We start from the raw sequence: 55,529 nt of genomic DNA on the forward strand, positions 1-55,529 counted from the left end.
CGGCCCCTCCGGGCCCCTTGGGGGGCGCCCGCCCCCGCCGGCCGCGCGGCGCCCGCCCCGGGCCGGGCCGTCTCCGCGGAGCCGGTCACAGCAGGGACGAGCGGCCTTCGCTGAGGTTCGGCTCCCCTGAGCGCACGCGGTGATCGGCGGCGGCATACGGGGGTGGAAGTGCCACCGTGCCGCACCTTGGGAGGCCAGGGCGGGCAGAGGGGGCCGGGAGTGGGCGCAGTGACCAGCTGTTCAGTTGTTCAGTGCTGGTAGAAGATCCGGTCGCCGTACTCCGTCAGTACGCGCCGGTTCCACTCGTGGCCGCCGTCGACGTTCCCCGAGCGCAGCAGCGGGGGCTCCACACCCCGGCGGGCCAGTTCGCCCGCCGCCGAGGCCATCATCGCCTGCATCAGCGCGCTGGTGACGACCGTCGACGCGGGGGCGAAGGGGGCTTCGACGCCCTCGGCGGTCAGCTCCGCGTCGCCCACCGCGATCCGGCTGTCCAGCACGATGTCGCAGTGGTCCTTGAGATACGTACCGGAGGAGTGCCGTGACGTCGTCTCCTTCGTGTACGCCACCGATGTCACGCCGATGACCTTCAGGCCCAGCGTGCGGGCGCTCATCGCCATCTCCACAGGGAGCGCGTTGCGCCCGGAGAGCGAAATGATCACGAGGACGTCGCCCGCCGCCGCCGGACTGCAGTCGAGTACGGCGCTCGCGAGACCGTCGACGCGTTCCAGGGCCGAGCCGAGGGTGGCGGGCCTGACGTCGACACCCAGGGCGCCGGGGACGCCGAGCAGGTTCATCAGGGCGAGGCCGCCCGCGCGGTAGACCACGTCCTGGGCGGCGAGCGAGGAGTGGCCCGCGCCGAAGGCGAAGAGACGGCCGCCCGCCTGCACGGTGTCGGCGATCGCGGAACCGGCCGCCGCCACATGCTCCGACTCCTCGTCGCGCACCTGGCGCAGCAGGCCGATCGCGGCATCGAAGAAGTCGTCCGCCAGACCGCCGCTCGCGCTGTTCTCGCTGCTCATGCGCCTCACGGTGAGGTCCGTACCAGGGCGGTGTCAAGACCGCCCACGTCCTGTGCGGGCCGGTTGTCGTAGGTATGCGTCAGAATTGGATGAGGGCCATAGCGGCAGCGGAACATAGGGGCACGTATGAGTGGGCTGATCGACACTACGGAGATGTACCTCCGCACCATCCTCGAACTGGAGGAGGAAGGTGTGGTTCCCATGCGGGCCCGTATCGCGGAGCGGCTCGACCAGAGCGGCCCGACGGTCAGCCAGACCGTGGCGCGCATGGAGCGTGACGGCCTGGTGGCCGTCGCGAGCGACCGGCACCTGGAGCTGACGGAGGAGGGCCGGAGGCTGGCGACGCGCGTCATGCGCAAGCACCGGCTCGCCGAGTGCCTCCTCGTCGACGTGATCGGCCTGGAGTGGGAGCAGGTCCACGCCGAGGCGTGTCGCTGGGAGCATGTGATGAGCGAGGCGGTGGAGCGGCGGGTCCTGGAGCTGCTGCGCCACCCCACGGAGTCGCCGTACGGGAATCCGATCCCGGGCCTGGAAGAGCTGGGCGAGAAGGCCGAGGCGGATCCCTTCCTCGACGAGGGCCTGCTGAGCCTGGCGGAGCTGGACCCGGGCCCCGACGGGAAGAACGTGGTGGTGCGCCGGATCGGCGAGCCCATCCAGACCGACGCACAGCTGATGTACACGCTGCGTCGCGCGGGGGTGCAGCCCGGTTCGGTGGTGAGTGTCACGGAGTCGGCCGGCGGGGTCCTGGTGGGCAGCGGCGGTGAGGCCGCCGAGCTCAACCCCGAGGTGGCTTCGCACGTCTTCGTGGCCAAGCAGTAGCGCGCCCGGGACAGAGGGCGCCCGCTGCCTATACGGCCGGTGACGGGCAGACCGCGCAATGGCGCGGGAACGGCGGGAACGGCCCCGGCCGCCCGCAAGCCGTGCGACGCTGGGCGCCTACGGCGTGACGACGGTGTCGGCCCGGTGCGGTCCGGGTGCTGCCCGCCCGTCCGGCAGGGAGGGAGCAGATGGATGCGTCTGTCGTGGCCTCACCGGGTCTCGGACGGAGAGGGCCCCGGCGCTCGTGAGCGCCGGGGCCTGACCTCCCCCGCGCCGATCCGGAGCCCCGAGCTCCCAGGATCGGCCTGGCCGGACCCTCATCCCCGAGTGGTCCGCCCCCGCACGAAATCTCCCCAGGGCAGCACCCCTCAATCCTCGGTGGTTGTCACTCGAAGGTGGGGTGTTACGGAGGAAAACCGCGTGTTCGAATGCGAGTTCGATAGCCTGTGTGGGGCCGGCTCCGAACGAGCTCCGAATGAGCTTTGAGCAAGCTCCGTACGAGCTCCGTACGAGCTACGAACCAGCTACGGATCCATCCTGAGCGGCCAGCCGCAGTGTGTGCGGGACCGACCACCCGGGGGACTGAAGGGGGTGCCAGAACAAATGGTGCAGCGCATCGACGTGACCGGACCTGACGGCGTACGCCTTGCTGCCTGGGAGTTCGCCGACCCGCCCAAGGAGACCGACGAGGACGCCGGGGACGTCGGCCGCGCCCCGGGTGTCTTACTGCTGCACGGTCTGATGGGCCGCGCCTCGCACTGGGCGTCCACCGCCCGCTGGCTCTCCGGGCGCCACCGCGCGGTCGCCCTCGACCAGCGGGGCCACGGCCAGAGCGACAAGCCCGCCGAAGGCCCGTACACCCGGGACGCCTATGTGGCGGACGCGGAGGCGGCGATCGTCCAGCTGGGGCTTGCCCCCGTGACCCTCATAGGCCACTCGATGGGCGCACTCACCGCCTGGCAGCTCGCGGCGAAACGGCCGGATCTGGTCCGGGCCGTGGTCATCTGCGACATGCGGGCCTCCGCCCTGGGGATGGCCTCTCAGCGCGAGTGGGAGGACTGGTTCATGTCCTGGCCCGTCCCCTTCGCGACACTCGCCGACGTACGGAAGTGGTTCGGCGAGGACGACCCGTGGGTGGAGCGGCCGAATCCGTCCCGGGGTGAGTTCTTCGCCGAGGTGATGGCGGAGAGCGCCGACGGCTGGCGGCCGGTCTTCTCCCCTCGCCAGATGCTGAAGTCCCGCGAGACCTGGGTCTTCGAAGCGCACTGGGAGGAGCTGGCCCAGGTGCAGTGCCCCGCGCTGGTGGTCCGGGGTCTGGACGGCGAGCTGGGCCGGGCGGAGTCGCAGGAGATGGTGCGGGTGCTGCCCCGGGGTGAGTACGCGGAGGTGGCCGACGCGGCCCATCTGATCCACTACGACCAGCCCGAGGCATGGCGCGCGGCGATAGAACCGTTCCTGGACGCGGTGGTCACCCCGTAGCGGGGGAGCCCGCCCGGCAGCGGGCAGTGGCCACCAGGCAGGTGCGACCGCCACCCGGCAGCGGGCAGTGGCCACCCGGCAGGTGAGGCAGCCCCGCTGCAGGAGAGGCAGTCACCCGGCAGATGAGGCAGTCACCCGGCAGGTGCGGCCGCCACCCGGCAGGAGAGGCAGCCCCGCGGCAGGTAGGGCCATCCACCGCTCACCCCTTGCTGACCGCCAGCAGGATCTCCGGCAGCCGGCCGGCCGCCTGCGGTGCGGCGGCCCGCAGCCCTGCCCAGGCCGTGAGCGCCCCGTACACCGCGCCCACCGGCAGCAGAATCCACAGATACGGCTCATTGCCCGTGACATGCAGGGCGATCAGCAGGGCGATCACCGGAGCGCAGAGCAGAGCGGCCGAGACCATGCCGCCGAAGATGGAGATCCAGGCCAGCCCCGCCTGCCCCGGGGCGACGTTCTTGTGGGCGTTGTCCTGCGGGATCGAGTACGGGAAGCGGGCCGAGGTCACGGCGCCCGTCCCCAGCATCGCGCCGAGCAGGGCGAAGGCGAGCCCCATCGCCTCGGGCAGCGCGCCCCAGTCGCCGAGCAGCCCGGCCGTGACCACCGTGACCAGCGCGGTGTACGGGACGGTGACCAGGGCCAGCGCCAGGGCGCGCGACCGCAGTTCGGTGAACGCGTCCCGGGGCGACGAGATGGTCTGCGCGACCATCCAGAACGCCGAGGTGTCCTGGCCGAACTGGTTGTACATCTGGATGCCGAGCATCCCCGCGCCGAAGCAGGAGAAGTAGACGGACCCGCTGCCCTGCACGGCGTTGAGCACCGGCACGATCAGCCCGATCGCGAGCGACGCGATCCACGCGGCCTTGGTCTTCGGGTCGCGCCAGATGTAGCGCAGGGTGCGGAGCATCACCGTGCCCGTGCGGCCTTCGGGCAGCAGCCGCGACAGGCCCCGCGCCGACTCCCTGCGGCTCGGTCCTGCCGCCGCGAGCGTCGAGCCGTCCGGTGAGGTCATCAGCCGGACCAGGGTGCGCCGCCAGAGCCGGAGCATGATCACCAGGAAGGCCGCCGCGATGGCGAGTTGGGCCACGGCCACTCCGTACGAGCCGCCGCTCGCCGAGTCGACGGCGCCGATCGCGGAGGCCGGCGGCAGCCACCGCACCACGTCCCCGGCCGGGTCGAGCGCGGAGAGGCCGCCCGCCCTGCTGAGGCGCTGGACACCGAAGTTGACCGCCTGGATGCCGACCGCGATCACCAGACCGCTCAGTACGGCGAGATCGCGGCCCTTGCGCGAGGTGAGCAGCCGGACGTTGGCGGCGGCCACCGCCCGCGCCAGCGCCACACAGACCAGCACGGTCAGCGGAACGGCGATGACGGCGGCCACCACGGCCGCCGCGTTCGTCGCCACGGCGAAGGCGGAGCCGGCCGCGAGGCAGAGCGTGAACAGCGGTCCGACGCCCACCAGTGAGGCACAGAGCAGAGCCCGGACCAGCGGTTCCGGGCGCAGCGGCAGCATCACCAGACGGCTCGGGTCGAGCGTCTCGTCGCCGCTGGGGAAGAACAGCGGCATCGCCGCCCACCCCACCGCGAGCACGAGCGTCAGGATGACCGTCAGGGTGCCCGCGTGCGCGTGACCGTGCAGCAGGACCAGGCCGAGGAGCAGCAGCGCCGCGAAGAAGAGCGAGACGGCGACCGACGCGATGTACGCGGCCCTGCGGCCCGACGACTGGCGCAGCCCGTTGCGGAGCAGGGAGAGCTTCAGCCGGATGACGACCGGGGTGAGGGAGGGGCCGACCGGGTGGGCTCCGGGGGTGCCGGAGGCGTCGCCGGGGGTGTCCGGGCCTGCGGTGGTGGCGGACGCGGTCATCGCGGGCCCCCGCCCAGCCAGTCGAGACTCTCCCCGGCGTTCCTGCCCTGCGCGCCGACGAGTTCGAGGAACGCCTCCTGGAGGGAGGGCGCGGTTCCGCGTACGTCGGCGAGCGGGCCCTGCGCGCGGATCCGGCAGCCCGCCATCACCGCCACCCAGTCGCAGAGCGACTCGACCAGCTCCATCACATGGCTGGAGAAGACCACCGTCGCGCCGGAGCGGGTGTAGCGCTCAAGGACCCCGCGGATCGTCTGCGCGGAGACCGGGTCGACGCCTTCGAACGGCTCGTCCAGGAAGAGCACTTCGGGGTTGTGCAGCAGCGCGGCGGCCAGCCCGATCTTCTTGCGCATCCCGGTCGAGTAGTCGACCACCAGCTTGTGCTGGGCGCCCGCCAGATCGAGCACGTCCAGGAGCTGGGTGGCCCGTTTGTCGACCTCGGCGCCGGGCAGCCCGCGCAGCCGCCCGCTGTACGCGAGGAGTTCGCGCCCCGAGAGCCGCTCGAACAGCCGCAGCCCCTCGGGCAGTACGCCGATACGGGACTTGACCGCGACGGGGTCCTGCCAGACGTCGTGGCCCGCCACCTGTACGGCGCCCCGGTCGGGCCTGAGCAGGCCGGTCACCATGGAGAGGGTGGTGGTCTTGCCCGCGCCGTTGGGACCGACCAGACCGATGAACTGGCCCGCGGGCAGTTCGAGGTCGATCCCGGCGACCGCGACCTGCTCCCCGAACCGCTTCCACAGTCCCTCTACCCGTACGGCTGCCTGGTCCGGCATGTGCAGCGCCTTTCAAAGTCGCGGCTCTTGCGCCCCACCCTACGGTCGCCCGGCCGGCGCCCGGCCGTCCCGGCTCCCCTCGCGGCCGTCGCCGCCCCGGTCCCGGCCCTACCTGCGGCCGTCCCTGCTCTCCTGGCCGCAGCCGTACGCGAGGGGCCCGGTCAGCTCGTCCGCGTCCGGCAGCCAGCGGTTGACCGCCGTGGGCCGCCGTGCCCACTGCACGGTCCCGGCGGACCCCACCCGGGTGGGCGGCGCCGCGATGTAGTCGCCCTCGCCGCGGACCACCAGATCGATCGTGGACGGCAGCCACCCCAGCCTCCGTACCAGCTGGGGCACTTTGGCCCCGGCGCCCGGCAGGACGAAGAAGAGCATCCGGCGGTGGGGCGTGCGGATCACCGGGCCGAGCGTCACCTCCCTCCGCTCCATCCGGGCCAGCGCGAGGAAGCCCGCGGTCTCGGGGACGTCGATGACGTCGAAGGTCCGCCCGGTCGGCAGCAGGACCGAGGCCCTCGGCTGCCGGGACCACAGGGAGCGGGCGGCCACGGCGCTGCCGGTGGCCTCTGCCGCCCAGTCGGGGCGCGTGGGGTGTGCGCCGGGCGCGGGGCACGCGGTGTCCCCGCAGGAGCACCGCTCGCCGCCCGCCACGGGCTCCAGCCAGGTGCCGGGGAGCACGTCCCAGTGCCGCTCCTCCGCGTACCGTACGGCGCTGTCCAGCAGCGGTTCTGTGCGCTGCTGGGGAATCTGTGCGGCCTGCGTGCCCGTGGTGGTCTCATTCACGCACGGCTCAACTCCCGCCACCACCTGGGGTTACGGGGTCAACACACCGGGCAGAGCCGTGGTTTGACGGCATACGGGGCGCATGGAGGCATGGGCGGGGGCGCGTAGGCGAATGCACCCCCCGGAACGGGTATTCCTCAGCGAGGTGCAAGAGGAATGCCGGGATTACTCCCGTCTTCCACCGCATTCTCCCGACATTTCCCGGGCAGTGATCAACCCGACCGGATCAGTGATCGCCGCACGTCTCAGGGGGTATTCATGGCCGCCAGGCCGCTCGTCGCCCGTCAGCCCAATGAACGGCTGCAGGCACTCATTCAGGAAGCCGGCTGCTCCAACGCCGGTCTCGCCCGTCGCGTGAACATGGTGGGGTCGGAGCGGGGCGTCGACCTCCGCTACGACAAGACCTCCGTCGCGCGATGGCTGCGCGGGCAGCAGCCGCGCGGGCGGGCGCCGGGCATCATCGCCGAGGCGCTGGGCCGCAAGCTGGGCCGTACGGTCACGATCGACGAGATCGGGATGGCCGACGGCAAGAACCTGGCATCCGGGGTCGGTCTGCAGTTCTCGCCGACCGTGATCGGCGCGATCGAGCAGGTCTGCGAGCTGTGGCGCAGCGACGTGGGGCGGCGCGACTTCCTCTCCGGTTCCACGGTCGCCGCCTCCGCGCTGGTCGAGCCGAGCCGGGACTGGCTGATCACGGGGGCGGACGCGCAGGTGGCGCGCGCCGCGGGGGCCCGGGTCGGGGCGTCGGACGTCCAGGCGGTACGGGCGACGACGGCCGCGCTCACCGACCTCGACCACCGGTTCGGCAGCGGCCATGTGCGGCCGATCGTCGTCCACTACCTGAACAGCGTGGTGTCCGGGCTGCTGGCCGGTTCGTACCGTGACGCGGTGGGCCGCGAGCTGTTCGCGGCGGTGGCGAGGCTGACCGAACTCGCCGGTTACATGGCGGTCGACACCGGTCAGCCGGGGCTCGCCCAGCGGTACTACATCCAGGCCCTGCGGCTGGCCCAGGCGGCGGGGGACCGCGGGTACGGCGGCTATGTGCTGGCCGCCGCGATGAGTCATCTCGCCGCCGAGCTGGGCACTCCGCGCGAGATCGCACAGCTCGCGCGGGCGGCCCAGGAGGGCGCGCGCGGCCGGGTCACCCCGCGGGCCGAGTCGATGTTCTACGCGGCCGAGGCGCGCGGCCACGCGCTGATGGGCGACGCGCGTGCGGCGGAGGAGGTCGCGGGGCGCGCGCTGGCGGCGATGGACCGCGCGCAGTCCGCTACGGACGCGGGCGACGACCCGGAGTGGATCACCCACTTCGACGGCGCTTATCTGGCCGACGAACTGGCGCACTGCCACCGCGACCTGGGCCAGGGGGCGGCGAGCGCGAGCCGCGCCGAGGAAGCGCTGGCGGGCCTTCCGGAGACCAAGGCCCGGCGGCGGGGGATCGGCATGGTGCTGCTGGCCACGGCGCAGCTCCAGCAGCGGGAGCTGGAGCAGGCCTGCCGCACGGGGACCCTGGCGATGGAGCTGCTGGCCACGGTGCGTTCCGGCCGGGGTGCGGACTATCTGGACGATCTGCGGGGGCGGTTGGAGCCGTTCGCGGACGAGCCGGTGGTCCGGGATCTGGGGGCGCGGATGGACGTCGTGGTGGCGTAGGGGTGAGGGGAGACGGCGGTGGGGCTGCGCCCGGGGGACGGTCCCGCCCCGTCGCACCCTGCCGCCGGGCCTCGACGGGTCGCTGTTGCGGGTCGTTCCGCTGGGTGTGGCCGGGCTGTCGGCTGTGTGCGGCCTGTGGAAAGCCGTACGGGCAGCGTCGAGAACAAGCCATCCCGGCCCCATCTGGACGCCGTCCGGCCCAAGTACAGCGCCGGGCGCCCCGCATGTGTTACATCGCACACCCCCATCCGCCGTCCCGTGGCAGACGCGTCCGTTCACCCGGTAGCGTGAACCGACGATTCCGTAGGTCCACGTGCAGTAGGAGTCCCGGTGACGCAGAACGGACAGGGCGACGAGCCGCAGCTTCCCGCTGTACGGCGCGCGCACGAAGGTGTCGTACTGCCGTCCGACGGGAGCGGCCCGTGGATCCCGGAAGTGGCGGGCGAGCACACCGTCCCCGCAGGCGGCCAGCCGTGGGGCCAGCCCTGGGGACCGCAGGACGGCGGACCGCAGCCGCCGCAGCAGCAGCCTCCGCACATACCCCAGCACCAGCCGCCCCACCAGCAGCTGCCGCCTCCGTCCCACCAGCAGCAGCAGTTCCCGCAGCATCTGCCGCCGCAGCAGGCGCCGTACCAGCCGCAATTCCAGCAACAGCAGCCACAACACCAGCCGCACCAGCCGTACCACCAGCCGCCCGCCTCGCAGCCGCTGCCCCCGGCCGCGCAGCAATCCCCGTCGTTCGCTCAGCCGTTGCCGCCCGAGACCCCGCCGGGCGGGGTCGTGCCGGGCGGGGGCGACAACGAGGCGACGCAGTTCATCGCGCCCGTCCCCGGGGCGCCCGGGAACCCGGCGGAGGCCACCCAGTACCTGGGCTACCCCCAGCAGTCCGGGCCCGCCCCCGCCGCCGCGGGCTCCGACGCGGACCCCACGCAGTTCCTGCCGCCGGTCCCGGCCGCCCCGGCCGCACCCTCCGGCGGTCCGTACGGCATCAGACCGGGAGCGCCCGAGGACCGGCAGCCGCCCGCCGAGTTCGACAGCCTCTTCCGTACGGACAACGGGGCAGGGCCCCAACCGGCCGGTGAGACCCAGCAGATGCCCCGCTTCGACTCCCCGGCGCAGGCGCAGCCTCAGGCCCAGGCGCCCTATGGCGGCGGCACGTACGGCGGGGCCCCGCACAACCCCCCGCCCGGCAGCGACCCGTACGGCAGGCCGCAGCAGCAACCCGGCGCGCAGACACCGCAGTACGCCCCGGAGCCCGCATCCCGGTCCGCCGCGGGCAACGGCCGGCGCAAGTCGCGTACGCCGCTGATCGCCGCCGTCGTCGTCGGCTGCGCCGTCATCGGGCTCGGCGCGGGCGCGCTGCTCAGCGGGGGTGGCTCCGACAAGAAGGACGACAAGCAGCCCGCGGGCGCCACCGCGACCACCGCGTCGAAGGAGCCGGAGGCGGCGAAGGACCCGGCGCAGCCGCAGGCCGTCGCGCTCGACAAGGTGCTCGCCGACAGCAACAACAGCCGCTCCGCGGTGATCGCGGCGGTCGGGAACATCCGGTCCTGCCAGAACCTGCCCCGGGCGGCGTCGGACCTGCGCGGCGCGGCCAAGCAGCGCCACGATCTGGTGACCAAGCTCGGCACGCTCTCGGTCGACAAGCTGCCGGACCACGAGAAGCTGACCGGCGCGCTGACCACGGCGTGGAACGCGTCGGCGACCGCCGACGAGCAGTACGCGGCCTGGGCCCACGCCGTCGCGGCCGACGGCAAGAAGGAGTGCAAGCACGGCCACGCCAAGCGGACCGCGGCGGCCGGCCGCGGCGACGTGGCCAGCGGCAAGGCCACCGCGGCGAAGAAGCAGGCATCGGCCCTGTGGAACGCCATCGCGGAGAAGTACAGCCTGACCCAGCGCCGGGGCGACCAGCTCTGACCGGGCTTGACGGGACGAACGGCGGGGGCCCGGAAGACCGTCCCCGCCGGGAACGTACGATCGAAATCGTGCAAGGTTCTCCGAACGCTTCCCGTCGCGGCCGTCGCTCCACCACCATGGAGGGCATGCCGTTGACTGACATGCCGTGGTGGCGCTGGCGCGCCAATGTGCGCTCCGCGCTGCATATGCTCTCCGACCCGTCCTTCCACCAGGAGTGCTGGCTGGCAGGCCGTGCGGAGTACGGGGACGTCACCGATGCCGTGTACCGGCTGGTCGAGGACACCTGGCTCGACAACTGGTCCGCCGAGAAGTACGTCGGGACGGTCTTCCGGGACTCCGGCGAGTCCGCACTCGTGGATGTGGCCGTGCTGCGGGTGCTGCGCATCATGCACCAGGTCGGGGCAGATGCTCCCGTATCGGTCTATATGGAGCATCACGGCTGGCCGGAAGCGGTCCGGGCCGCGCGGGAGGCACACGTACGGCTGGCGACGGCCGACGGCGACGACCCGGATACGGCGCCGCGCACCCTGGAGGTGCTCCGCATCGTGACCAGGGCCGCCTGACGGCGGACGGTTGTGGCACCCTGCTGTCATGAACGACCAGTACGTCCTCACGCTCTCCTGCCCGGACAAACAGGGCATCGTGCATGCCGTGTCGAGCTATCTGTTCATCACGGGGTGCAACATCGAGGACAGCCAGCAGTTCGGGGACCGGGACACCGGGCTCTTCTTCATGCGGGTGCACTTCTCGGCCGAGCAGCCGGTCTCCCTGGAGAAGCTGCGTGCCAGCTTCGCCGCCGTCGGGGACGCCTTCGACATGGAGTGGCAGCTGCACCGCGCCGATGACCGGATGCGGATCGTCCTGATGGTCAGCAAGTTCGGCCACTGCCTGAACGACCTGCTCTTCCGGTCCCGTACGGGCGCGCTGCCCGTCGAGATCGCCGCGGTGGTCTCCAACCACCCGGACTTCGCCGAGCTGGCCGGGTCGTACGGCATTCCCTTCCACCACATCCCGGTGACGAAGGACAACAAGGCGGCGGCCGAGGCGGAACTGCTCGACCTGGTCCGCAGGGAGAACGTCGAGCTGGTGGTGCTGGCCCGCTATATGCAGGTCATCTCGGACGACCTCTGCAAGGCGCTGAACGGCCGGATCATCAATATCCACCACTCCTTCCTGCCGAGCTTCAAGGGCGCGAAGCCGTACCACCAGGCGCATGCGCGGGGCGTGAAGCTGATCGGGGCGACGGCCCACTATGTGACGGCCGACCTGGACGAGGGGCCGATCATCGAGCAGGAGGTCGAGCGGGTGGGCCACGAGGTCACGCCCGACCAACTGGTCGCGATCGGGCGCGATGTGGAGTGCCGGGCGCTGGCGCGAGCGGTCAAGTGGCATGCCGAGCACCGGATCCTGCTGAACGGGCACCGGACGGTGGTGTTCGCGTAGCGCCGCTCCCGCTCCCCGCTCTCCGGCCCGGTTACTCCCGGGCCGCCCGCCGCCGCTGGTCAGGGCGGTCCGGGCGGCCGCCCGGGGCGCTCACATCCGGCTGAGCGAAGCCGCCGCGAACAGCACGTCCCGGATCGCCTCGCGGTCGCCCTCCTGCCCGGCGACCGCCTCCTCCGGCTCCACATGTCCCGCAGCCAGCCGGCAGAACTCCACCCCGTCCAGCGCGACATGGGCCACGGCCAGGTCAGGGGAGCCCTGCGCGGCCGGGGAGTCCAGGGCGATGTACCAGTCGCCGCCGCCCGCGCCCTCGATCTCCAGCCGCAGCGAACGGCCCGGCCGCCCTTCCGGGACCGGCCCGCGGGCCGGGCTCGCCAGGCCGGAGCGGCGGCGGCCGGCCAGGGTGGCGGGCAGCGTCCGGGCCGCCAGGTCGATCATGAGGTTGAGATGGGCCGATGACGGCGGCTCGTACGGATAGTCCACGGCGTCCGCGATGTCGCCCGCGTGCAGCCAGCACTCGAAGGCGCGGTCCAGGAGCGAGTCGCGCAGCGGCAGACTGAACTCCCCGTACGATACGGACGGTTCGGGCATGTCCTGGCCGGTGAAGGAGACCGTCCGGAGCAGAGTGTGGCTCTGTGCGCGCCAGGGCTCGCGGATCGTGCCGGTCGGGGGAGCGGCGAGCGCCCGCCAGTACCGCCTGGTGCGCTCGGTGGGTGAGCGCGGCGGATCGCTGCCGAGGAGACCGTCGAGGCCGTCGTCCAGGCCGAGCGCGGCCGATACCAGGCCGTCGACGGTCAGCAGATGGCCGATGACCCCGGCGACGGTCGTCCGCCGGGAGGTGGCGCGCTCGTCCTCGTACCACTTCAGCCGGACCGGGGCGTGCCACTCCGCGTCGCCGAAGTCGTTCAGCAGGGCGTCCAGCCTGGCGGTCTCCGCGTCGTACGGAGCCGCCCACGCCGGGATCGGGATCCGGGCCGGTCTGCGGCCCAGGCAGCCCTGGAGCACCCGGGACCGCAGCAGCGGGTCCAGGTCAAGGCTCCGCTCCGTGTGCAGCAGCGCCACCGCGTCCCGCAGCCGCAGCGCCTCGTCCGCACAGGGCGCGCAGTCGGTGAGATGGTCCTCGACGGCCTCGGTCTCCTCGGGAGAGCAGGCGGCGAGCGCCCAGGCGCCGAGCAGCGATTTCAGGACCTTGTGCGACAGCTCCACTGGCGGCGCGGGCAGGAAGGCCAGGTCGTCGGCGGCCCCGCGCGGCCCCGGTATCCGCGCCGGAGCGTCCTCACCGGGGCGTCCGGCCGGTTCCTCCGCCGGCCCCGTCACAGGGCACGGCCGTATCCGGGCGGCGAAGCCCCTTCGGCGGGACGGGTGTTGGCCGTGGAGAGCAGCTGGAGCCCGAGGCGCAGCCGCCGCCGTGCCTCGTCCTCGGTGACACCGAGATCGGCCGCGGTCTGGCGGTAGTCCCTGCGCTGGAAGTACGCGAGTTCGAGGGCGGCGCGCAGCGGTGCGGGCATGGAGGTCACGATGTAGTCGGCGCGGGCCGCAGCCGACGCCTTGCGCACCTTCTGCTCCAGCCTCTCCGTCTCCTCGGCGGTGCCTTCGCCATGGGCGGCGAGGGACGCGGTCTCGGCCTGGCGGAGCAGCCTGACGGCCTGGCGGTGGGCGAGGGCGGCGACCCAGGAGCGCATCGGGCCGTGCTTCGGCTCGTACTCCTCCGGGTGCTCCCAGATGTGTACGAAGACCTCACGGGTGATGCGGTCGGCCGCCTCGTCGTCGTCCAGTACGCGGTGGGCCAGGCTGTGCACGAGGGAGGCGAACCGGTCGTACAGCTCGCCCAGCGCGGCTGCCTCGCCCCGCGCGAGCCGCTGCTGCATCCTGCGGTCCCACCGCTGTGGTGTGTCCTTCGGCATCAGGCCCCCAAGCATCCGCCCCAGTCCCCTTCGACAGTAACCGCAGGGCCCGCGAAGTGCGCCTCTTTGCGGTAAGCGCGGTCCGGGAGCGCTGCGGGGTGGTAGGGGAACGCTGCGCGGTGGTAAGGGAGTGCGGTGGACCGGCGGTGGAGCGATGAGGGCTGGTCCAGGCGCCCGGAGGCGGCCGAATATGATCTTTTCTGTCTGAAAATGCCTGGGTTTTTATGGCAGGGACGGTGTTTCATAAGGGTCCGATGGGGCAGCCGCCCGAGTGGAACGCAAACTTCCGGATCTTTTTCCGGACCGGCAGACCGACAGCGGAGAGGTCCAGTCCCGTGATGCTGAACGTGACCGAAGCCGAACGCGGTGCCTGGCGCGTCCTGCGCATATCTGGCGAAATGGATCTGGTGAGTTCCCCCGAGGTCCGTCAGTGCGTCCATGACGCGGTGGCCGCGGGCTGCCACGACGTGGTACTCGACCTCTCGGACGTGGTCTTCTGCGACTCCAGCGGTGTCGGTGTACTGATCGCGGCCCGCAGACTGATGCGCTCCTGCCAGGGCCGGCTGCGGCTGATCCTGCCGGGCGGCGGCGAGGTGGGCGGCATGTCGGGCCAGGGCGGCGCCGCCCATGTGAACAAGGTGCTGGGCGCCCTGGGGGTCCGACGGCTCTTCGAGGTGTACGCGGACGTGTACGACGCCACGGAGGACGACGCGCAGCCGATCTCGGCCTGAACGGCAGCCTGTCGTTCCCGGCGAACGATTCTGCCCGCAGGTTTGCCCCTGGGGCCCTTACCGGGCGGGGCGCCCGTCCGGTAAGGATGGGGGTGCACCAGAGGCCCGGAGCCGGACCGGGCGCGTCGCCGGATCCGCCGGCCTGGTGCCGTCTCGGGAGGGCGTATGCGCAGCCGACAGTCGAAGCGCGGGAGCGGGCTGCCCGCGGCTGCGGGCACCGCCGAGCGCCCGAGCGCCCCCGCCCTCCCCGTACAGCGCGACCTCGCGGTCCGCTCCCCGCAGGGTCTCCTCGCCCTCCAGCGGGCGGCGGGGAACGCGGCGGTGGCCGGTCTCGCGTCCCGGGGTGCCCGGAGCGCGGGGACCCGGGCGCCCGCTGCCGCGCCCGTCATCCAGCGGGTGAAGACCGGCGCCCCGACCGGTGTCGTCAGCGGCGACGACGAGGCGTTCTTCACCACACAGGCGCCGGAGGGCGTACTGCGCGACGGCCGTCGGCAGCCGGACGGCCTGCTCGACCACCACGTGGACCATGTGGACGCCCAGGATCACCATCCTGGCGACGTCAGCCTCCGGTACTCCGACGACGACACGCTCGCGGTACACGACACCGAGCGGGAACCGAAGGAGTTCTACGCCACGGACGAGGTGTTCCAGCACGCGGTGGACCGGCTGGCGCAGGTCGGCAGCGCGTACACGCTCGTCCGGGGCGGCTCGCAGATCAAGACGGCCGCGGGGACGCTGGGCAAGATCACCCCGGTCACAGCGGACGAAGCCACCCGGAAGAAGGCAGGCCGCTTCGCCGATCTGATGCTGACGGAGTGTATCGAGGTGGCGCGCAAGGTCGTGGGCTCCCGCAAGATGCAGGTGGTGATGGCGGGCGACGGTGGCGCGGCTCCCTGGCGCGGGAAGTCCGGTGTGGACCTGGCCCATCACCTGGACAAGACGGCGCGTTCCGGCGGTACGACCAATCCGGCGGAGGCCGCAGCGGGGGCCTCCGCGGCGGGAGCCGCAGCGGAGGCGAACGGCACCGAGATCCACAACGAGCGGGAGGTGGCCCGGGACTACGGAACCACCCTGCGCGAGCGTCCCGCCGAAGCGGACCGGGTCGCCCAGGAGATGGGTGTCAACCAGTACGCCAGGCCGCTGGTCGGGGAGGGCTTCGCCACCCACTCCGTCGGCGACGAGGACAAGCACGACTTCGCCACGGTGCCCGACGGCGAGAGTTTCACCGACCGGTCCGCCGACGACATCTGGAACTACCACTTCGCCGGGGTCGTCGCCCGCAGCAAGGACGAGAAGTCCTGGGTCACGCTGGAGAACTACAAGCGGGACTACAACGCCAAGGCGGCCGTGGGGGCCTTGGAGAAGAAGCTGTTGAAGGCGTACAAGGAGAAGACCAAGGCGCTCCTGAACGGCTACCAAGGCAAGACACCGCAGGGCGTCTTCGACAGCGACAAGGTCATGGCGATGATCCAGGAACTCGCCGGCGTCACCCGCCAGGACGCCATGCAGGAGTACCAGAAGCTCGGCACGGACAAACTGGCCTGGCAGGGCAAGTGGTTCTTCCGTCTCTACGGCTCCCAGCCCGGCGAGACCTTCCACGACAAGCAGTACGGGGGCGGCGCCAACGACATCGTGAACCCGCTGACCGTCCGGGTGCGCCGGGGGTGAACCCCCTGCTGCTCCCGCGCTGAGACCCCGTACCGGCCCGGCCGTTCAGCCGTACAGCTCCCGCAGCTTGTACTTGAGCACCTTCCGCAGCGCGTCATTGCGCGGCAGGGCGTCCACCACCTCCAGCTGCTCCGGCAGCTTGTGTACGGAGAGGCCCTCGTCGCGCAGGAACGCCGATATCGCGGCCAGGGTCAACTCCCCGGCTCCCGGCCGCCGTTCGAGGACCGCGCAGACCCGTTCGCCGCGCTCCGCGTCCGGGAGCCCGACGACCGCCGCGTCGGCGACCGCCGGATGCTGGTGGAGCAGGTCCTCGATCTCCTTGGCCGAGATGTTCTCGCCCTTGCGGATGATGATGTCCTTCATCCGCCCGGTCAGCACCAGATGGCCGGTCTCCCTGAGATGGCCCACGTCGCCGGTGACCAGAAAGCCGTCCGCGTCGAAGGCGTCCGCCCCCTGGTCCTGGCCCGCGTACCCCTGGCAGACCGCTTCGCCGCGCAGCCGTACCTCCCCGTCGACCCCGGCGGGCACCGGTTCGCCCGCCGCGTCCACGATGCGGATCTCCATTCCGGCGGGCGGACGGCCCTCCGTGGTGGCGAGGTGCTCGGCCGTGTCGTCGGGGGCACCCATGGTGATCATGGGGACCTCGGTCATGCCGTAGCCGTGGGTGAGCTGTACGCCCATCTCCCGTACCACCGCGTGGTACACCTCCGGGGGCTTCGGCGCCCCGCCGCCGGCCAGCAGCCGCAGGGTGGGGACCAGCCGTTCGCCGGGGACCTTGCGCTGCTCGGTGAGGAACATCGAGTAGAACGCGGTGGAGCCGCCCGCGACCGTCACCCCGTGCCTGCGGTACTCGGGCAGCGCCGTCTCCATCGCGAAGTGCTCGAAGAGGACGGCCGGGAAGCCGTAGAGGAGCAGCATCACCAGGTAGTCAGGGCCGCCGATGTGTGCGAAGGGGAAGGCCATCGAGCCGACGTCGTCCGAGGTGAGGTGCAGGGCGTGGGCCAGGCAGGAGCCGCCCGCGATCAGCGAACGGTCGGTGTGCAGCACGCCCTTGGGGTCGGATGTGGTGCCGGATGTCCAGTAGATCCAGCGGACCGCCGTGCCGTCGGCAGGCGGCGGCGGGAGCACGGCGGGGTCGCCGTCCGGCAAGGTGCCGTACGCCTCGAACACCCCCCGGGCGCCGAGCCGTTCGGCCATCGCGGTGTGGTCGTGCCCGCGCCAGGTGCCCGGTACGGCGAAGAACTCCGCCCGGGATTCGCGGAGCGCGAAGCCGACCTCGCGGTCCCGGTAGTACGGGATCACCGGCGACTGGACCGCGCCGAGCCTGGCCAGGGCGAAGGAGAGCAGCACGGTCTCGGTCCTGGTCGGCAGCTGCCAGGCGACCACGCTTCCGGGCCGCACCCCCATCCCGTACAGACCGGCGGCGACCCGCTCGGCGCCGTCCCGCAGTTCCCCGAAGGTCAGTGTGCGGTCACCCTGGAGCAGCACGGGCCGGTCCGGGGTGAGGGCGGCGCGGCGGTCGGCCAGCTCCCACAGTGTGCGGGATGCGCCCAGTGCGTGTGCGGTCTCGTCCATGCGGCCCGAACTCCCTCGTGCTCCGGCGGGTCTTGGCTGACGGGCACCCGTAGCTGACGTACACGCGTAACTGACGGGTAGTCAGGTCGTGTCGAGAGCGTAGGGCTCCGCGCCTTGTCGGTCCAGAGGGCCGGGAGCTAGCCTGCTTCCTGACGGCCCATCAGGTTCATGCGCTGTGACAGTTGCGTACGGCTGTGAACTCCGCCGGATATCGGGCCACCGGACATGCCGGAAGGGACACCCTGATGGACCTCAGGTACACGGAGGACGAGGAGGTCTTCCGCGGGCGGCTGACGGAGTGGCTCGCGAAGGCCCTGCCCGCGCTGCCGCCCGCACCGGACCCGCTGGACTGGCCGGGCCGCCGCGCGTACGACACGGCCTGGCAGCGGATGCTGTACGACGCCGGGTACGCGGGGCTGCACTGGCCGGCCGACGCGGGCGGGCGCGGTGCCACGCCGACCCAGCACCTGATCTTCCTGGAGGAGACCGAGCGAGCCGGGGCCCCCTACGTCGGGGCGAACTTCGTCGGGCTGCTGCACGCGGGCCCGACGATCGCCGCCGAGGGGACGGCGGAGCAGCGGGCGCGCTGGCTGCCGCCGGTGCTGCGCGGGGACGAGATCTGGTGCCAGGGGTTCAGCGAGCCGGGCGCCGGGTCGGACCTGGCGTCGCTGCGGACCAGGGCGGTGCGCGACGGCGACCACTATGTGGTCAACGGCTCCAAGATCTGGACCTCGCACGCCGAGGTCGCCGACTGGTGCGAGCTGCTCGTCCGCACCGAACCAGTCAGCGAAGCGGTGCCCAAACACCGGGGGATCACCTGGCTGGCCATGCGGATGGACACCCCCGGTGTGACCGTGCGCCCGCTGCGGACGCTCGCGGGGTCCACCGAGTTCGCCGAGATGTTCCTCGACGACGTACGGATCCCGGTCGGCGACCGGGTGGGCGACGAGAACGACGGCTGGCGCGTCACCATGGTGACCCTCTCCTTCGAGCGGGGCACCGCCTTCGTCGGCGAGGTCGTCGCCTGCCGCCGCACCCTGGGCGAACTCGCCCGTACGGCACGGGAGAACGGCAGCTGGGACGCCGATCCGGCGCTGCGCCGCCGACTCGGCAGGCTCGGCGCCGAGTTCGCGGCGCTGTGGCGGCTCACCCAGTGGAACGTGAGCGAATCGCAGGGCGGGGGCGGGGCCGTATCCGGGAGCGGCCGGTCCGCGTCCGGTGGCGGGGGCGGTGGGTCCGCGTCGGGGGGCCGGGGCGGCGGCGGATTCGGGGTGCCCGGCATCGGCGGTTCGGTCTTCAAGCTCCGCTACTCGCAGGCCCGTCAGGAGCTGTACGAGGCGGCCGCCGAGGTCCTGGGCCCCGATGCCATCGACCTCGCGCACCCCTGGAACCAGGACCGGCTGTCCTCGCTCTCGTACACCATCGCCGCGGGCACCTCGCAGATCCAGCAGAACATCGTCGCCGAGCGGATCCTCGGCCTCCCCAAGGAGCGCTGATGGACTTCCGGCTCACCGATGACCAATTGGCCCTGCGCACCGGCTTCCGTGAACTGCTGGCCGGCCGCTTCGGACGGGACGCGCTGCGGGCCGCCGTGGAGCGCCCGGCCCTCGACCGCGCCCTGTGGCGGGAGCTGGGCGAGGCCGGGCTCTTCTCGCTCCGGTTGCCCGAGGCGGACGGCGGGGTCGGACTCGGGCTGCCCGAGGCCGTTCTCGTCTTCGAGGAGGCGGGGCGCGCCCTGCTGCCCGGCCCGCTGGTCGCCACGCATCTCGCGGCGGGCACGGTGCCGGGCGCCGACACCGGGCGGACCGTCGTCGCGGCCTCGGACGGCGCGCTGGTGGAGTGGCTCGCGGAGGCCGACGAGGTGATGCCCGTGGTGGGCACCACCGCGGACGCCACTACGGGCACCACCATGGACACCGTTGCGGACGCCCGGCCGGTGCGGTCGGTCGACCCGCTGACGCCGCTGCACCGTGTCCGCGGCGGACGGCCCCCGCACCCCGCGGCGGCCCTGCTCACCGCGGCCCTCCAGCTCGGCAGCGCGGCGCGCACCACCGAACTGGCCGTGCGGTACGCGGGCGAGCGCGAGCAGTTCGGCCGCCCGATCGGCTCCTTCCAGGCCGTCAAACACCTCTGCGCCCAGATGCTCGTACGGGCGGAGCTGGCCAGGGCGGCGGTGTACGCGGCGGCGGTGACCTGCGAGGCGGGCGGCGGCGGTACGAGCGGGGGCGGGGGACGGGCGGGGGACGGGGCGGCCGGCGCCGAGGTCGCCGGGGCGAAGCTGCTCGCCGATGACGCGGCCGTCCGTAACGCCCGGGACTGCCTCCAGGTACACGGCGGTATGGGATTCACCTGGGAGTCAGATGTTCATCTTCATCTCAAACGGGCCTGGGTGCGGGCCGAACAGTGGATCACCCGGACCGAGGCCGAGGAGCTGGTCGCCGCCGCGCTCTGAGGGGCGGCGGGATGTCACCGGGCCGTCACCGAGCGTTGATACCGGGTTGTGTCCTTCGACAGGGCCGTCACGGGCCGGAGTCGGCGCCGCGCTCCGGTACGCTCCGTGGGATGCGAACGACCGTGTTGCGCGGATGCGCTGTTGGCACCTCCGGGGTGGCGGCAGCTCGGGGAATGCGCGCCGTTCGCACCGTACGTGGGTGCGAGGAGCGCCTTCGTTCGACTGTCCGCAACAGGCGTCGCACAGTATGCACCACGCCTACTCCTTCGCGCTGGAATATGCCCGAAGCGCTTGTTGCGGTGACTGTACGTCAACCATGCTGTCTCTTAAGGGAATCACGGTCCGTGATCCCTGAGAGGCGCTAGGCGATGTTCCCCCGGTGCTTGAACAGCTCTGAGGGATACCCCCGGCCGGTTCGGATGGTGTGAGCGGTGCAGGTGCTTCAGGTACAGCTGGAGGTCGGACCCGATCCCGCGGAGGTGGGGCGGGCCCGTAGGTGGGCACGGTCCAGACTCGTGGGGTGCGGGATAAGGGCCGACGAGCCACTGGCCGAGACGCTGATTCTGCTGATCTCGGAACTGGTGACCAACGCCGTGGTGCACACGGGGTGTCCGGCGGTGCTGCGCATGCTGTTCGGGCCGCCCGACGACGACGCCGGGACGGTCCGGGTCGAGGTGGCCGACATCAGCGCCTGCCCGCCCCGGCCCCGGCACGCGGAGGGCGAGGACACCAACGGCCGCGGTCTCGAACTGGTCGACGGGCTGGCCGACCGCTGGGGCTGGCAGCCCGAGGGGCGCGGCAAGTCGATCTGGTGCGAGGTCGACCGGGGCGGATGCGAGGTCGCACCGGGGGCGTGCGAGGTGGACAGGGGCGTGTGCGACGGCGTGGGAAGTGCGCCGGAGCGCAGGGAGGTTATCCGCGACACCACGGCATTCGACCCCTCTCGCGCCGTCACATATCGGGTGTAACTCGCATAGCCCTGCCCTGGTGTTGACGCGGAGTGGCGGTCTGATCACGCTTGCAGAAGCGGTCCGCCCGTGGGGGGAGACCGGGATGCCGGGGGGTGTGGGGGCCCGGATTCCGGTACGAGGACCGCGTCCGGCGCCGGCCTCTCCCGGGCAGGGGGAGGCGGCGCCCACGCCGTTCCGGGTGGCGGCTGCCGTGACGCCGCCACCCGGAACTCCGGCCCCGGTGTGGCCGTGGAGGACCTCGCCGTACCGCTCAGAGAATCGCCACCGGGGCGACCGGTGCCCCCGTACCGCCGGTGAAGGGCTCGGGTGTCGCGGAGAGCAGGAAGCTGTACTGGTCCGCTTCTGCACAGGCTGTGGACAACTTTTCAAGATTCCAGTTCTGCCCCTGCGGCATCCCCATCTCGACCAGATGCAGGGCGTGTACGGGCAGCCAGAGGTCCTCGCTCTCGGGCGGGAAGATCTCGAAGGTGACGGTGTCGTTGGCGACCGCCGCCACATCTCTGGCGTGGAACCACTCCGGGGTGCGGATCGAAAGCCCGGGTGACGGATAGGTGTAGCCGTTCCGGTCGCCGCTCAGATACAGCCGGATCTGCCCGGTCCTCACGAGCACGATGTCTCCGGCGCGCACCTCGGTCCCCGCCAGTTCCTGGGCCGCCTCCAGATCCTCCGGCGTCACCGCACGGCCGCCCGCCAGCCGGTCCTCGCCCCTGGCGCGCGCCACATCGAGCAGCACCCCGCGTGAGACGAGGTGGCGGACGGTGCCGATCCCGCTGAACTCGGCGCCGCCGTGCGCCGTGACCGTCTCCGCCGGGCGGCCGTTGTAGAGCTTCCCGGAGTGCGAGGCGTGGGTGAGCGCGTCCCAGTGGGTGCCCGTCTGCAGGCTCATGGTCACGATGTCGTCGCTGGTGGCCACCGTGCCTGGCCCGAACAGCTCCTGGTTGATCTGGACCATCGCGTGCAGCGGGTTGACCCGCCCCGGGATCATCCCGGTCTGTACGCCGTCCTGTTCCAGGGCGATCGCCAGCGGGATGCGGCGGCCACTGCGCACCCCGGCCGCGGCCTCCCGTACGACCTCGTCGGTGATCAGGTTGAGGGTGCCGATCTCGTCGTCGGCGCCCCAACGGCCCCAGTTGTTCACGCGTGTGGCGATGTCGTGGAAAGCGGCCGGCAGGGACATCGGGCCTCCGGGGGTCTTGTGCTCGGCTGTCTGACTACCCGTAAAATCTAACGGTCCGTCAGAAACCGCGGGAAGGGGCCGGGCATGGGGAACTTCTTGGCAGGCAAAGTCATCGCCGTGACAGGGGCCGGGCGCGGCATCGGCAGGGCGGTCGCCCTCGCCGCCGCGGCCGAGGGCGCCCGGGTCGTCGTCAACGACTACGGGGTGCCCATCGAAGGCGGTGCACCCGAGAGCGAGGTCGCCGCGTCCGTCGTCAAGGAGATCGTGGCGGCGGGCGGCCAGGCGGTCGCGGTCGCCGACGACATCTCGACGATGGCGGGCGGGCAGCGGATCGTCGATGTGGCACTCGCGCAGTACGGGCGGATCGACGGTGTCGTCTGCGTCGCCGGGATCCTCCGCGAGCGGATGCTCTTCAACATGTCCGAGGAGGAGTGGGACCCGGTGGTCGCCACGCACCTCAAAGGCACCTTCACCGTCTTCCGGGCGGCGTCGGCCGTGATGCGCAAACAGGGCAGCGGCACCCTGATCGGCTTCACCAGCGGCAACCACCAGGGCAGCGTCGCGCAGGCCAACTACAGCGCGGCCAAGGGCGGCATCATCTCGCTGGTGCGCAGCGCCGCGCTCGGCCTCAACAAGTACGGCGTGACGGCCAACGCGGTGGCCCCGGTGGCCAGGACCCGGATGTCCGCCAACGTCCCCATGGAGCTGAAGGAGATCGGCGAACCGGAGGACGTGGCCGCACTCGTCACCTATCTCCTCTCGGACCGCGCCCGCGACGAGAAGATCACCGGCCAGGTGTACACCATCGCGGGCCCCAAGATCGCGGTCTGGGCCCAGCCGAGGGAGCTGCGCGCCGGCTACGCGGAGGGCGCGGCGTGGACACCCGAGCGGATCGCCGACTTCCTGCCGGGGACGGTGGGGGTGGACCCGATGCCGATGCTGGCGCAGTTGGAGGCGATGGCGCGGGCGGCGGCGGCCAAGGAGCGGCCCAATGGATGAGGACGGGACGGCGGCCGGTGGCGGCGGCGCCGGGAAGGTCACCGTAGGGTACGGCGCCCCCGGGGGCGGGGCGGTCGGTGACGGCGCTCTCGGGGGCGGCCCGGATCGGGGCCCGGCGCTCGTACGGGTGAGAGGCGGCCACACGAAGGGGGCCCGGTATGGACTTCTCACCCGGGCCTGACGACGCCGCGTTCCGGGCCGGGGCGCGGACCTGGCTGGCGGACCGTCTCACCGGTGCGTTCGCCGCCGCCGGAGCCACCGGCGGACCCGGCAGCGAGCACGAGGGTACGGAGCTGCGCCGTTCCTGGGAGCGGGAGTTGGGCAGCGGAGGCTGGATCGGCATCGGCTGGCAGGGCGACTTCGGCAACCGCCGGGCCACTCTCACCCAGCAGGTCGTCTGGGCCGAGGAGTACGCGGCGGCCCGCGCCCCCGGCCGGGTCGGCCACATCGGCGAGAACCTGCTCGCGCCCACCCTGATCGCCTTCGGCGACGAGGAGCAGCAGTCCCGCTTCCTGCCGCCGATCGCCCGCGGCGAAGCGCTCTGGTGCCAGGGGTACAGCGAGCCCGGGGCCGGCTCCGACCTGGCGGCGGTGCGTACCGCTGCCGTACGCGACAACGACGGGGGACACCGCGTCACCGGCCAGAAGATCTGGACCTCGCTGGCCCGGGAGGCCGACTGGTGCTTCGTACTGGCCCGTACGGAACCGGGCTCGCGCGGCCACCACGGGCTCTCCTTCCTGCTGGTCCCGATGGACCAGCCGGGCCGGATCGACGTACGGCCGATCCGGCAGATGTCGGGCACCAGCGAGTTCAACGAGGTCTTCTTCGACGGCGCGCGGGCCGACTGCGTGGTCGGCGGCGAGGGCAACGGCTGGCAGGTCGCCATGGGCCTGCTCGCCCTGGAGCGCGGGGTCTCGACCCTGGTCCAGCAGATCGGCTTCGCCCGCGAACTCACCGAGGTCGTCGAAGCGGCGCTCGCTTCGGGCGCCACCGCCGACCCGGTGCTGCGCGACCGGCTGGTACGCCAGTGGGCCGAGCTGCGCACCATGCGGTGGAACGCGCTGCGCACCCTGGGGCGTACGGACGACGCGGGCGCCCCGAGCGTCGCCAAACTGCTCTGGGGCGGCTGGCACCAGCGGCTCGGGGAGCTCGCGGTGCAGGTGCGGGGTGCGGGCGGGGCCGTCGGGCCTTCCGCCTGGGCGCCGAGCAGCCCGTACGAACTCGACGCACAGCAGCGGCAGTTCCTCTTCAGCCGGGCCGACACGATCTATGGCGGCTCCGACGAGATCCAGCGCACCATCATCGCCGAGCGGGTGCTCGGCCTACCGAGGGAGCCGAGATGAGGGGTGTCGTCTTCGACGGCAAGCAGGCCCAGGTGGTCGACGACCTGGAGATACGTGATCCGGGGCCCGGCGAGGTCCTGGTGGACGTCGCGGCGGCCGGGCTCTGCCACAGCGATCTGTCGGTGATCGACGGGACGATCCCGTTTCCGGCGCCGGTGGTGCTCGGCCATGAGGGTGCGGGGGTGGTCGAGGCGGTCGGGCCGGGTGTGAAGCATGTGGCGCCCGGTGACCATGTGGCGCTTTCCACGCTCGCCAACTGCGGGGCGTGCGCCGACTGCGACCGCGGCCGGCCGACGATGTGCCGCAAGGCGATCGGCAGGCCGGGGCGGCCGTTCTCGCGGGGCGGCGAACCGCTCTACCAGTTCGCGTCCAACTCGGCCTTCGCGGAACGCACCGTCGTCAAGGCGGTCCAGGCGGTGAAGATCCCCGCGGACATCCCGCTCACCTCGGCGGCGCTGATCGGGTGCGGGGTGCTCACGGGGGTCGGGGCGGTACTGAACCGGGCCAGGGTCGACCGCGGTGAATCGGTGGTCGTCATCGGTACCGGCGGTATCGGCCTCAATGTCCTTCAGGGCGCCCGGATCGCGGGCGCCGAGGTGATCGTGGCGGTGGACGCGAACCCGGCGAAGGAGGCGGTGGCCCGGCAGTTCGGGGCGACCCACTTCCTCACATCGGCGGACGGCGTACGGGACATCCTGCCGAAGGGCGCCGACCACGCCTTCGAGTGTGTCGGCCGGGTGGAGCTGATCCGCCAGGCCGTCGACCTCCTCGACCGCCACGGTCAGGCGATCCTGCTGGGCACCCCGCCCGCGATGGCGGAGGCGTCGTTCCTGGTGTCGTCCCTGTTCCTGGACAAGTCCATCCTCGGCTGCCGGTACGGGGCTTCACGCCCGCAGCGGGACATCCCGCTGTACGCGGGGCTGTACGCCCGGGGGGAGCTGCTCCTCGACGAGTTGGTGACCCGGACGTATCCGGTGGAGGACTTCGCGGGGGCGGTGGCCGATGCGGAAGGGGGGCGGGTGGCGCGGGGGGTGCTGACGTTCTGAGCGGTGCGGCACCGTCCCACGGGGCTCCGGCCCCGGACCCCGCTCCTCAAGTGCCGGATGGGCTTCGTGTTAAGCCCCTCCTGGGGGCACCTCCCAGCGGTAGCTGGGGGAGCTTGAGGAGCGGGGGTGCGGGGGCGGAGCCCCCGGAAAACGGTCAGCTGTCCCCGGAGGGCGCCCGCAGCCTCCGTACCTGGGGCGACAGCAGCGCCCCGCACGTCGCGAGCACCGTGAGCCCCGCGCACCCGGCAAGCGCAGCCCGGGGCCCGACGACCGCCGCGATCGGGCCTGCCACCAGCAGGCCCAGCGGCGCCAGGGCGAGGGAGCCGAACCAGTCGTAGGAGCTGACCCGGGACAGCACCTCACCGGGGATCTCCCGCTGCATGGTGGTCTCCCACAGCGCGCCGAACACATCGCTGGCCAGGCCCGAGCAGAACATCGCCAGGCAGATCACCCAGACCGGCGCGTGCGCGGCGAGCAGGGCCATCGGTACCGCGATCACGAAGACCGCGAGGACCGCGACGAGGACCGGGCGACGCACCCGTAGCCGTACGGCGAACGACGCCCCCGCGACCGTTCCCACCGCCTGCGAGGCCACGATGGCGGACCAGGGACCCGCCCCGCCGAGGTGTTCCTTCGACTCCAGCGGTCCGAGCACCCCGGCGGTCGCGGAGATCGCGGCCACCATGACGGCTGCCTGGCAGACCACGACCCACAGCCACTGCCGGGAGGCGAACTCCCGCCAGCCGTCGCGGAGATCGGCCCAGCCGGAGGACTTGGCCCGTACGGCCGTCGTCAGCCGCAGCCCCCGGATCAGCCCGGCGCTCACCACGAAGGACGCCGCGTTCAGGGCGAGCGCCCAGCCCGCGCCGAAGGTGGCGACGGTCACGCCGGACAGGGCGAGCCCGAGCACCGTCGAGCCGTTCATGCCGACCCGCAGCCAGGCGTTGGCCTGCTGGAGCTGCGCGGAGGGGACGATCTGCGGGACGACACCGGACATCGCCGGGGCGAACAGCGCACTGGCCGTGCCCGCCAGGGCGGCCAGCAGGCACATCGCGGTCAGCGGGGCGTGCCCGGTGAGCACCATCGCGGCGAGTGCGCCATACGCGGCGGCGCCCAGCCAGTCCGAGATCATCATCAGCCGGGACCGGGACATCCGGTCCGCGATCACCCCGCCGATCAGGATGAGGACCAGCTGCGGCAGCGCCTGGCAGGCGAGCACCAGCGAAAGCCGCCCGGGGGTGGCCCCCGGCAGCGAGAGCACCGCGAACGCCAGCGCCACCCGGGCGAAGGCGTTGCCGAGGACCGAGATGGTCCGCGCGGACGCGAGCAGCATGAACCGCCGGTCACGCCGGAGCGCGGCCGTCCCGCCACCGGCCGCAGCGGCATCACGGTCCGTACCGTCCGTACCGTCCGCGCCGGCCGAACCGTCCGTACAGTCCGCTCCGGCCGAACCGTCCGCAGGGACCGGGGCCGGCCCCGGAACCGGGACCTGGACCGGCACGGGAACCGGTCCCACAGCCGAGTCGACCACCGCACCGGCAGCCGGGTCGACCACCGCACCGGCAGCCGGTTCCGGGGCCGGGTCAGCAGTGGTTTCGGAAACGTCAGGGGGGAGAGCCATGGGCGGACACCTTACGAGAGCGGGGCGGCCGGGTCGCCCCGCGCGGGTGCCCATTCGGGCCACATTCCCTCCCGTACGGAGCAGTCGTGATCCGGCCGGAATTCAGCACGCCGTCACCGCTCGGACACCGTACAGGCCAGGCGCCCCAAGGGATTTCGCGCGATCCGATGCCGAACGGCCGACGCTTCCGGGAACTGTCATGCGCACGATGCGTGGCGTTCAGCCCCCCGGCCACCTCGCCCTGTGAATCTCAACCGCGACAAGAGACCCCACAGGAGCCAGGGAGTCAATCCGTATGTCCGCAGACGACGCAGCACGCTCCGCTCTCACCGGCCGCCGCAGGTTCCTCGCGGGATCGGCCGCCGCGCTCGGCGCCGCCGCGGCCGCGCAGCTTCCGTTCTCCGGCAGCGCGTCCGCCGCGGCGCCCGTGTCCGCCCCCTTCACCGGATCAGCCGCGGCCCCGAAACTTCCTGACGGATTGTTCAGACTCGGGGTCGGCTCGGGCGATCCGCTGCCGGACGCGGTCGTGCTGTGGACCAGGCTCGCGCCCGACCCGCTGGTGAACGGCGGTGGCATGCCGGACACCCCCGTCACCGTCGAGTGGCAGGTCGCCGACGACGCGAAGTTCACCAGGATCGTCCGCAGCGGCACCGAGCAGGCCGTGCCCGCGCTGGCCCACAGCGTGCACGCCGACGCCAAGGGGCTCCGGCCCGGCCGCCAGTACTGGTACCGCTTCCGCTGCGATGGCCAGATCTCGACGGTCGGCCGGACCCACACCGCGCCGTCGCCGCTCGCGGCCGGCGGCAGCCTCCGTATCGCACTCGCCTCCTGCCAGAACTGGCAGCACGGCTACTTCACCCCGTATGCCGACATGCGCGCACAAGACCCTGACCTGGTCCTCTTCGTGGGCGACTACATCTACGAGTCCGCCCCGGCCGCCAATTCCGTACGGGTGCACACCGGCAAGGGCGAGCCGTACACGCTGGACGAGTACCGCAACCGCTACGCCCAGTACCGCACCGACCCCGACCTCCAGGCCATGCAGGCGTACGCGCCCTGGGTGGTGACCTTCGACGACCACGAGGTCGACAACGACTTCGCGGGCGAGGTTCCGCAGGACCCGGCGAAGCAGTCGCACGACGCGTTCGTCGCCCGGCTCACCGCCGCGTACCAGGCGTACTACGAGCACATGCCGGTCCGGGCCACGGCGGTGCCGCACGGTCCGCACATCCAGATGTACCGGCGCTTCGACTACGGCCGGCTCATCCGGCTGAACGTCCTGGACACCCGGCAGTTCCGCACCGACCAGGCCGCGACCCAGGCGGGCGCCGAGGAGCCGTCCCGCACGATGCTGGGCGCGGCGCAGAAGGACTGGCTGCTGCGCGGGCTGACCCGCTCGCCCGCCCGCTGGAACGTCATCGCCTCCCAGATCATGATGGCCGAGACCGATCTGCTCCCGGGCAAGGGCAAGCTCTGGTACTACGACGCATGGGACGGCTACCAGGTCGAACGGAACGCGCTGATGCGGCAGTTCCAGTCGGTGCGCAATCCGCTGGTGCTCTCGGGCGACCGTCATCTGACCATGATCAGCGACTTGAAGAAGGACTTCGCCGACCCGAAGTCAGCCGTGGTCGGGGCGGAGTTCGTGGGGACGTCGATCTCCAGCAACGGGGACCAGGACCAGGCCGTGTTCCACCAGCAGTGGGACCCGCTGAAGGCGGACAACCCGCACTGGAAGGTCATCGACGCCCACCGCGGCTACCACCTCTTCGACATCGGGGAGTCGTCGGTGGACGCCCAGGTCCGGGTGGTGGACACCGTACTCAGCAAGAAGGCCAAGGCCAGCACGCTCGCCCGCCTCCAGGTGCGGTCGGGACGGCCGGGTGTGCAGGTGGTGTGAGCCGGCGGCGGCGCGGGCGCGTTCTCCCCACGGGCCCGCACCCGGACCGTCTCCCGGGGACCCGGACCGTCACGCGGGGGTCCGGGTCCGGAACGTACGGCGGTAGACGGTCGGCGGTACCCCCAGCGCGGCCTGGACGTGCTGCCGCATGGACTGGGCCGTGCCGAAGCCCGCGTCCCTGGCCACCTGGTCGACCGACAGGTCCGAGGACTCCAGGAGGTGGCGGGCGCGTTCGACCCGCTGCCGGATGAGCCACTGGCCGGGGCTGAGGCCCGCCTCCTCACGGAACCGGCGGGTGAAGGTCCGTACGGACATCGACTCCTGCGCGGCCATGTCCCGCAGCTGTATCGGTTCGTGCAGCCGGGCGAGGGCCCAGGCGCGGGCGGCGGTCGTCGTCGCCGAGCGGTCGTCGGGCAGCGGGCGTTCGATGTACTGGGCCTGGCCGCCGTCCCGGTGCGGCGGGACGACGGTCCGGCGGGCCACGTCGTTCGCCACCGCCGTTCCGTGGTCGCGGCGCACGATGTGGAGGCAGAGGTCGATGCCCGCCGCCACGCCCGCCGATGTCAGGACGTCGCCGTCGTCGATGAACAGCACGCCCGGGTCGACCAGGACCGTGGGGAACAGCCGCTGGAAGTGCGCGGCGGACGACCAGTGCGTGGTGGCGGGGCGGCCGTCCAGATATCCGGCGGCGGCCAGCACATAGCCTCCGGTGCAGATGGAGACCAGCCGGGTGGCGGGTCTGACGCGGTCGAAGGCGGCGGCCAGTTCCGCCGTCAGCCTGCCCTCCTCGTACACCGGGCCCAGTTCGTACGAGGCGGGGACCACGACCGTGTCGGCGGTGGCCAGTTCCTCCGGGCCGTACTCGGCGAGTATCGAGAAGTCGGCGTCCGTACGGACCGGGCCCGGGGGGCGTACCGAGCAGGTCACCACCTCGTACAGCGGGCGGCCCGCCGTGTCGCGGGGGCGGCTGAAGATGCGGTGCGGGATGCCGAGTTCGAAGGGGAGCACTCCGTCCAGGGCGAGTACGACGACGCGGTGCGGGCGCGGGTTCGGACGGGGCACGGGTTCCTCCCTGGGGCAGAACGGGTGACAGTGACCGGGCGGGGCGGTGGCCGATGAGACGGGTCTGGTGGTCCAGACCTGTCCTTGATATGCATCGGACACTGTGACTGACAAGCACCCGGCCGACCAGGTCATTCCCCGCACGTCCCACCCCGCCGCCGATGCCACCGCCCACGCGGCCCCCGCCGCCGATGCCACCGCCCACGCGGCCCCCGCCGCTCCGAGGAGCCCCTTCGGGCCGCCGAGCGAGCCGCTCACCCTCTGGAACCGTAACTTCCGCTTCTTCTTCACCGCCCGTACCGTGGCCCGCTTCGGCGACGGCATGGTCCCGGTCGCCCTCGCCGCCGGCCTGCTCGACACCGGCCACGGGGCCTCCTCCGTCAGCTTCGCGCTGGGCGCCTGGATGGTCTGCTTCGCGGGCTTCGTCATCGTGGGCGGGGTGCTGGCCGACCGGTTCACACCGCGCCGGATGATGGTGCTCGCCGACGCGATGCGGCTGGTGGCGACGACTGTGCTCGCGGTCGTCTTCGTGGCGGGCGCGCCGCCGCTCTGGCTGGTGTACGGGCTGAGCGCGGTCAACGGTCTGGGCGCCGCGCTCTTCCAGCCGGGCGTCGCGAGCATGCTGCCCAAGGTGGTGCCCGACGTGCAGCGGGGCAACGCGCTGCTACGGGTCGCCGAGTCGCTGACGACGATGGCGGGCCCGGCGGCGGCCGGTGCGCTGGCCGGAGTGGGCGGCCCCGGCACGGTCTTCGGGGTCAACGCCGCGACCTTCGCGGTCAGCGGCTGCTCCCTCTTCCTCATCCGGATGGCGCCGATGGCCCGCACCCACGGGGAGACGCTCGTCGCCGAGATCGTCGGCGGCTGGCGGGAGTTCAGGGCGCGCAACTGGCTCTGGGGCGTGATCGCGGTGTGGACCGTGTACGGGGTGACGGTGCTCGGGCCGCTCACCCCGCTGGAGGCGGTCGTGGTCACCGAGCGGCACAGCTCGGCGGTGTACGGCCTGATGATGACGGTCAACGGCGCGGGCAACGCGGTCGGCGGCCTGATCGCCATGCGCGCCCGCCCGCGCCGCCCGCTCTTCGCGGGCACCTTCGCACTGTTCGGGGTCATCGCCAATCTGCTGGTGCTGGCGTACGACGTACCGCTCGCCCTGCTGTCGGCGGGCTTCTTCGTCGGCGGGGTGGCGTTCGCGTTCTGGCTCGTCATGTGGTCGACGACGGTCCAGACCCATGTACCGCCCGAGGCGCTCAACCGGCTGCACGCATACGACGTGGCCGGTTCGCTGATCATGCTCGCGGTGGGGCGGGCGCTGGCCGGTCCGGTCGCCGAGGCGGCCGGGATGAAGCGGGTCCTGGTGACCGGGATGGTGATCAACGTGCTGGTGTGCGGGGTGCTCTTCGCGGTACCGGCGATCAGGGGGCTGCGGCGCAAGGCGGAGCTGGGGCTCTAGTTGTTCTGTCCGGGGAGGTGGTGAACGCGTCTGGCGTACAACGGGGATCCGGTACATGCACGGTCACTGGCACTGAGTGGTCCTACGCGACCCTGACCACGTACTTGCCCTGGACGCCGCCCGCCTCCAGCGCCTGGTGTGCCGCTGCTGTCTCCTCCAGGGGGAAGACCGTGTCCACCGCAGGGCTCAGCTTGCCCTCGACCACATGGCGGGCGAGGTCGTCGAAGTCCGCCCGCGTGGGGTTGCCGCTGAAGAAGCGCACCCGGCCGCTTCCGTGGACCGTGCTGGCCGCGAGGTAGCCGAGCGACGCAGCGGGCCGTTTCAGGTCGAAGGCGATGGTGACCATGCGCCCGCCGGGATTCAGCAGGCGCCGGAAGGCCCGCAGATCGGTCCCCGCGGTGTCCACGACCACGTCGAAGCGGCCCAACTCCGCCGGCCGCACGGTCCGGTGGTCGACGGCCTTGTGCGCGCCGAGCCCGCGGACGAAGTCGAGGTTGGCTGCGCGGGCCAGGGCCGTGACCTCTGCGCCGTACGCCCGTCCGAGCTGGACGGCAGCGTTGCCGACACCGCCCGCCGCGCCCCGGACGAGGAGTCGTTCGCCGGGGCGCAGCCCGGCTTTGTCCCGCAGCGCGGTGATGGCCGTGGTGGCCACCGGCAGTGCGGCGGCGTCCACCAGGTCAAGGCCGTCGGGGAGCCGGCCGACCCGCTCGGTGGGTACGGTCACGTACTCGGCGGCGCTGCCGAACCCGGAGGCGCGGCCCAAGACCCCCCATACGCGGTCGCCGGCCGCGAACCGTGTGACTCCGGCCCCCAGTGCGGCGACCTCGCCTGTGAAGTCCAAGCCGACGCGCTTGGGGAATTTCCGGCCGCTCAGGAGGCGGAGGCGGCCGGCACGGGCTGCCAGTTCGCCGCCGTTGACGCTGAACGCGCGCACCTTCACAAGGACCCTCCCGGGGGCCGGCTCAGGGCGTGGCACGCGGCCCGTGTAGAGCACACCGGGGTCGCCGTAGCGGTCGTAGAGCACTGCCTTCATCATCCGGTCGTTCATCGTTCTGCCTTTGCCGCCGGGGGCCGTACAGGGATCTGGCATCGACCGTAAGCTCTTAAGTGGACGCAATCGTCCGCTTGGACCGGAAGCGAGAGACAGTGATGGCGGAATCCTCTCGGATCACAGCCCGGGACGGGGTGCGGGCGGACGCCCGGCGCAACCGGGAGCGGGTCCTCGTCGCCGCCCGTGCGGTCTTTGCGGAGCACGGGATCGACGCCCCGATGGCGACCGTGGCCCGACGGGCCGGGGTCGGCGTGGCGACGCTGTACCGGCATTTCCCGACCCGGGACGCCCTGGTGAGAGGCGCGTTCGCGCAGCAGATGGAGACCTGCGCGCGTGCGCTCACCGAGGCTCTGGCCGCCCCTGACCCGTGGCAGGGCTTCCAGCAGCTGGTCGAGACCGTCTGCGCTCTGCAACGGGAGGAACGCGGGTTCCCGGCCGCGTTCGTCGCGGCCTTCCCGGAAAGCACGTCGGAACACGCGCAGTACCGGCAACGAGCCGAGCGGGACTTCACGACTCTGGTACGCAGGGCCCAGGCTTCGGGCGCGCTGCGGGCCGATTTCCACCCTTCTGACCTCGCCGTGGTCCTGTTGGCACACTGCGGCCTGGTGACCGCTCTACCGGATGATGGTGCAGCGTCCCGGCGCCTGGTGGCCTATCTGCTCCAGTCGTTCCGCACCGACCCGGCCAGCAGACCGCTGCCCCCGCCGACTGCGCTGACACTGCGCAGCTTCCCGATGGCAACTGACGGCCCCCAGGGACAGCGGTCCCCCAGAGCCTGACATGGAACGGTGCCTGCCGCAGGGCACGTCCAGTCATCCAGCGGTATCGCAAGGACCAGGGCTCGCCCACCGGCGAGGCGTTGACTCATGCCGCCAGTCGCGCCCTCAGCCTCACAGGACAACGCACGTAGCGGTGGTCCAGGTGGGTGGCCCGATCATATCGAAGGCTGTCCCTCCGGCCACTCGTACGGCCCTGGCGTGTGCCCTGATGCTGGCGGTGTGTCCCAGACATCGGAACCCCTCGTCCCGCAGACTGCGCCCCTCGTACAGCCCGCGCAGCCACCCCACGGCCCGGGCCGGCCCCGGCTGCACCGGGCCTGGTTGGTGGCCGCCGTCACCTTTGTGACGATCGTCGGCGCCGCGGCCTTCGCCTCGCTGCCGGGGCTCCTGATCGACCCGCTGCACGACGAGTTCCACTGGTCGCGCGGCACCATCGGCTTCGCGGTCTCGGTGAACCTCGCGCTGTACGGCCTGACGGCGCCCTTCGCGGCGTCGCTGATGGACCGCTTCGGGATCCGCCGCGTGGTGGCCGTCGCGCTCACCGTCATCTCGGTGGGCTCGGTGCTCACGGTGTGGATGACCGCCGCCTGGCAACTGGTCCTCTACTGGGGTGTGCTGGTCGGCGCCGGCAGCGGCTCGATGGCGCTGGCCTTCGCCGCGACGGTGACCAACCGCTGGTTCGTCGCCCGGCGGGGCCTGGTCACCGGCGTCCTCACCGCGGCGAGCGCCTCGGGGCAACTGGTCTTCCTGCCGGTTCTCTCCTGGCTGGTCGTGCACCACGGCTGGCGCCCGGCCGCGGTGACGGTGGCGCTCGCGGCGCTGGCGGTCGTACCGCTGGTCTGGCTGCTGCTGCGCGACCATCCGTCGGACGTGGGCCGGTCGGCCTACGGGGCAACGGAGTTCGTACCGAAGCCGCCCCCGCGCACGGGCGCGGCCCGGCGGACGGTCGGGGTACTCGTCGCGGCGGCCAGGACCGGTCCGTTCTGGCTGCTCGCCGGGACCTTCGCGATCTGCGGGGCGTCCACCAACGGCCTGGTGAAGACCCACTTCGTCCCGGCGGAGCACGACCACGGCATGCCGGTCACGGCCGCCGCCTCACTGCTCGCGGTGATCGGTGTCTTCGACGTCGTGGGCACGGTCGCGTCCGGCTGGTTCACCGACCGCTTCGAGCCTCGCAGGCTGCTTGCGGTCTACTACGCGCTGCGTGGCATCTCGCTGCTCCTCCTGCCGATGCTGCTCGCGCCCTCCGTCCACCCGCCGATGCTCCTCTTCATCGTCTTCTACGGCCTGGACTGGGTCGCCACGGTCCCGCCGACGATCGCCCTCTGCCGCGAGCACTACGGCGAGGACAGCGCGATCGTCTTCGGCTGGGTGCTCGCATCCCACCAGGTGGGCGCGGCGCTGGTCGCCTATCTGGGCGGTGTGGTGCGGGACGTCTTCGGCTCGTACGACGTGATCTGGTACGCGTCGGGCGGGATGTGCGCGGTGGCGGCTCTGATGGCCCTGGTCCTCAGGTCCCGCGCGGCGGGCCCGGTGCGTACGACGGCGGGTGCGGTGGGCTGAGTCCGCCCGCGGGGTACGCACGGGGTACGCACGGGTACGGATTCCCGAGCCCCGGCCGGCGACCGCTCAGGCCGCGTGCCCCGGCCGGTGACCGCTCAGGCGGTGAAACGGCCGAACTTCCCCTGGTGGAACAGCAGCGGTTCGCCTTCCGCCGTACCGCCGAGGGACCGCACCCGCCCCACCACGATCAGGTGGTCGCCGCCGGTGTGCACGGCGTGGATGCGGCAGTCGATCCACGCCGGTACGCCGGTGAGCAGCGGCGCACCGGTCGCGGGGGCCGGTTCGTGGGCCACCCCGGCGAACTTGTCGGCGCCGCTCACCGCGAAGGCACGGCACAGGGCGCCCTGGCCCGCGCCGAGGATGTTGACGCAGAAGGACCCGGCGCGGGCGATGCGCGGCCAGGTCGTCGACGTACGGGCGACCATGAACGCGATCAGCGGCGGGTCCAGCGAGAGCGAGGCGAACGACTGGCAGGCGAAGCCGGCCGGGCCCTCGTCGTCCTGTGCGGTGATGACGGTGACACCGCTGGCGAAGTGGCCCAGTACGCGGCGGAATTCACCGGGGTCGACCGGCAGCCGTTCGTCGTCGGCCACCGCCCGCAGGTCCGGGCGCGGGAGCGGGTCGACGGGCCCGGTGGCCGTCGGGGCGCCCACCGACCTGAGGTATCGGACGGCGGCGACCGCCATCCCTGCGTGTCCCATCATCCCCTCAGTGAACCTGACGGGCTGTCAGATGTGAAGGGCCGTGCGGCCGTCGCCCTGCTGGGCTGCGGCCCGGCCGCCGTTCCGGGGGGTGGTCGGCGGGTGAACGGGACCCCATGCCATCATCCTTTCACTAACACGTTAGTGAAAGGAGGTGGAGATGGTCGCATTCCGGATCGACCGGCACAGCGGGATCGCCACATACCTGCAACTCGTCCACCAGGTGAAGTCCGCGCTGCGCCTCGGCGCACTGGAACCGGGTGACCGGCTGCCGACGACCCGCCAGGTGGTGGCCGACACCGCCATCAACCCCAACACCGTGCTGCGGGCCTACCGCGAGCTGGAACGCGAAGGGCTCGTCGAGCCGCGCCCCGGAAAGGGGACGTTCGTCCTCCGCTCGCTCTCCACTCCGGGCGCCGCTCCCGGCTCACCGCTGCGTACCGAACTCGCGGAGTGGCTGGCGCGGGCGCGGGCGGAGGGTCTCGAACGGGAGGACGTGACGGCCCTGGTGGCCGACGCCCTGGACGAGAGCCACCCACGCCCCGCAGACCCGCATTCCACGGACCCGCATTCCACGGACCCGCATTCCACGGAGCCTCGCTCCACGGAGCCTCGCTCCACGGAGCCTCGCTCCACGGAGCCAACAGAACCACCGGAGGTAGAAAAGTGAGTGTTCCGACCCTGCCGACAGCGGTACGGGCCGAGCGGCTCGGGCACGCGTACCGCGGCACATGGGCGTTGCGCGACTGCGACTTCGAGATACCGGCGGGCCGGATCGCGGCCCTCGTCGGCCCGAACGGGGCCGGCAAGAGCACCCTGCTGCACCTCGCCGCAGGTCTGCTCCGCCCGGCGGCCGGCAGCGTCCGCGTCTTCGGCGGCGCCCCCGGCAGCCAGGAGGCCCTGGACCGTACGTCCTTCCTCGCCCAGGACAAACCGCTCTACCCCGGCTTCACCGTCGCCGACACCCTCCGCTTCGGGCGCGAGCTCAACCGCCGGTGGAACGACAAGGCCGCCGAGGCCGTCGTCCGCGCCGGCGGCATCCCGCTCACCACCAGGGTGGGGTCCCTCTCGCAGGGCCAGCGCACCCGGGTCGCCCTGGCGGTTGCCCTCGGCAAGGAGCCCGAACTGCTGCTGCTCGACGAGCCGTTGGCGGACCTCGATCCACTCGTACGCCATGAGGTCATGGGTCTGCTCATGACCGAGGTCGTCGACCGCGGGGTCACGATCCTGCTCTCCTCGCATGTGCTCTCCGAGCTGGAGGAGGTCTGCGACTACGTGCTGCTGCTCCAGAACGGCGGCGTACGGCTGACCGGTGATGCCTACGATCTCCGCGACGGCCACACCCTGGTCACCGGCCGCGCCGACCCCGGGGCACCCGACGGGCTGCCGGCCGGGCTCGACCGCGCCACCGTGGTGGAGTGCACGCTCGCGGGCCGGCAGGTGAGCGCCCTTCTGCGGGGGCCGGCGCGCGGACTCTCCGGCGGTCGCTGGGAGGTGGAACACCCCTCCCTGGAAGAGGTGTTGCTCGCCCACCTCCGTACCCCGGCCCCGTCGGCCGCCCCCGCACCGGCTCCGTCGCCGCGGGCCCGGCGGGAGGTGACGGCGTGAGGGGGACACTCTGGCTGGCCTGGCGCCAGCAGCGTACGCAGCTGGCCGTCGGCGCCGCCCTGCTGGTGGCCTGTGCGGTCTGGGTCGTGTTCCGGCACTCCGACGCGGTGTCGTTCATCGACGCGCGGCACCTCACCCTCTGCAAGGGCTGGAACGGCGACTGCAGCGCCGACGCCGCACAGCTGGTCCTGGAGAACACCGGACCGCTGCGCGTGCTCGGCGCGGCCGGCGCGGTGCTGCCGGTGCTCATCGGTCTCTTCTGGGGCGCGCCGCTGATCGGCCGCGAACTGGAGAGCGGCACCTTCCGCCTGGCGCTCACCCAGGGGATCTCGCCGGTCCGCTGGTTCGCCTCCCGGTTCGCCTTCGCCGCGGTCTGCACGGTGCTGGTCTCAGCCGCGCTGGCCGGGCTCTTCGCCTGGTGGTGGGCGCCTGTGTCGAACGCGCTGGACGGCCTCTACTGGTCCGACAGCCTGGTCTTCGACGCCACCGGCCCGGCCGCGGTGGCCGCCGCCCTCTTCGGCCTCGCGGCGGGAACGGCCGCCGGGCTCGTGCTGCGGCGGATGGTGCCGGCGATGGGGGTCGCGCTGGTCGTCATCGGGGGCGTACGGGTCGTACTGAACACCTTCCGCTTCCACACCGGCCTGGTCACCCCGGTCACCCGGTCGAGCCCCGGAATGACACCGAAGGCTCTCATCGGCAGCGCCCGTTCGGCAGGGGACTGGGGGTACATCACCCCGTCCGGCGGGCACGAGCCGATCGGCAACTGCGAACTCTCGGGCGCCGAACTCAAGCGGTGCATGGCCGCACACAGCTACACCGGCCGCTACTACAAGGTCTACCCGAGCTCCGATTTCTGGACGTTCCAGTGGATCGAGACGGCTGCCCTGCTGGTGCTGGCGGCGGCATGCGTCGCGCTCACCGTGAGCCTGCTGCGCAGGCGCCGCCTCTGAAGCGTGCCGTCCCCTCACCAGGCGCCCGCGGTGTGACGCAGGTCTCACGGAGTGCGTGCAGCAGACGGGGCCGCTTTCCCGTCGAGGAGGGGTGACAGGAAGGGATGGGGATGTGGATCTGGCAACCGAGCACGATGTCCGTATCGGAATCAGCAGGCCCGGCCCGGCGGAGTCGCCGTACGACTTCCACGGCTTTGTCGTCTCCCGGTCGGCCGTACTGTTCCGTGGGGCCCTCGTCCTGACGGGGAACCGGGAGGCCGCGGAGGACCTGGTCCAGGAGACCCTGGAGCGGGCCTGCCGTAAGTGGCGCACCATCGCCGCCAAGGACGCCCCGGAGGCGTATGTGCGGCGGATCATGGTGAACCTGGCCAACGACCGGTGGCGGAGGTTCCGCCGCACGGTCCCGCAGCAGGACGGCGGCGACCGTGCCGCCCCCGGGGACCAGTACGGGCAGGTGGACACGAGGGACCAGCTGGTCCGGGCCCTCCAGGGTCTGCCGATGCGCATGCGGACGGTCGTGGTGCTGCGGTACCTGCATGATCTGTCGGACGAGGAGATAGCGGCCGACCTGAAGATCTCGCCAAGTACCGTGCGTTCGCAGCTCGTTCGCGGCCTCGACAAGCTCAGAGGCCAGTTCCCCGCACTCGCCGGCCCTTCACCGCAGCAGCCCATGGAAGGTGTCCGATGAGTTCAGACGATTCGTGGCCTTCCGGCTGTGCGTCCTTCGAGCAGGAACTGGTGAATGCCATGAACGACTTCGTGAACACGGCCAAGGCGCCGCACTTCGACACGGCCGTCATCGAGCGAGGGGCCCGCCGCAAGCGGGTCACCGCCATCGCCGGTGTCGCCACCGCTCTGGTCGTGGCCTGCGGCGCGGGCACCGCCCTGGCCGCCACCACCGGCGGCAGCGGTGCGCACTCCTCGGTACAGACCGCCGCCGACAGCCACGCCGCCGACAGCACCACCTTCCTCGTCCGCACCAGCGACGGAAAGGTCGCCAAGGAGCGGCTGGGCGGGGCGAGTTCGTCGAGGGCCAGGGTGGGGCTCGTCCACTTCGGCCTCACGCCCAAGTTCACCCGGGTCAAGAAGGCCGACTGCCCGAAGTCGCAGGACGTGGTGGTGTCGCTCTCGCCGCACGCCCCGACAGTTCTTCAGGCGGGTGACACGGTCCTCGTGACCACCTGCTACCGCTGACCCCGGCACAACAACGGGCCTGACCTTGACCGGTCCTGGTCGATCCTGATCGGTCCTGGTCGACCGGACAGCGACAGTACAGAGTCAGGCAGTACAGAGTCAGGCGGTACAGAGTCAGGCGGTACAGAGTCAGGCGGTACAGCGGCAGGCGGTACAGAGTCAGGCAGCACAGAGGGTGGTGGCCTCGTCGGAACCGGGGCCACCACCCCCTGCATTCCACCACGCGCGCCGGGCCGCGGGGCCGGTCCTACCGCCCCCGGTACCGCGGTGTCCTGCGTTCCACGAAGGCCGCGACGCCCTCCTGCGCGTCCGCCGTCGTCATATTGATCTCCTGGGCGGCGGCCTCGGCCGCGAAGGCGGTGGTGCGGTCCGATTCCAGTGCGGCGTTGACCAGTTGCTTGGTGAGGGCCAGGGCGCGGGTGGGGCCCTGGGCCAGGCGGGCGGCCCACTCATGGGCCGTCTTCCGCAGCTCCTCGTCCGGGACCACGCGGTTGACCAGTCCGATGCGCTCGGCGTCCACCGCCTGCACCGCGTCACCGAAGAACATCAGCTCCTTGGCGCGGTGCGGGCCGATCAGGCGCGGGAGCAGATAGGCGCCGCCCCCGTCCGGGACGAGGCCGCGGCGCGCGAACACCTCGATGAACCGGGCCGATTCGGCGGCCAGTACGAGGTCACAGGCGAGCGCGAGCTGTACGCCCAGACCGGCCGCGGTGCCGTTGACCGCGGCGATCACCGGTTTCTCGCAGTCGAGTACGGCCGCGATCAGCCGCTGCGCGCCGAGCCGGATCGTACGGGCCACGTCGCCGGTGACCCGCTCGGCCGGGGCCTTCGGGCCGCCGCCCCGCAGATCGGCGCCTGCGCAGAAACCCCGGCCGGTGGCGGTGAGGACGACCGCACGGATATCGGGGTCGGCGGACGCGGCGCCCAGCAGCCCGATGACCCGCTCGCGCTGGTCCCAGGTGAGGGCGTTCATCGCGGCCGGGCGGTTGAGGGTGAGGGTGGAGACGTGGTCGGTGACGGTGTGGAGGACGGCTTCTTCCTCGAGGGAATTGTGGGAATCCAGGGAATCCAGAGAATCCGGGGAATCAGAGGAATCGGACATGCGGGTTGCCTTTCGGGCTCGGGGCTCGGCGCTCGGGGTGGTGCGGGCGGGTGGGTGCCAGCCCCTCCGGCAGGTGAGGAGCGGGGGCCGGGGGCTGAGCCCCGCGCAAGGTCAGGGGCGGAGCCCCGTGCGAGGTCAGGGGCCGGAGCCCCGGGCAAGGTCAGGCCGCGCCCTCGGCCGGGAGGCTCACCGGCACACCGCCAGCGCATCCAGCGCCACCGCCCCCTGCCCCCGCCCCAGCACCATCAGCGGGTTCACATCCAGCTCCGCCAGCTCGTCGCCCAGCTCCAGTGCCATGCGCTGGATCCGCAGCACCACCTCCACCAGCGCGTCCACATCCGCCGCGGGCGCACCCCGTACGCCGCCCTCCAGCAGGGCGTGGCATCGCAGTTCGGCCAGCATCGCGCGCGCCTGGTCCTCGCCGAAGGGCGGTACGCGTACGGCCGTGTCGTCGAGCAGCTCCACCAGGACCCCGCCGAGTCCCACCGTCACCGTCGGGCCGAACAGGGCGTCCGTGGTGACGCCGACGACCATCTCGACACCGCGCTCCACCATCTGGCAGACCAGGATGCCGTCCAGGTCGACCGCTTCGTACCGGGCGATGTCGGTCAGCTCCCGGTACGCGTCCCGTACCTGGCTCGCCGAGGTCAGGCCCACCTTCACCAGCCCCAGCTCGGTCTTGTGCCCGAGCTGGGCGCCGGACGCCTTCATGACCACCGGGTACCCCACCTGCCCCGCCGCCCGGACCGCCGCAGCCGCACTGGTCACCAGCTGTTCGCGCGGGACACGGATCCCGTACGCCCGCAGCAGCTGCTTCGCCGCGTGCTCGCTCAGCTGCTGGTGCGGGCGCATCAGGGCCTGGGCCTTGCGGAAGGACGGGGACGGGGTCCGGGGGGCCTCGTCGAAGGGGGAGCGGTAGCCGGTGGTGAAGCGGTGGTGGTCCAGATACGCCTTGACCGCCGTGACGCAGTTGCCGAACGTACGGAAGGTCGCCACCCGCGACGAGCCGAGCAGGGTCGTGCGGTACGCCTCCTCGGTGCCCACCGGCGACCCCCACACCACGCACACCAGCTTGTCGGTCGCCTCCGCCGCGTCCACCAGGTCCTGGGCCAGCCGGTCGCTCATCGGCGGGAAGGGGCCGGTGATCGGACAGATCAGCACCCCCACGTCCGGGTCCGCCAGGATCGCGTCGATGATCTTCCGGCCGCGCCAGTCGCCCACCGGGTGGCCGCCGTTGTCGACGGGGTTCGCGACGTTCAGGTACTCCGGTATCCAGGTGTGCAGCTCGGCCTGCTTCTCCGCCGAGAGGACCGGCAGGGCGATCCCGGCCTCCGTCGCCAGATCCGCGAAGTGCGCACCCGTGCCGCCGGAGATCGAGTACACCACCACGCCGTCGGCCCGCGGCTTCCTCGCCCGCGCCAACAGGGCTGACGTGTCCTGGAGTTCGTCCAGGCCGTTCACCCGGATCACCCCGTACTGCCGCATGGCCGCGTCGACCACCTGATCGGCGCCGGTGAGCTTCCCGGTGTGCGAGGCGGCGGACCTGGCCCCCGTCTCCGTACGCCCCACTTTCACGGCCACCACCGGCACCCCGGCCCGCGCCGCACGGTCGGCGGCCAGCAGAAAGGCCCGGCCGTCCTTGAGGCCCTCGACGTAGCAGGCGATGGCGCCGACCTCGGGGCGCTCGGCGAAGTACGAGATGAAGTCGGAGGTCTCCAGATCGGCCTCGTTGCCGGTGGGCGCCCAGTGCGAGAGCCGGATGCCCAGCTCCTGCATGGCGAAGACCGGGCGGCCCTGGTGACCGGACTGGGTGATGAGGGCGACCGCCGGGCCCTCCAGGTCGTCGCGGAACTTCTCGAAGGCGTTGAGGTTCGTGTTGGGGCCGAGCAGCCGCAGCCCCGAGCGCTCGACGGCGGCTGTCAGCCGGGTCTGGGCGTCCGCGCCCCGCTCGCCCGTCTCGGCGAAGCCGGAGGCGAAGGCCACTGCGAACTTCACCTTGGCGTCGGCCAGTTGGGGGATGAGCGGCAGCGGGTCCGCGACCAGGAGTACGGCGAGGTCGACCGGCTCCGGCAGGTCGGCCACGGTGGGGGAGCAGGGCAGGCCGAAGACGGCGGTACGGGTCGGGTGCACCGGGTGGAGTGTTGCGCCGACCCGCTCCGACCAGGCGATCAGCTGGCGGGTGATCCCGGTGTTCGGCCGGCCCTCGGCGTCGGAAGCGCCGACGACGGCCACCGAGCCGGGCCGGAAGAACCGGTCGAGGTCGGGTACGGGCGCGTGCACCGGGCGTCCGCTGACGTCCAGGTCGCCTTCTGCTGCCGCTGTGCCGTGGACGGTGACGGGGGGCTGCTCCCCGCAGGCCACCACCCGTGCATGGAAGTCGGTGGTGAGGGTGCCGTGAGTCGATCCAAGCATCGTGTCCGCCCGCTCCTGCTCGATGGCCAAGCTACCTGACGCTTAGTCAGATTACTGAACTGACGGCCCGTCAGGAACACCGCTGCAAGCAAAGACTCCGGGAGGGGCGGGAGGCGTGGGAGTCGGGGGTGGCGGGCAGCGGGTGCAGTGGGGGTGTGGGCGGCGGGCAGCCGGCGGGGCGAGTCTTCCCCGTACGGCACCGCCCGATACCGCCGCACGGCGCCGACGGCCGGTTCTCGTCCACCCCGCTCCGGCCGGGGACCGCCCCACCCCGGCCTTATCCCGCTTCCGCCGGGGCCCCGCGCCGGTGGCCGCGCAGGGCGTGCAGTCCGGCGGCGCCGGTACCGAGGCACAGGGCGGCGGCGCTGAAGCCCAGCGACGCGTGGACGCCGATCGCGGCGCCCAGGAGCCCGACCGTGAAACCGCTGCCCGCGCGCAGCCCGTTGGCGGACATCCCGTACACGCCCAGGACCCGGCCGCGGTCGGCGGCGGGCGCGATCAGCTGGACGACGGTCTGGCCGATCGACATCGAGGCCAGATTGGCGACGCCACCGGCCAGCAGCAGTCCGAGGGCGAGCGGATAGCTGGTGGTGAGGGCGAAGAAGAGGCTGGTCAGACCGTAGATGGCGGTACTGATGACGGCGGCGGGCACATGGGGTTTCACCCACCCGGTGGCTTCGAGCACGATGCCGCCGATGACCCCGCCCGCGCCGTTGGCGAAGAGCAGCACCCCGTACGCGGTTCCGGCACTGCCCGCGCCGAGGTCATGGGCGAAGATCGGCATCGAGGACTGGAGCGAGGCGCCGACGAAGAAGGAGCCGAGGCCGCCCAGGATGATCATGCTGACCAGGGTGCGGTTGGCGCCGATCTCCCGCAGCACGCGCAGCGACTCCAGCGCCCCCACCCGTGGCCTGCTGTGGTGGTCGCGGGTGTGGCCGGTGAACTTGGTGCGGAAGAGGAAGAGCGTCAGCGGTACGTAGAAGGCGACGTTGGCGAAAATGCCCGCCGTGGGGCCGAGCCCAAGCAGCAGCGCGGAGCCGACCACGGGGCCGAAGAGGACGCCGAGACTGCGGAAGGTGGCGTTCAGCCTTACCGCGCTGGGCAGTTCGGCCGGGCCGACGAAGTCGTGCAGCATCAGCTGCTCGCCGGGGCTCCACAGCGATCCGGCCAGACCGTGCAGGACGAGCAGGACGCACGCCTCCCACATGTGCAGCGAGTCGGTGAGGAAGAGGACGCCCCAGGTGATCGAGACGGCCATGAACAGCCCCTGCGCGGCCTGGATGATGCGGCGGCAGTCGTAACGGTCGGCCAGCGATCCGAACCACATCGAGAGCAGCAGGAACGGCACCCAGTGGCTGATGACCTGGAAGCCGGTCAGGGCGGGGGAGTGGAAGGTCTGCCACAACACCCAGTAGGTGATGACGTGTTCGATGTTGTCGGCCATCATCGCCAGGGCCGCGCCGAACAGATACGGGCGGCAGTCCCGGTTGCGCAGCGCGGCGAATCTCGGGGGCGGGGCGGAGCCGCCGGCCGGTGCGGGGGCGGCCGTACCGGTGGAGGGGCCGGCTGCCGCGGCCACGGGTATGCCGGCGGGGGTGCCGGCGGCCGGGGCCGCGGTCTGCGCCTCGGCGGTCAGGGCCGCGTCCAGCTCGGCCAGATGGGTGGGTACGCCGCAGGCGGCACACATCCTCGGTCTTCTCCTTCTCGTACTCGGCGCTGTTCGGTGCTGTGTTCGGTGCTCGGTGTTCGGTGCTCGGTGTTCGGTGTTCGGTGCTGTGCTCGGTGGTGCTCGGTGGTGCGTGGCGGTGCTCAGAGACGGCAGCTGATCTCCATACCGTCCTCGACCGGGAAGGTCACGCACTGATAGCCGTTGGCCGGTGTGCGTACGTACTCCAGGTACGGAAGCAGACTGCCCAGATTCACGTCGTCGGCCACCACGAGTGTGCCGGGGGCCAGCCGTGGTTCGAGCAGTCGCAGCACCGGCAGGCAGAGATCCTTCCAGCCGTCGAGCAGGACGAAGTCCGCGGGTGCGTCGAGACCGCCGAGGGTCTCCAGGGCGTCTCCCTCCAGCACGGTGATCACATCGTCGAGACCGGTCTCGGCGAACGTGCGGCGGGCCGCGGCGACCTTGTCCTTGCTCAGCTCCGTGGTGATGACGCGCCCGGTGCCGTTGTCCCGTACGGCGGCGGCCAGGTGCAGCGTGGAGATGCCGAAGGACGTGCCGAACTCCACGACGGTGGCCGGACGGACGGCCCGCACCAGGTTGTAGAGCAGCCGGCCGCCCGCCGCTGAGACCGGCATGTAGATCTCCGCCGCGGCGTCGGCGCGCTCCTGCGGTGTGCTCGGTTCGGCGCTCCGGGGGCGCTCGGCCCGCGTACGGGCCTCGGTGGCGTCGTCCTGCTCGGCGTTCGCGAACATCCGGCTGAGCGCGGTCTCGACCCGGGGGTCGGCCAGGGTGTGGGTGAAGGTCATGCCGGTAGAGTAGACGCACCGTTGCGTTCAGTCTAGGGCGGCTGACTATCCTGGGCAGTGGCAGGACAGAGGGAGGCGCCATGGGAGCTGAGGCAGGGACCACCCGGGAAGGGACCGCTCAGGAAGGGCCCGCCCGGGGAGGGGCCGCCCCGGAAGGGACCGCTCAGGAAGGGCCCGCCCGGGGAGGGGCCGCCCCGGAAGGGGCCGGGCAGGCAGGGAGTGCCGGCACACCGGGCCGACGCCACCACGGCAACCGCCACGGGCGCAGTGAGATCGCCCGGCTCGCGGTGCTGGAGGCGGCCGACAACCTGCTCGCCGAGAAGGGGTTCTCGGGCGTCACGATGGAGGGCATGGCGGCGCGGGCCGGTGTCGCCAAACAGACCATCTACCGCTGGTGGAGCACCAAGACCGACGTACTGATGGACGCCTTCCTCCAGGACGTGGCCGAGGAGCCGCTCCCGGTCGACCACGGCGACATCGCGCTCGACCTGCACGACCACCTCGACCGGCTGGGCCGTTTCCTGGGCGACTCGGATCCGGGGGCCGTCTTCCGGGCCCTGACGGCGCAGGCCCAGCACGATCCGGCGTTCGCCAAGGAGTTCCGGTCCCGCTATCTGGACGAGCAGCGCCGCCGCGACCGTGCGCCACTGGAGCGAGCGGTGGGGCGGGGAGAACTGCCCGCGGATCTCGACGTGGCGGCCGAGACCGACCAGATCGTGGGGCCGCTCTACTACCGGGTCCTGGTGACGGGCGAGCCCGTGGGCCCGGACTTCACCAACCGCCTCGTCGAGTCCTTCCTGCGCCGCCTGGGCTGAGGCCGCCGGGGGTCACCGTCCGTACGGCCGGTGGTCGCACCGGAGACGTCACCGATGGCGCCCCAGTACGGGCCACGGCGCTTCGGATCGCTACCGGGCGCCGGTCGCGCTCCGGCCCACTGCCGGGCGATGGCATACCGGGCGATGGCTCACCGGGCGATGGCCGAGGCGATCTTCCGTGCGTCGATCGCCAGCTCGCGGAACATGCCGCTGATGGGGTTGGTGAACCCGGTGAAGAACAGGCCGGGCGCCTGTGCCGGGGTGCGCCCGCCGTGCACCACGGGCCTGCCCCGCCCGTCCAGTACGCCCAGGTGTCCGACCAGCGGCTCCAGCGACCGCCGGTAGCCCGTCGCGGCGATCACCGCGTCCGGTGCTATCCGGGCGCCGTCGGCCAGTACGACCTTGCCGTCGTCGAAGGAGTCGACGGCCGCGACCGGTTCGACCCGGCCCGTCCGTACCGCGTCGATCAGCCCCACGTCCTGGACCGGGATCGCACCCTCGCGCACCCGTGAGTACAGACCCGTGTCGGGACGCGGCAGCCCCATTCCGGTCAGGTCCGGCACGGCGATCCGGCACATCAGCCCGCCCGCCCGGTCCACCAGCCAGGTCGGCAGCCTGCGGACCAGGATGCCGGTGCGCTGGGCGGGCCAGCCGGCCGTGGAGCGCCGGACGATGTGCGGGACCGTACGGACGGCGAGCCGCACCCGCCCGGCGCCGCCCTCGACCAGGTCGACGGCGATCTCGGCGCCGGTGTTGCCCACCCCGACGACGAGTACGTCCCGGCCCGCGTACGGCGTGGCGTCGCGGTAGTCGCCCGCGTGCACCAGCTTCCCGTGGAAGGTCCCGGTGCCGGGCCAGTCGGGCAGCCTGGGCGTGTGGTTGAACCCGGTGGCGACGACGACCGCGCTCGCGGCCAGCTCCCGCCCGCCGGTGGCGTGCAGCAGCCAGCCGGACTCGCCGTCGCGGTCGATCCGGGTGACCTCGACCCCGGTGACGATCTCCAGGCTGTGGTACTCGGCGTACTTCTCCAGGTACCGCACGACGTTGTCCCGCGACACCCAGCGCCCGAAGCGGCGCGGCATCGGCAGCCCCGGGAGCGCGGAGAGCCGCCGGGTGGTATGCAGATGCAGACGGTTGTAGTGGCGCCGCCAGGAGGCGCCGACATCGCCGGACTTCTCCAGGACGACGGCCCGTACGCCCCGCCCGCGCAGCGCGGCGGCAGCGGCCAGTCCGCCCGGCCCGGCACCTATGACGTAGACGGGCCGGTCGTCCTTCGTGTCGTCCATGGAACTGAGCGTAATGACTTGTCCGCTTGATAGGTCTCGGTCAAAAGCAGAAGCGATTGCGAATTGATCACGTGTGCACATGTGTACGCCTCTCTGTGCGTGGTGGCTTCCGTCCACTTACCTGACGTACCGTCAGTTACGTATCGGACGGCGCGAGTCGACGTCACCGACCACACGAGGGGATCCCCGCATGACGAAGCCTGCATCTGCCCCTGCTCCTGCCCTTGCCCCCGCCACCACGCGGTTCGACCTCCCCGAACCCGACGCCTTCACCGCCCCCTACTGGGCAGCGGCCGCCGAGGGCCGACTGCTCATCAGGCGATGCGGCGACTGCGGCAGGCCGCACCACTACCCGCGCGAGTTCTGCCCGCACTGCTGGAGCGACGACGTCACCTGGGAACAGGCGAGCGGCCGGGCCACGCTCTACACCTGGTCGGTGGTGCACCGGAACGACCTGCCGCCCTTCGGCGAGCGCGTCCCGTACGTCGCCGCCGTGGTGGACCTGGCGGAGGGCCCGCGCCTGATGACGGAGATCGTCGACTGCCCGGAGGGGGATCTCCGCATCGGGATGGAGCTGGACGTCACGTTCCGCGAACTGACACCGGGCGTCAGCGTGCCGGTGTTCCGGGCCGGGGGTGGTGGAGAGCGGTGAGACGGGCTGGGGGCGGTGCACAACGGTGAGACGGGTGGCCTCCTCGTCCGGGAAGGGCGGGCGGGGGGCTCTCGCAGTACCTGTATCACCAGGGACTCCCAGGCGCCCTGAACTCTGTCAACCTGGCCGAGTCGAAAGCGCCGACAACATTCCATGGGCATGCACTGCGGCTTTCCCCCATCAGCTCAATTCGATTGCCCCCCGAATGCGTGTCCGTGTCGGCGGATTCTTCCCCCCTTCTTCCACGGCAGAAAAGACGGATATCCATGGCGCACAGCCAATTCACCCCACATGCAGAACTTTTCGATCTGAGGGGGAAGCGCGCCCTGGTCACCGGCGGAACCAAGGGAATCGGGATGATGATTGCGCGCGGCCTTCTCCAGGCGGGCGCCCGCGTCGTCATCAGCTCACGCCATGCGGACACGTGCGCGGAGGCACAGCGTCTGCTGTCCGCATTCGGCGATGTTCGGGCAATCCCCGCCGACCTGTCCAGGCACGACGAGTGCCGGCGCCTCGCTGACCTTGTCACGGCCGACTCGGAACGCCTCGATATCCTTGTCAACAACGCGGGAGCGATGTGGCGCGAGCCGCTGGAGACATTCCCGGACGAGGCATGGGACACCGTGATCGACCTCAACCTCAAGTCGCCGTTCTGGCTGGTGCAGGCGCTGCTCCCCGCACTACGCAAGGCGGGCACCGCCGAAGATCCCGCGCGGATCATCAACATCGGCAGTATCGCCGCCATCCACGTCGCCCAGTCGCCCAACTACTCGTACGCCAGCAGCAAAGCGGCACTTCATCAGCTCACCCGCGTACTTGCCAGAGAGCTGGGCCCGCAGCACATCACGGTGAACGCGGTGGCGCCGGGAGTGTTCCCGTCGCGGATGATGGCGGCCACGCTCGATGCCATCGGCGACACGATCGCGGCGGCGACCCCCCTGCGCAGGGTCGGCCGGGACGACGACATGGCGGGTGTCGCCGTGTTTCTCGCCGGCCGGGCCGGGTCCTACCTCACGGGCACAGTGATCCCGGTGGACGGCGGCATCGCGACGACCGCGACGGGCACCCCTTGAGGCTGCGGGACGGGCTTACGGTCAGGGGATGGCCACGATGGACCCACGCACCGAGATCCGGGAGTTCCTCAGCGGCCGGAGATTTCTTCGTCGACTACGACCACGTGGCCGTTGGCGTCGCCACGAAGCTACGTATGGAAGCCGGCCGCAATCCGCACGACGAGAAGCTGATCGCCCTGGTCGGCGAATTGTCGACGCGAAGTGAGCTGTTCCGGCAGCGCTGGGCATCCCAGGACGTGCGGCTGCACCGCTCCGGCCGCAAGCGTCTGCGCCACCCGATCGTGGGCCGACTCGACCTGGACGTCGAGTCCCTGGAACTGCCCGCCGAACCCGGCCTGCACCTCCACGTCCACACCGCACCGCGGGCACACCGACCGCCGACAACGTGGCGCTCCTGGCGTCGTGGGCGGCCACCCAGCAGACACTTGCGACCGAGAGCGAAGCACACGACGGATAGGGCAACCCCTTCAGCCGTACGGGGGCACGCATGGGCCACGTACTGTCGCGCCGGAAGCACGGATGGCAACAGGGCTTCTTCGAAAACAGCGTCCTTGGAAAGAGCGTTCACGAAAGGGGGAGCGCGCCCCCTCTCCCCGCATCCGGAGGACTCCTGAGGGCGAAGGTGATGCGACCTGAGCGGCCCGGATCGCCTGCAGAGCATCGAAGGGCCGGACAGCGAGGCAGGTGAAGTGCGGCAGGGCAGAGCCGGCGCGGACGCGGCCGCCCGCGCCGGCGTCACGCACTTCGTCTGCGCTCCGTCGGCGGCGCCGAGAACCCGGGTCGAGTAGGGCACTTCGCGAGCAAAGGCGAAGTGGAACGGCACATCGCGGCGCTCGGCTTGCGCGCGACGATCCTGCGCCCCACGTTCTTCATCAGCAACTTCGAACACATCGGTCCGCAGTGGCAGGACGGCGAGCTGGTGCTCACGCTGGCCATGTGGGTGCGCCACCACTGGACAACGCCGACGGAACCGGCCGTCTCCGGCTGACGCGTAGGTCGCGGCGTCCCGTGTGAAGGACCGCCGGATCCTTCGGGACGATCCGTACGAGTCCACGGTATGTGCGCCGGGCCTGGAGGCGGTCGTGGCGGACGATACGGGGCTGCGTCCGGGACCGGGAGTCCCGGACCCGAAGGCCGCTGCAGGGGCTACTTCGTGGCGGCGACGTAGACGCTGCCCCAGCGGCGCTTCGGGTTGGCCATCGTGGGGTCGAATTCCCAGGTCCCGACTTCGGTGAAACCGGCCTCGGTGAACAGGTGGACGAGTTTCTCGTGGTCGTAGGCCCACAGGTGCGGGGTGTACGTGGGGTCGTCGTCCTGGTCGCGGAAGACGAGGTTGACAAGGTCGAGCCGGGTGTTGATATCGCTGCGACAGTCGCGCTTGGCGTACCAGCGTTCGATCGTCTCGTCGGTGGCGTCCAGGGGGCCGGGGTACTGGTTGAGGGCGAAGGCGGCGTCGGGGACGCCCGTGATGATCCGGCCGCCCGGCATGAGGACGCGGTGGGCCTCGCGGATGTAGAGCTTGGCGGAGCGGGGGTAGTCGATGTGCTCCAGGAAGTGTTCGGAGAAGATCTCGGCGGTGCTGTCGTCCTGGAGAGGGATGCCCTCGCGGACGTCCCACAGAAGGTCGGCCGGCGGGACGAGGTCAACGTTGAAGAAGCCGTCGATGCGGTGGGCTCCTCCGCCGATCTGGACCTTGGCGGGCTTGTCGTCGATGTGACCGTTGGGGCAGGCACGGCGGCTGGCGTGGTGGTAGCGGTGAAGTTCGATCTCCTTGGCGGCGGCCCGGAGGGCGCGGGCGAGGCCCTGGGGGGTGGCGGGGTCGGCGAGGACGGAGGCGATCTGCCCGCCGAGGCAGTCGACGGAGGGCGTGCCGGAGGGACTCATCACGGATCTCCTGCGTGTGAGGTTGCTCAGGATGGGGTGTGTGCCGCGGATAGTGGCGGTGGTCAGGCTGCGCTGGGCGCGGGGGCCGTCCACTGGTTGTTTCGCATGAGGGTGTACTTGATGTCCACCAGGCGTGGGGCGATGGTCAGCGCGAGCTCATCAGCCGGGTGGAGGTGGCCGGCGTCGTCCTGCTCGGCACGCCAGACGCGGTATTCGAGGTTGGGGTAGGCCGGGTTGATGCCGATCTCTCCCTTGGGCATCGTGCCGTTGAACGGAACGACGATGTCCATGTGGTTCCAGTAGTTCCAGGCCTGCAGCGCCTTGTGCTGGTCGAAGTAGAAGTAGAAGTCGGGGTAGCGGCCGAAGGTGCGCAGCTCCCTGTGGATGAGGTGGCCGAGGAGCGGTCCGAGCTGCGTGGCGAGGGAGTCGAACTCCCAGCGCGTGTGGTGCCAGGCTTCAGGAGCCTCGCCGGCGGCGAAGAGGCGGGCGGCGACGAGGTAGCTGACCCGCGCGACCAGGTACGCGTTCGCGTGGTCGGTGTCGATAGTCGGGTCGACTCGGTGGATGAGCGCGGCCAGCTGTTTCGGACGGGGCCGGAACCGCGCCAGGTCGAACTTTCCGGTCATCGCGGGAAAGGAGGCGAACAGCATCTCCTTGTACAGCCAGTTGTTCAGCTCGCCAAGCTCGGCCAGGCGCCGGGTGTGCCGGGAGGCCGAGTGGAGCATCAGGTACTCGGCTACTGCTTCGAAGTACAGGTAGCCGAGTATCGGTAGGCGGGGGATCGTCTCGTCGAGCAGCTTGAGGAACGCCTCGGCGTCGACTTGGGTGCCCTGGCAGACGACGGCGGAAGCGGTGGCGAGGAACGTGGCCGAGTTCTTGACCCGGCTGACGACGGTTTCGCGCAGCTGGTGCCGTTCGTTCTTGCTCAGCAGGTATTCGAGGTGGCTGTAGATCTGTAGGTGGATGAGGCCCAGTCGTAGGTAGTCCACTCCGGCGAGGCCGCGATACGCCTGCGGCGGGGTGTTGATTTCGAAGATCAGCGGAGTGGGGACGCGATCGGTGACGCCGAGCTTGGCCAGGAAGGTCGGCGCTTCCTTGGTCAGGACGTAGGAACCGAGGTTGTGCATGCGGAACCCTCGGTCGGTAGCGGTGAGCGGCGCGCAGTAGATGCTGCCGACGAGGCAGCCGCCCGACGGGTAGAGCACTCCCTGTCGGCTGATCTCCTCCAAGGCGTGGGTGACATGTAGCAGGTGCAGCTTGCCGTTCCCGCTCAGGGCGTCGAAGAGGGCGTTGCGCCGCATCAGCTGCCCGTTCGGGGTCTCCTCGACAAGACGTCTGTCCCAGCCCGCGGTCTGGGCGGCGAGTGGGTCGGTGTGGTCGGACGGGCTCGGGATGAGAGCGGAGCCGAAGAAGGCATGCGCGTCGGCCCACAGGTGGTAGGCGTCGCGGAAGTCCATGGTCAGATCAGACCCTTCTCGGCGAGCGCGTAGCGAACGGCTGCGGTACCGCCGGCCCCGGCGAGGTAAGCCCGCTCCGAGACCAGGACCAAGTCGAACGCAAGGCCACGCAGTTGGCTGAAGGCAGATTCGCGCACGTACCGGGCGTCCGGCCACCACTTCAGCTTCGGCAGGCGGTAGCGGTCCAGGGCATCGGCGGCCTTGACCACGTCGGTGATGCGCTCGGCGCGGGCATGGTCCGACTTGTCGTCTGCGGTGAACGCTTCGTACGGGGTGTCGTGCAGTCGGACGGCCGTGACCGCCTGCACGATCCGCCGGGGTGTGGCAGCGTGGCCGAAGTGGCCCCAAGTTATGTCGGCGTTGGCGGCGAGCCAGATGGCAGCGCGAGCGCCGTGTCCTTGGTCATCCAGATCGTGGCGCCGCTGGCAGTCATGTACGGCGGCGGCCAGGATTGCCGTGGCGGTGTCGGTGTCGTCAAGGCCATTCGTCTCGGCGAGGACGGCGGCGAGGGCCGCCGTCCTCATGGCGTGCCGGACTCCATGGAGCGACGTGTACAGGCGGGGTTCCGCCCACCACCGGGTGGGCAATCCGCCGAGTGCGAGCATCTCCTTCGACTGCGGGCGCAAGGCCGGCTGCGGTGCCAGTGGGAGGTCGGGCCTGTGATTGCTGATCCACGCGACGGTGGCGTGGTCCATGTGCTGGTGGAGCGGGAGCTGCTTTCGGGCAGCCAGGTCGATCAGACTTGCGGTCAACGGGGTCGTGCTCACTCGTGCCCACCCCCTTGGTGGTCTCCGCGGTGATGTTCACTACCGGATCGGCGCGGCCTGCTGCTCGCGCTCCTTCTCGGCCGCCTCGAAGGCGGCGGTGAAGTCGGCCAGCTCCTGCTCCGTCATCAGGGTCACGCCGAGTGCCGTGGCGACGTCCGTGATCCTGGCCTCGGCCTCGGCGCGGGCGGCGCCCGAGGCGCCGTCCTCCAGCAGCACCTCGAACTCGGCGTGGTAGCCCCACGCCTCACTCCACTTGACCGCGATCTCGACGTCGCCGAAGCGGAAGTTGTGACGGAAGTTGAACGCCTCGTGCATGGCCGTCTCGAACCCGATGGCGTTGAACACCTTCACCGCGGAGGGGACGTCGGCGGGGGCGATGGCGAACTCGGTCTCCGCGAAGGCCACACCCTGCCCGATCTTGCTCCCCTTGAGGGTGATCTTGGCGGTGCCGGCGGCGGTGTTGTCGGTTACCTTCAGGAGCTGGTGGGGCAGCACGTAGAAGTAGATGTGCTTGTCGTCGGGACCCAGGTCCTCGCCGTCCTCCTCCAGGCGGGTGACGAGCTGGTCGTGGAACTCCTTGGTGAAGCGGGCTCGCATCTCGATCTCAACGGCCACGGGGTCGCTGCCTCCTCGTTTCAGGCATGGCGAAGCCAGCCGGACCGTGCGGTGCGGGGATGTCCGGTCGGGTGATCGCTATGGGGTTGGTGGTAGAACGAGGGGGATGCGGCCGATGCAGTAACCGGCCGCATCCCCCCGGTGGATCGGCGGGTGTCAGTCGAGGGCGCCGAAGCGCTCCTCGACGACTCCCGTGTGCAGGTAGGTCGGCAGCTGAACGCCTCCCACCGACGTACGGCTGGTGGCGACCTGCTCCTCCGTCTCGCTGGGGACACCCTCCAACAGACGAAGGCACTGCTGCACCCATTCACGCGACGCGGTCCAGTCGCCCAGGTCGCGGTGGCGCAGGGCCAGGGCGTACGCGGTCTCGGTGGCGGCCCACCGGTCGGTCGCCAGCTCACGCTGGAAGATCGACTCCAGCTCGTCGGTGGAGGCCATGCGGGTCTGGTTGGTCATGGTGCCCTCTCGGTTCAAACAGTCGTGCCCCAGTGGTAATCAACGCCCCGGCGCCACCGCGGTGACGCCGTGACCCGCTGTTAGTACGTGTAGATCTCGGCCAGCGTCTTGTAGTCCTGAAGTTCGTCCTTGTCGAACCACAGCTCCACCTCCTGCTTCGCCTCCTCCGCGTTGCCAGAGGCGTGCACGAGGTTCGCGACTGCCTTGCCCGAGGCGACGCTGGCCGCCGAGCTGTAATGGGAGAGGTCTCCCCGCACCGTGCCGGCCGGAGCCTGGTTCGGGTACGTGCTACCGACGATCTTGCGGACCGTGGCGATGGCGTCGAAGCCCTCCAGCACCAAAGCGATGACCGGCCCCTGCTGCATGAACGTCGAGGTGACGTTGTAGACCTCTGCCCCAAGCCGCTCCTCCAGGTCGAAGTAGTGCTTGCGGGTGAACTCCTCGTCCATCCACTTCATCTTCGTGCCGACGATCTTCAGTGCGGCGTCCTCGAACCGCGAGATGACCCTTCCTGCCAGGCCGCGCGCCAGCGCATCGGGCTTGAGCAGGACGAGCGTGCGCTCGACAGTGTGTGCCTGAACCTCGGCCATTGACTCCCTTTCGCCTTCCCATATAACCAACGTGACGTGCTATCAGCCGTCGATTGTTGAGGTTACCGGCGTTGACGGGGTGGGTCAGACGTGCGGGCAAGGCCCCAGATAGGCGGTCATCTGTCAGGGAGCGGAGACCAGTTCGCCTAACGTCCTGGTCTGGCCAACTTGCCTTTCGTTGCTATCCGCTGAGCATGGGCACCTAGAATCCCCCTGTGGTTGTCCGGCGCTCTCGCGGTTCTCGTACGCCTCCCAGGAGCTGAGCTTTTGGCGGTGGTTCCTCGGCTCCCGGTGACTTCGATTCTTCCGGGCCTCTCTGCGCGAGGCCATGCAGTGCCGGTGCAGTGGGAGTGCAGTTCCGGCAGACGGGGTTCCTGCACTGAGGCAGCGATGAGGGGGCAGTCCTCGTGGACGTGGTCGAGCGCTGGAGTGGCCGGTACGCGTGCCTGCTGCAGTCCGCCCTGCGACTCG

The 55,529-nt window shown here is 71.4% G+C and carries 52 protein-coding genes and 1 pseudogene (1 of these 53 running past the window's edge); 29 read left to right on the plus strand and 24 right to left on the minus strand.

Going from position 1 to position 55,529, the window contains the following annotated elements:
• Positions 1-248: 248 nt before the first annotated feature.
• A complete protein-coding gene (locus tag ACWGKJ_RS22585) occupies positions 249-1,019 on the minus strand; it encodes an SIS domain-containing protein (protein ID WP_385017845.1) in 771 nt (256 codons plus the stop codon).
• A 126-nt stretch (positions 1,020-1,145) separates the two neighbouring features.
• Between ACWGKJ_RS22585 and ACWGKJ_RS22590 the strand changes: the two genes are divergently transcribed.
• A complete protein-coding gene (locus tag ACWGKJ_RS22590; protein ID WP_164267262.1) occupies positions 1,146-1,838 on the plus strand; it encodes a metal-dependent transcriptional regulator in 693 nt (230 codons plus the stop codon).
• A gap of 603 nt (positions 1,839-2,441) precedes the next feature.
• The gene (locus tag ACWGKJ_RS22595) at positions 2,442-3,317 is read left to right on the plus strand and encodes an alpha/beta fold hydrolase (RefSeq protein ID WP_385017849.1); all 876 of its coding nucleotides are present in this window, start codon (positions 2,442-2,444) and stop codon (positions 3,315-3,317) included.
• A gap of 199 nt (positions 3,318-3,516) precedes the next feature.
• Here ACWGKJ_RS22595 and ACWGKJ_RS22600 read toward each other — a convergent pair whose 3' ends face one another.
• The 3 genes from ACWGKJ_RS22600 to ACWGKJ_RS22610 all read right to left on the minus strand — a co-directional run bounded on the left by ACWGKJ_RS22600 (position 3,517) and on the right by ACWGKJ_RS22610 (position 6,728).
• Positions 3,517-5,178, minus strand: coding sequence for a transporter (locus ACWGKJ_RS22600; RefSeq protein ID WP_385017852.1), 1,662 nt, complete (start codon positions 5,176-5,178; stop codon positions 3,517-3,519).
• Positions 5,175-5,951 (minus strand): ABC transporter ATP-binding protein, encoded by a 777-nt coding sequence (locus ACWGKJ_RS22605; RefSeq protein ID WP_385017855.1) that lies wholly within the window; start codon positions 5,949-5,951, stop codon positions 5,175-5,177. The genes ACWGKJ_RS22600 and ACWGKJ_RS22605 overlap by 4 nt, the downstream gene beginning before the upstream one ends.
• A gap of 108 nt (positions 5,952-6,059) precedes the next feature.
• Complete coding sequence (locus tag ACWGKJ_RS22610) at positions 6,060-6,728, minus strand: bifunctional DNA primase/polymerase (protein WP_385017858.1); 669 nt, start codon at positions 6,726-6,728, stop codon at positions 6,060-6,062.
• Between the two features lie 258 nt (positions 6,729-6,986).
• Between ACWGKJ_RS22610 and ACWGKJ_RS22615 the strand changes: the two genes are divergently transcribed.
• The 4 genes from ACWGKJ_RS22615 (at position 6,987) to purU (ending at position 11,735) form a co-directional block, all read left to right on the plus strand.
• Positions 6,987-8,375 carry a transcriptional regulator gene (locus ACWGKJ_RS22615; protein ID WP_385017861.1) on the plus strand — a complete coding sequence of 463 codons (1,389 nt, stop codon included), beginning with the start codon at positions 6,987-6,989 and terminating at the stop codon, positions 8,373-8,375.
• A gap of 330 nt (positions 8,376-8,705) precedes the next feature.
• Positions 8,706-10,292, plus strand: coding sequence for a hypothetical protein (locus ACWGKJ_RS22620; protein ID WP_385017864.1), 1,587 nt, complete (start codon positions 8,706-8,708; stop codon positions 10,290-10,292).
• A gap of 116 nt (positions 10,293-10,408) precedes the next feature.
• The gene (locus ACWGKJ_RS22625; protein WP_385018119.1) at positions 10,409-10,855 is read left to right on the plus strand and encodes an SCO4402 family protein; all 447 of its coding nucleotides are present in this window, start codon (positions 10,409-10,411) and stop codon (positions 10,853-10,855) included.
• A 28-nt stretch (positions 10,856-10,883) separates the two neighbouring features.
• Positions 10,884-11,735: a formyltetrahydrofolate deformylase gene (gene purU / locus ACWGKJ_RS22630; protein WP_385017867.1), complete on the plus strand. Its 852-nt coding sequence runs from the start codon at positions 10,884-10,886 to the stop codon at positions 11,733-11,735.
• Between the two features lie 90 nt (positions 11,736-11,825).
• Here the strand turns inward: purU and ACWGKJ_RS22635 are convergent, their stop codons facing one another.
• Together ACWGKJ_RS22635 and ACWGKJ_RS22640 are read right to left on the minus strand one after the other, a co-directional pair.
• Positions 11,826-13,049: a maleylpyruvate isomerase N-terminal domain-containing protein gene (locus ACWGKJ_RS22635; protein ID WP_385017870.1), complete on the minus strand. Its 1,224-nt coding sequence runs from the start codon at positions 13,047-13,049 to the stop codon at positions 11,826-11,828.
• The gene (locus ACWGKJ_RS22640) at positions 13,046-13,636 is read right to left on the minus strand and encodes an RNA polymerase sigma factor (RefSeq protein WP_385017873.1); all 591 of its coding nucleotides are present in this window, start codon (positions 13,634-13,636) and stop codon (positions 13,046-13,048) included. Before ACWGKJ_RS22640 ends, ACWGKJ_RS22635 begins: the two co-directional genes overlap by 4 nt.
• Before the next feature lie 335 nt (positions 13,637-13,971).
• On the opposite strand from ACWGKJ_RS22640, the gene ACWGKJ_RS22645 reads away from it, so the two are divergent.
• Positions 13,972-14,367: an STAS domain-containing protein gene (locus tag ACWGKJ_RS22645; protein ID WP_385017876.1), complete on the plus strand. Its 396-nt coding sequence runs from the start codon at positions 13,972-13,974 to the stop codon at positions 14,365-14,367.
• Positions 14,368-14,532: 165 nt separating this feature from the next.
• Complete coding sequence (locus ACWGKJ_RS22650; RefSeq protein ID WP_385017879.1) at positions 14,533-16,035, plus strand: DUF4157 domain-containing protein; 1,503 nt, start codon at positions 14,533-14,535, stop codon at positions 16,033-16,035.
• A gap of 45 nt (positions 16,036-16,080) precedes the next feature.
• On the opposite strand, the gene ACWGKJ_RS22655 is transcribed toward ACWGKJ_RS22650, so the two are convergent.
• Positions 16,081-17,610 carry a class I adenylate-forming enzyme family protein gene (locus ACWGKJ_RS22655; protein ID WP_385017881.1) on the minus strand — a complete coding sequence of 510 codons (1,530 nt, stop codon included), beginning with the start codon at positions 17,608-17,610 and terminating at the stop codon, positions 16,081-16,083.
• Between the two features lie 245 nt (positions 17,611-17,855).
• Between ACWGKJ_RS22655 and ACWGKJ_RS22660 the strand changes: the two genes are divergently transcribed.
• From ACWGKJ_RS22660 to ACWGKJ_RS22670, 3 genes are all read left to right on the plus strand, one after another.
• Positions 17,856-19,106 (plus strand): acyl-CoA dehydrogenase family protein, encoded by a 1,251-nt coding sequence (locus tag ACWGKJ_RS22660; protein ID WP_385017884.1) that lies wholly within the window; start codon positions 17,856-17,858, stop codon positions 19,104-19,106.
• Positions 19,106-20,062, plus strand: coding sequence for an acyl-CoA dehydrogenase family protein (locus ACWGKJ_RS22665; protein WP_385017888.1), 957 nt, complete (start codon positions 19,106-19,108; stop codon positions 20,060-20,062). Before ACWGKJ_RS22660 ends, ACWGKJ_RS22665 begins: the two co-directional genes overlap by 1 nt.
• 431 nt (positions 20,063-20,493) lie before the next feature.
• The gene (locus ACWGKJ_RS22670; protein WP_385017891.1) at positions 20,494-21,030 is read left to right on the plus strand and encodes an ATP-binding protein; all 537 of its coding nucleotides are present in this window, start codon (positions 20,494-20,496) and stop codon (positions 21,028-21,030) included.
• A gap of 253 nt (positions 21,031-21,283) precedes the next feature.
• Here ACWGKJ_RS22670 and ACWGKJ_RS22675 read toward each other — a convergent pair whose 3' ends face one another.
• Positions 21,284-22,210 carry a cyclase family protein gene (locus ACWGKJ_RS22675; protein WP_385017893.1) on the minus strand — a complete coding sequence of 309 codons (927 nt, stop codon included), beginning with the start codon at positions 22,208-22,210 and terminating at the stop codon, positions 21,284-21,286.
• A gap of 84 nt (positions 22,211-22,294) precedes the next feature.
• Here ACWGKJ_RS22675 and ACWGKJ_RS22680 point away from each other — a divergent pair, with 84 nt between their 5' ends.
• The 3 genes from ACWGKJ_RS22680 to ACWGKJ_RS22690 all read left to right on the plus strand — a co-directional run bounded on the left by ACWGKJ_RS22680 (position 22,295) and on the right by ACWGKJ_RS22690 (position 25,598).
• Positions 22,295-23,209 carry an SDR family oxidoreductase gene (locus ACWGKJ_RS22680; protein WP_385017895.1) on the plus strand — a complete coding sequence of 305 codons (915 nt, stop codon included), beginning with the start codon at positions 22,295-22,297 and terminating at the stop codon, positions 23,207-23,209.
• 158 nt (positions 23,210-23,367) lie between these two features.
• The gene (locus ACWGKJ_RS22685) at positions 23,368-24,552 is read left to right on the plus strand and encodes an acyl-CoA dehydrogenase family protein (RefSeq protein WP_453315801.1); all 1,185 of its coding nucleotides are present in this window, start codon (positions 23,368-23,370) and stop codon (positions 24,550-24,552) included.
• The gene (locus tag ACWGKJ_RS22690) at positions 24,549-25,598 is read left to right on the plus strand and encodes a Zn-dependent alcohol dehydrogenase (RefSeq protein ID WP_385017899.1); all 1,050 of its coding nucleotides are present in this window, start codon (positions 24,549-24,551) and stop codon (positions 25,596-25,598) included. Before ACWGKJ_RS22685 ends, ACWGKJ_RS22690 begins: the two co-directional genes overlap by 4 nt.
• Before the next feature lie 154 nt (positions 25,599-25,752).
• Here the strand turns inward: ACWGKJ_RS22690 and ACWGKJ_RS22695 are convergent, their stop codons facing one another.
• Positions 25,753-27,219, minus strand: coding sequence for an MFS transporter (locus tag ACWGKJ_RS22695; protein ID WP_385017901.1), 1,467 nt, complete (start codon positions 27,217-27,219; stop codon positions 25,753-25,755).
• Between the two features lie 295 nt (positions 27,220-27,514).
• Between ACWGKJ_RS22695 and ACWGKJ_RS22700 the strand changes: the two genes are divergently transcribed.
• A complete protein-coding gene (locus ACWGKJ_RS22700) occupies positions 27,515-29,119 on the plus strand; it encodes an alkaline phosphatase D family protein (protein WP_385017903.1) in 1,605 nt (534 codons plus the stop codon).
• 69 nt (positions 29,120-29,188) lie between these two features.
• Here ACWGKJ_RS22700 and ACWGKJ_RS22705 read toward each other — a convergent pair whose 3' ends face one another.
• On the minus strand, positions 29,189-30,181 hold the full coding sequence (locus ACWGKJ_RS22705; protein WP_385017905.1) for a GlxA family transcriptional regulator: 993 nt from the start codon (positions 30,179-30,181) through the stop codon (positions 29,189-29,191).
• A gap of 103 nt (positions 30,182-30,284) precedes the next feature.
• Here ACWGKJ_RS22705 and ACWGKJ_RS22710 point away from each other — a divergent pair, with 103 nt between their 5' ends.
• Positions 30,285-31,631, plus strand: a complete 1,347-nt coding sequence (locus ACWGKJ_RS22710; protein ID WP_385017907.1) for an MFS transporter — start codon at positions 30,285-30,287, stop codon at positions 31,629-31,631.
• 82 nt (positions 31,632-31,713) lie between these two features.
• On the opposite strand, the gene ACWGKJ_RS22715 is transcribed toward ACWGKJ_RS22710, so the two are convergent.
• Positions 31,714-32,679 (minus strand): NAD(P)-dependent alcohol dehydrogenase, encoded by a 966-nt coding sequence (locus ACWGKJ_RS22715; RefSeq protein WP_385017909.1) that lies wholly within the window; start codon positions 32,677-32,679, stop codon positions 31,714-31,716.
• Between the two features lie 101 nt (positions 32,680-32,780).
• On the opposite strand from ACWGKJ_RS22715, the gene ACWGKJ_RS22720 reads away from it, so the two are divergent.
• Together ACWGKJ_RS22720 and ACWGKJ_RS22725 are read left to right on the plus strand one after the other, a co-directional pair.
• Positions 32,781-33,461 (plus strand): TetR/AcrR family transcriptional regulator, encoded by a 681-nt coding sequence (locus tag ACWGKJ_RS22720; protein WP_385017911.1) that lies wholly within the window; start codon positions 32,781-32,783, stop codon positions 33,459-33,461.
• Between the two features lie 219 nt (positions 33,462-33,680).
• Positions 33,681-35,024, plus strand: a complete 1,344-nt coding sequence (locus tag ACWGKJ_RS22725) for an MFS transporter (RefSeq protein ID WP_385017913.1) — start codon at positions 33,681-33,683, stop codon at positions 35,022-35,024.
• 95 nt (positions 35,025-35,119) lie between these two features.
• Here the strand turns inward: ACWGKJ_RS22725 and ACWGKJ_RS22730 are convergent, their stop codons facing one another.
• On the minus strand, positions 35,120-35,710 hold the full coding sequence (locus ACWGKJ_RS22730) for a flavin reductase family protein (RefSeq protein ID WP_385018121.1): 591 nt from the start codon (positions 35,708-35,710) through the stop codon (positions 35,120-35,122).
• A gap of 175 nt (positions 35,711-35,885) precedes the next feature.
• On the opposite strand from ACWGKJ_RS22730, the pseudogene ACWGKJ_RS22735 reads away from it, so the two are divergent.
• Positions 35,886-36,056: pseudogene (locus tag ACWGKJ_RS22735) on the plus strand (GntR family transcriptional regulator); the annotation flags it as partial.
• Between the two features lie 96 nt (positions 36,057-36,152).
• Here ACWGKJ_RS22735 and ACWGKJ_RS22740 read toward each other — a convergent pair.
• Positions 36,153-36,458 carry a pentapeptide repeat-containing protein gene (locus tag ACWGKJ_RS22740; RefSeq protein ID WP_385018123.1) on the minus strand — a complete coding sequence of 102 codons (306 nt, stop codon included), beginning with the start codon at positions 36,456-36,458 and terminating at the stop codon, positions 36,153-36,155.
• On the opposite strand from ACWGKJ_RS22740, the gene ACWGKJ_RS22745 reads away from it, so the two are divergent.
• The 4 genes from ACWGKJ_RS22745 to ACWGKJ_RS22760 all read left to right on the plus strand — a co-directional run bounded on the left by ACWGKJ_RS22745 (position 36,392) and on the right by ACWGKJ_RS22760 (position 39,477).
• Positions 36,392-37,333: an ATP-binding cassette domain-containing protein gene (locus tag ACWGKJ_RS22745; protein ID WP_385017915.1), complete on the plus strand. Its 942-nt coding sequence runs from the start codon at positions 36,392-36,394 to the stop codon at positions 37,331-37,333. The two genes, ACWGKJ_RS22740 and ACWGKJ_RS22745, sit on opposite strands and share 67 nt — an antisense overlap.
• Entirely contained in the window at positions 37,330-38,283 is a 954-nt protein-coding gene (locus ACWGKJ_RS22750; RefSeq protein WP_385017917.1) for a transporter, read from the plus strand. The genes ACWGKJ_RS22745 and ACWGKJ_RS22750 overlap by 4 nt, the downstream gene beginning before the upstream one ends.
• A gap of 142 nt (positions 38,284-38,425) precedes the next feature.
• The gene (locus ACWGKJ_RS22755) at positions 38,426-38,971 is read left to right on the plus strand and encodes a SigE family RNA polymerase sigma factor (protein ID WP_385018125.1); all 546 of its coding nucleotides are present in this window, start codon (positions 38,426-38,428) and stop codon (positions 38,969-38,971) included.
• On the plus strand, positions 38,968-39,477 hold the full coding sequence (locus ACWGKJ_RS22760; protein ID WP_385017919.1) for a hypothetical protein: 510 nt from the start codon (positions 38,968-38,970) through the stop codon (positions 39,475-39,477). Before ACWGKJ_RS22755 ends, ACWGKJ_RS22760 begins: the two co-directional genes overlap by 4 nt.
• Before the next feature lie 247 nt (positions 39,478-39,724).
• Here the strand turns inward: ACWGKJ_RS22760 and ACWGKJ_RS22765 are convergent, their stop codons facing one another.
• The 4 genes from ACWGKJ_RS22765 to ACWGKJ_RS22780 all read right to left on the minus strand — a co-directional run bounded on the left by ACWGKJ_RS22765 (position 39,725) and on the right by ACWGKJ_RS22780 (position 45,463).
• Positions 39,725-40,579: an enoyl-CoA hydratase/isomerase family protein gene (locus ACWGKJ_RS22765; RefSeq protein ID WP_385017921.1), complete on the minus strand. Its 855-nt coding sequence runs from the start codon at positions 40,577-40,579 to the stop codon at positions 39,725-39,727.
• Between the two features lie 186 nt (positions 40,580-40,765).
• Positions 40,766-42,991: an acetate--CoA ligase family protein gene (locus tag ACWGKJ_RS22770; protein WP_385017923.1), complete on the minus strand. Its 2,226-nt coding sequence runs from the start codon at positions 42,989-42,991 to the stop codon at positions 40,766-40,768.
• Between the two features lie 277 nt (positions 42,992-43,268).
• Positions 43,269-44,678 carry an MFS transporter gene (locus tag ACWGKJ_RS22775; RefSeq protein ID WP_385017925.1) on the minus strand — a complete coding sequence of 470 codons (1,410 nt, stop codon included), beginning with the start codon at positions 44,676-44,678 and terminating at the stop codon, positions 43,269-43,271.
• A gap of 122 nt (positions 44,679-44,800) precedes the next feature.
• A complete protein-coding gene (locus tag ACWGKJ_RS22780) occupies positions 44,801-45,463 on the minus strand; it encodes an O-methyltransferase (RefSeq protein ID WP_385017927.1) in 663 nt (220 codons plus the stop codon).
• Between the two features lie 80 nt (positions 45,464-45,543).
• Here ACWGKJ_RS22780 and ACWGKJ_RS22785 point away from each other — a divergent pair, with 80 nt between their 5' ends.
• Positions 45,544-46,278: a TetR/AcrR family transcriptional regulator gene (locus tag ACWGKJ_RS22785; RefSeq protein WP_385017929.1), complete on the plus strand. Its 735-nt coding sequence runs from the start codon at positions 45,544-45,546 to the stop codon at positions 46,276-46,278.
• A 149-nt stretch (positions 46,279-46,427) separates the two neighbouring features.
• On the opposite strand, the gene ACWGKJ_RS22790 is transcribed toward ACWGKJ_RS22785, so the two are convergent.
• On the minus strand, positions 46,428-47,564 hold the full coding sequence (locus ACWGKJ_RS22790) for a flavin-containing monooxygenase (RefSeq protein ID WP_385017931.1): 1,137 nt from the start codon (positions 47,562-47,564) through the stop codon (positions 46,428-46,430).
• Between the two features lie 190 nt (positions 47,565-47,754).
• Between ACWGKJ_RS22790 and ACWGKJ_RS22795 the strand changes: the two genes are divergently transcribed.
• From ACWGKJ_RS22795 to ACWGKJ_RS22810, 4 genes are all read left to right on the plus strand, one after another.
• Complete coding sequence (locus ACWGKJ_RS22795; RefSeq protein ID WP_385017933.1) at positions 47,755-48,216, plus strand: Zn-ribbon domain-containing OB-fold protein; 462 nt, start codon at positions 47,755-47,757, stop codon at positions 48,214-48,216.
• A gap of 266 nt (positions 48,217-48,482) precedes the next feature.
• Positions 48,483-49,289 carry an SDR family oxidoreductase gene (locus ACWGKJ_RS22800; protein WP_385017935.1) on the plus strand — a complete coding sequence of 269 codons (807 nt, stop codon included), beginning with the start codon at positions 48,483-48,485 and terminating at the stop codon, positions 49,287-49,289.
• Between the two features lie 104 nt (positions 49,290-49,393).
• The gene (locus tag ACWGKJ_RS22805; RefSeq protein WP_385017937.1) at positions 49,394-49,903 is read left to right on the plus strand and encodes an MmyB family transcriptional regulator; all 510 of its coding nucleotides are present in this window, start codon (positions 49,394-49,396) and stop codon (positions 49,901-49,903) included.
• A 197-nt stretch (positions 49,904-50,100) separates the two neighbouring features.
• On the plus strand, positions 50,101-50,277 hold the full coding sequence (locus ACWGKJ_RS22810; RefSeq protein WP_385017939.1) for a hypothetical protein: 177 nt from the start codon (positions 50,101-50,103) through the stop codon (positions 50,275-50,277).
• 158 nt (positions 50,278-50,435) lie between these two features.
• Here the strand turns inward: ACWGKJ_RS22810 and ACWGKJ_RS22815 are convergent, their stop codons facing one another.
• The 6 genes from ACWGKJ_RS22815 to ACWGKJ_RS22840 all read right to left on the minus strand — a co-directional run bounded on the left by ACWGKJ_RS22815 (position 50,436) and on the right by ACWGKJ_RS22840 (position 55,058).
• Positions 50,436-51,173, minus strand: a complete 738-nt coding sequence (locus ACWGKJ_RS22815) for a class I SAM-dependent methyltransferase (protein ID WP_385017941.1) — start codon at positions 51,171-51,173, stop codon at positions 50,436-50,438.
• Between the two features lie 62 nt (positions 51,174-51,235).
• The gene (locus ACWGKJ_RS22820) at positions 51,236-52,630 is read right to left on the minus strand and encodes a hypothetical protein (protein ID WP_385017943.1); all 1,395 of its coding nucleotides are present in this window, start codon (positions 52,628-52,630) and stop codon (positions 51,236-51,238) included.
• A gap of 2 nt (positions 52,631-52,632) precedes the next feature.
• Positions 52,633-53,397 (minus strand): hypothetical protein, encoded by a 765-nt coding sequence (locus tag ACWGKJ_RS22825; RefSeq protein WP_385017945.1) that lies wholly within the window; start codon positions 53,395-53,397, stop codon positions 52,633-52,635.
• Positions 53,398-53,436: 39 nt separating this feature from the next.
• Positions 53,437-54,012 carry a hypothetical protein gene (locus ACWGKJ_RS22830; RefSeq protein ID WP_385017947.1) on the minus strand — a complete coding sequence of 192 codons (576 nt, stop codon included), beginning with the start codon at positions 54,010-54,012 and terminating at the stop codon, positions 53,437-53,439.
• 156 nt (positions 54,013-54,168) lie between these two features.
• Positions 54,169-54,468, minus strand: coding sequence for a hypothetical protein (locus tag ACWGKJ_RS22835; protein ID WP_453315802.1), 300 nt, complete (start codon positions 54,466-54,468; stop codon positions 54,169-54,171).
• An 80-nt stretch (positions 54,469-54,548) separates the two neighbouring features.
• Positions 54,549-55,058: a nucleoside-diphosphate kinase gene (locus ACWGKJ_RS22840; RefSeq protein WP_385017951.1), complete on the minus strand. Its 510-nt coding sequence runs from the start codon at positions 55,056-55,058 to the stop codon at positions 54,549-54,551.
• A gap of 407 nt (positions 55,059-55,465) precedes the next feature.
• Between ACWGKJ_RS22840 and ACWGKJ_RS22845 the strand changes: the two genes are divergently transcribed.
• Positions 55,466-55,529, plus strand: partial view of an NUDIX hydrolase gene (locus ACWGKJ_RS22845; RefSeq protein ID WP_385017954.1) — the 5' portion only. Its footprint extends 596 nt past the window's final position; the window shows 64 of its 660 coding nt (coding positions 1-64); the start codon lies at positions 55,466-55,468; the stop codon falls past the right edge of the window.

It is taken from the genome of Streptomyces sp. NPDC054757 (assembly GCF_053612185.1).

Coding starts and splice junctions, on each gene's coding strand:
- ACWGKJ_RS22615 (WP_385017861.1), top strand. CDS start 6,987: ATGGCCGCCAGGCCGCTCGTCGCCCGTCAGCCCAATGAACGGCTGCAG.
- ACWGKJ_RS22780 (WP_385017927.1), bottom strand. CDS start 45,463: ATGACCTTCACCCACACCCTGGCCGACCCCCGGGTCGAGACCGCGCTC.
- ACWGKJ_RS22590 (WP_164267262.1), top strand. CDS start 1,146: ATGAGTGGGCTGATCGACACTACGGAGATGTACCTCCGCACCATCCTC.
- ACWGKJ_RS22690 (WP_385017899.1), top strand. CDS start 24,549: ATGAGGGGTGTCGTCTTCGACGGCAAGCAGGCCCAGGTGGTCGACGAC.
- ACWGKJ_RS22815 (WP_385017941.1), bottom strand. CDS start 51,173: ATGAGTCCCTCCGGCACGCCCTCCGTCGACTGCCTCGGCGGGCAGATC.
- ACWGKJ_RS22720 (WP_385017911.1), top strand. CDS start 32,781: ATGGCGGAATCCTCTCGGATCACAGCCCGGGACGGGGTGCGGGCGGAC.
- ACWGKJ_RS22765 (WP_385017921.1), bottom strand. CDS start 40,579: ATGTCCGATTCCTCTGATTCCCCGGATTCTCTGGATTCCCTGGATTCC.
- ACWGKJ_RS22790 (WP_385017931.1), bottom strand. CDS start 47,564: ATGGACGACACGAAGGACGACCGGCCCGTCTACGTCATAGGTGCCGGG.
- ACWGKJ_RS22665 (WP_385017888.1), top strand. CDS start 19,106: ATGGACTTCCGGCTCACCGATGACCAATTGGCCCTGCGCACCGGCTTC.
- ACWGKJ_RS22600 (WP_385017852.1), bottom strand. CDS start 5,178: ATGACCGCGTCCGCCACCACCGCAGGCCCGGACACCCCCGGCGACGCC.
- ACWGKJ_RS22800 (WP_385017935.1), top strand. CDS start 48,483: ATGGCGCACAGCCAATTCACCCCACATGCAGAACTTTTCGATCTGAGG.
- ACWGKJ_RS22585 (WP_385017845.1), bottom strand. CDS start 1,019: ATGAGCAGCGAGAACAGCGCGAGCGGCGGTCTGGCGGACGACTTCTTC.
- ACWGKJ_RS22685 (WP_453315801.1), top strand. CDS start 23,368: ATGGACTTCTCACCCGGGCCTGACGACGCCGCGTTCCGGGCCGGGGCG.
- ACWGKJ_RS22775 (WP_385017925.1), bottom strand. CDS start 44,678: ATGTGTGCCGCCTGCGGCGTACCCACCCATCTGGCCGAGCTGGACGCG.
- ACWGKJ_RS22715 (WP_385017909.1), bottom strand. CDS start 32,679: ATGAACGACCGGATGATGAAGGCAGTGCTCTACGACCGCTACGGCGAC.
- ACWGKJ_RS22730 (WP_385018121.1), bottom strand. CDS start 35,710: ATGGCGGTCGCCGCCGTCCGATACCTCAGGTCGGTGGGCGCCCCGACG.
- ACWGKJ_RS22625 (WP_385018119.1), top strand. CDS start 10,409: ATGGAGGGCATGCCGTTGACTGACATGCCGTGGTGGCGCTGGCGCGCC.
- ACWGKJ_RS22785 (WP_385017929.1), top strand. CDS start 45,544: ATGGGAGCTGAGGCAGGGACCACCCGGGAAGGGACCGCTCAGGAAGGG.
- purU (WP_385017867.1), top strand. CDS start 10,884: ATGAACGACCAGTACGTCCTCACGCTCTCCTGCCCGGACAAACAGGGC.
- ACWGKJ_RS22650 (WP_385017879.1), top strand. CDS start 14,533: ATGCGCAGCCGACAGTCGAAGCGCGGGAGCGGGCTGCCCGCGGCTGCG.
- ACWGKJ_RS22820 (WP_385017943.1), bottom strand. CDS start 52,630: ATGGACTTCCGCGACGCCTACCACCTGTGGGCCGACGCGCATGCCTTC.
- ACWGKJ_RS22795 (WP_385017933.1), top strand. CDS start 47,755: ATGACGAAGCCTGCATCTGCCCCTGCTCCTGCCCTTGCCCCCGCCACC.
- ACWGKJ_RS22835 (WP_453315802.1), bottom strand. CDS start 54,468: ATGACCAACCAGACCCGCATGGCCTCCACCGACGAGCTGGAGTCGATC.
- ACWGKJ_RS22640 (WP_385017873.1), bottom strand. CDS start 13,636: ATGCCGAAGGACACACCACAGCGGTGGGACCGCAGGATGCAGCAGCGG.
- ACWGKJ_RS22760 (WP_385017919.1), top strand. CDS start 38,968: ATGAGTTCAGACGATTCGTGGCCTTCCGGCTGTGCGTCCTTCGAGCAG.
- ACWGKJ_RS22655 (WP_385017881.1), bottom strand. CDS start 17,610: ATGGACGAGACCGCACACGCACTGGGCGCATCCCGCACACTGTGGGAG.
- ACWGKJ_RS22840 (WP_385017951.1), bottom strand. CDS start 55,058: ATGGCCGAGGTTCAGGCACACACTGTCGAGCGCACGCTCGTCCTGCTC.
- ACWGKJ_RS22605 (WP_385017855.1), bottom strand. CDS start 5,951: ATGCCGGACCAGGCAGCCGTACGGGTAGAGGGACTGTGGAAGCGGTTC.
- ACWGKJ_RS22660 (WP_385017884.1), top strand. CDS start 17,856: ATGGACCTCAGGTACACGGAGGACGAGGAGGTCTTCCGCGGGCGGCTG.
- ACWGKJ_RS22680 (WP_385017895.1), top strand. CDS start 22,295: ATGGGGAACTTCTTGGCAGGCAAAGTCATCGCCGTGACAGGGGCCGGG.
- ACWGKJ_RS22770 (WP_385017923.1), bottom strand. CDS start 42,991: ATGCTTGGATCGACTCACGGCACCCTCACCACCGACTTCCATGCACGG.
- ACWGKJ_RS22700 (WP_385017903.1), top strand. CDS start 27,515: ATGTCCGCAGACGACGCAGCACGCTCCGCTCTCACCGGCCGCCGCAGG.
- ACWGKJ_RS22595 (WP_385017849.1), top strand. CDS start 2,442: ATGGTGCAGCGCATCGACGTGACCGGACCTGACGGCGTACGCCTTGCT.
- ACWGKJ_RS22740 (WP_385018123.1), bottom strand. CDS start 36,458: ATGTGCCGCGGTACGCGTGCCCGAGCCGCTCGGCCCGTACCGCTGTCG.
- ACWGKJ_RS22675 (WP_385017893.1), bottom strand. CDS start 22,210: ATGTCCCTGCCGGCCGCTTTCCACGACATCGCCACACGCGTGAACAAC.
- ACWGKJ_RS22695 (WP_385017901.1), bottom strand. CDS start 27,219: ATGGCTCTCCCCCCTGACGTTTCCGAAACCACTGCTGACCCGGCCCCG.